This is a genomic window from Bradyrhizobium sp. Rc2d (assembly GCF_900099855.1).
In the GTDB taxonomy this organism is placed as follows: Bacteria; Pseudomonadota; Alphaproteobacteria; order Rhizobiales; family Xanthobacteraceae; genus Bradyrhizobium.
Genome location: NZ_FNCU01000058.1, coordinates 1 through 52,552 on the forward strand (window position 1 = coordinate 1; position 52,552 = coordinate 52,552).

The following is a 52,552-nucleotide window of genomic DNA, read 5'->3' on the forward strand; positions in this document are numbered from 1 at the left end:
CGCCCCGGGAGGATCTCCAAACAGGGAGACCGTGTGCTGCGAGCGCTGTTGATCAGCGGTGCCAGCGCCCATCTGCGGCAACAGAAGGCGCGCGGCGTCACCGATCCGTGGCTTCGTGATCTGCTGGCGCGGCGGCCCTACAAGGTCGCCATGGTGGCCTTCGCCGCCAAGACCGCCCGGATCATCTGGGCCATGCTGGTCAAAGGAGAAACCTACCGAGACCGCGCGAGCGCGCCGGCTGCGGCCTAGTTGAGGGGCAACAGCCGCCGCGCTCGCGCTCCATGCCTATCGGAAGGGCACTAAAGGTGTGATGGCAAATGGTCTGGAAACCGGGATCGAAACACTCCGCATCGTCATCGCGCGTCACAGCGCGCCGCAATGATTGGAATTCGATCAGCGATCTCCATCAGGGCCCGCGGTCAATGGCCGCTTCTCGAGGCCGTATACATGACCGCTCCCCGATTCATTTGCTGAAGCACCAAAAAGCCCTTGCCGAGAGGGGGCCGTCCATACATGACAATGGGGAGGCAGTGTGCATCACATCTCGCTCTCGTGCCCCGGACGCAGCGCAGCGCTCCTTAGCGATGCGCTGCAGAGCCGGGGCCCAGAACGCGGCAGGGACGGTGCGGCTTTCTGGGTCCCGGCTCTGCGCAGCAGCGCTTAAGGGCGTTGCAGCGCGTCCGGGACACGAGGTTCTTCGCTCCGCCTTAATGATCCACGGTGCGCCGCCACCAACTTCATCTTGCACTGCGGCAGAAAAATATCGCACACTCCTCCGGACCGAGGAGCCAGGGAGCTCTTAAAGGGGAGCGAGCCATGTCCCTCCAGACCATATCATCCGACGCCACTGAGCATCGCCCCAACCGCCCGGAGGACGTCCAGGCGATGGAAGCGGATGCGCGCCTGCGCGATGACATCCGCCTGCTCGGGCGCATTCTGGGCGATACCGTGCGCGACCAGGAAGGCGCCGATGTGTTCGACCTGGTCGAGCGCATCCGCCAGACCTCGATCCGGTTCCATCGCGACGAGGACCGGCTCGCCCGCCGCGAGCTCGAGCAGATCCTCGATGGCATGTCGACCTCCGAGACGGTGCGGATCGTCCGCGCCTTCAGCTATTTCTCTCATCTCGCCAACATCGCCGAGGACCAGAACAACATTCGCCAGATGCGCGCCCGCGGCGCGGGCAAGAACGGCGGCTCCGGCGTGCTGGCAGAAACGCTCGCCCACGCCAAGGCGGCGGGCATCGGCCCCGACGCGCTGCGCACTTTCTTCAAGTCCGCGCTGGTCAGTCCGGTGCTGACCGCGCACCCGACCGAGGTCCGCCGCAAGAGCACCATGGACCGCGAGATGGAGATTGCAGCCCTGCTCGACCGTCGCGAGCGAGTCGCGCTGACCGCGGAGGAGGCCGCCGCAAGCGACGAGCAGCTCCGCCGTGAGGTGCTGACGCTGTGGCAGACCAATCTCTTGCGCCGGACCAAGCTCACGGTGCTCGACGAGGTCTCCAACGGCCTGTCGTTCTACGACTACACCTTCCTGCGCGAGGTGCCGCGCCTGGTCAACGCGTTGGAAGACCGGCTGGAGGAGGGCGGCGAGCAGGCGGCAAGCGAGCTCGCCTCGTTCCTGCGCATGGGTAGCTGGATCGGTGGCGATCGCGACGGCAATCCATTCGTCACCGCCGACGTCATGCGCGGCACGCTGCGGCTGCAGTCGAGCCGCGTGATGCAGTTCTATCTCAACGAGCTGCACGTGCTCGGCTCCGAACTGTCGATCGCAGCCCATCTCGCCGACGTCTCCGAAGAGCTGCGCACGCTGGCGGAACGCTCGCCGGACACCTCGCCTCACCGAAGTGGCGAGCCTTATCGCCTCGCGGTCTCCGGCATCTATGCGCGCCTCACCGCGACCGCCGAAAAGCTCGAGGTCGAGATCACCCGCCGGCCGGTCGGAATGGGCAAGCCTTACGAGAGCGTCAGGGAGCTGCAAGCCGATCTCGACGTGCTGCACCGCTCGCTGATTTCCAACAACGCCCGCGTCATCGCCCGCGGCCGGCTGCGGCGCTTGCGGCGCGCGGTGGACTGCTTCGGCTTCCATCTGGCGCGGCTCGACATCCGCCAGAACTCGGCCGTGCATGAGCGCACCATCGCCGAGCTGATGGACGCTGCAAACCCAGGCATGTCCTATCTCGCGCTCGGCGAGGACGCCCGCATTTCGCTGCTCACCAACGAATTGCGCTCAACGCGCGCGCTGGTCTCACCCTTCGTCAAGTACAGCGACGAGACCATGGGCGAGCTTAACGTGTTCCATGCCGCCGCGGAAGCGCATGCGAAGTTCGGTTCGGACGCCATCCCCCAATGCATCATCTCGATGTGCAAGGGCATGTCCGACATGCTCGAAGTCGCGGTGCTGCTCAAGGAGGTCGGCCTCGTCCATCCCTCCGGGCGCAGCGCCATCAACATCGTGCCGCTGTTCGAGACCATCGAGGATTTGCAGGCTTCCGCCGGCATCATGGACCGCATGCTGTCGCTGCACGATTACCGCCGCCTCGTCGACAGCCGCGGCAGCGTGCAGGAGGTCATGCTCGGCTATTCCGACAGCAACAAGGATGGCGGCTTCGTCACCTCGGGCTGGGAGCTCTATAAGGCCGAGATCGGGCTCGTCGAGGTGTTCGAGCGGCATCACGTCCGGCTGCGCCTGTTCCACGGCCGTGGCGGTTCGGTCGGCCGCGGGGGCGGTCCGAGCTATGATGCCATCATCGCGCAGCCCGGCGGTGCCGTGAACGGCCAGATCCGCATCACCGAGCAGGGCGAGATCATCTCGTCGAAATATTCCAACGCCGAGGTCGGCCGCAACAATCTGGAGATCCTCGCCGCGGCGACGCTGGAGGCGAGTCTTCTGAATCCGCGCCAGAGCGCGCCGCGCCGCGAATATCTGACCGCGATGGACGAATTGTCGAACCTCGCCTTCAGGGCTTATCGCGGCCTCGTCTACGAGACCGACGGCTTCGTCGATTATTTCTGGGCCTCCACCGTCATCAATGAGATCGCAACGCTCAACATCGGCAGTCGCCCGGCCTCGCGCAAGAAGACCCGCGCGATCGAGGATCTGCGTGCGATCCCCTGGGTGTTCTCATGGGCGCAATGCCGCCTGATGCTGCCGGGCTGGTACGGCTTTGGCAGCGCGGTCGAGCAGTGGATCGCTGATCATCCCGACCAGGGCATGCCGTTCCTGAAAGAGCTCTACAGGGAATGGCCGTTCTTCCGCATGCTGCTCTCGAACATGGACATGGTGCTGGCGAAAAGCTCGATCGCCATCGCCTCGCGCTATGCCGAGCTCGTGCCGGACGAAGCCCTGCGCGAAAAGATTTTTGGCCGCATCCGTCGCGAGTGGCATTCCTGTATCGAGACGTTGCTCGACATCATGGGCCAGGATCGATTGCTTCAGAGCAACCCGCTGCTGGAGCGCTCCGTGCGCCATCGCTTCCCCTATCTCGATCCGCTCAACCATGTGCAGGTCGAGCTTTTGAAGGAGCACCGCGCGCAGAATCCGGACGAGCAGGTGCTGCGTGGGATCCAGCTCACGATCAACGGCATCTCGGCGGGGCTGAGGAATACGGGATAGGGGCGACGCAGCCGCCACACCCTCGCTCGTCATGCCCGGGCTTGACCCGGGCATCCACGTCTTTCCTCACTTGCGGCAGTGCGTGGATGGCCGGGACAAGCCCGGCCATGACGCGTGGTGAGAGTGCGGAGCGCATCAACAGAAATGCGCGCCCTGCGTCTCCACATACACCGCATAGAGCGACTGACTCGCGGTCATGAACAGGCGGTTGCGCTTCTTGCCGCCGAAGCAGACATTGGCGCAGGTCTCGGGCAGCAGGATCTGGCCGATGCGCGCACCATCGGTCGGCGCGAACACCTGCACGCCGTCATAGCCGGGTCCGACCCAGCCGGCGCCGACCCAGATGTTGCCTTCGGTGTCGACGCGCAAGCCGTCGGGGAAACCCGACTTGCTGTCGAGCTTCATGTCGATCAGCTTCTTCGGGTTCGACAGCTTGGCACCGTCGATGTCGTAGGACCACACCACGTTCTCGGCCTGCGGGTAATGCGTGATGCCGGTGTCGCAGACATAGAGCTTCTTATAGTCGTGGCTGAAGGCGATGCCGTTCGGCTTGAACGGCTCGTCGGCGACCTTCGCGACCTGCCCGGTCTGGGTGTCCAGGCGATAGACGGCCTCCTTTTGATGGGGCTGCAGCGAGCCGGTGTTGGCAAGCTTGCCTTCGTAGATGCTGATCGCGCCATAACCGGGATCGGTGAACCAGATCGCCTTGTCGTTGGGATGCACCACCATGTCGTTCGGGCCGTTGAGCGGCTTGCCGCCTGCCTGCTCGGCCAGCGCCGTTACCGAACCGTCGTGCTCGTAGCGAACGAGGCGGGTGCGTTCGGCGCTGATCTGGCGTCCTTCGGTGTCGAACGAGTTGCCGTTGGCTTCGTTCGACGGCTTGTGGAACTGCTCGGAGATGTGACCGTCGTCGTCGAGATAGCGAAGCTGACGGTTGGCTGGGATGTCGCTCCAGACGAGGTATTGCCCCTGCGCATTCCACGCCGGTCCCTCCGCCCACAGGCAGCCGGTATAGAGCCGCTTGATCGCGGTGTTGCCGACCTTCGCCTTGAAGCGCTTGGGATCGATGACGACGATGTCGGGGTCGGGATAGCGTTGCGGCTCGGCATTGGCGCCGAAGTCGCGCGCGTCGGCCTGCGAGGCGAGGACGGCGGAGGCGGCGAGAGCCGCCGTGCCTTTGAGGAGAGTGCGGCGCCCAAGGCCGCCAGTGCCAGAGATGTCGGGGTTGGTCAGTATTCTTGTCATGGTTTCCTCCCAAAGTTTGTTGGGAGGGCACCATCCGCCCGCATTCGGGCGTAAAACGGGGCGATCTCTGGCCGAGGCAGCCAGAGATCGCAGGGCAGGGATGTCGGAAATGCAGTTAGACGGGATCCCAGGTGAAGATGTCTGCGGAACGGTCGAGCTTGTAGAACGAGCCCTTCAGCGCCGGCATGCCGTGTTCCGCGATCGACTGCGGCGTCCAGCCTTCGCTCCGCTGCACCGAGCGGATCGGACGGTTCTGGCTGAACAGGAAGATCTCGTTCATGCGCACGCCAAAGATCTGCCCGGTGACGTCCTTGGCGGGATCTGAGAGCAGATAGCCGCAGAGCGGGGCGATCTTCTCCGGTCCCATCTGCTTGATCTTCTCGACGCGCGCCTTCTCGGCTTCGGTCTCGGTCGGGATGGTGCCGATCATGCGCGTCCAGGCGAACGGCGAGACGCAGTTGGAGCGGACGTTGAAGCGGCCCATGTCGAGCGCGATCGACTTCGACAGACCGACGATGCCGAGCTTGGCGGCGGCGTAATTGGCTTGTCCAAAGTTGCCGATCAGGCCGGAGGTCGAGGTGAAGTGCACGAAGGAGCCCGACTCCTGCTCGCGGAAGATCCGCGCCGCGGCATGGGAGACGTAGAACGAGCCCATCAAATGCACCTTGATGACGGCCTCGAACGCTTCCACGCTCATCTTGTGGAAGATCATGTCGCGCAAGATGCCGGCATTGTTGACGACGCCGTCGAGCCGGCCGAAATGATCGGTCGCGGTCTTCACGATCTTGCTGGCGGGGATCGCTTCGGCCACCGACTCGAAGTTCGCAACCGCAGCGCCGCCGCGCTTCTTGATCTCCTCGACCACTTCTTCAGCGGGCGCCGCGTTCGAGCCGGCGCCGTCGGCGGCACCGCCGGGATCGTTGACGACGACCTTGGCGCCTTCCGCGGCGCACAGCAGCGCGATCTCCCGCCCGATGCCGCGGCCTGCGCCGGTGACGATGATGACCTTGTCTTGCAGTGATTTGCTCATGTGAACTACCTCTCGTTCGTAAACACGATCGTGCCGCTCGCCGCGAACATGCCGCCGACGCCATGGCACACCGAAATCTTCGCGTTGGGCACCTGCGCTGGCGCGATGCCGCGCATCTGGCGCACGCTCTCCTGAAGCGCGTACATGCCGTACATGCCGGAGTGCATGTAACTCAATCCGCCGCCATTGGTGTTGAGCGGCAGCTTGGCCCCCGGCCGCGTGTTGCCGTCCGCGATGAACTGTCCGGTCTCCTCATAAGGCATGAAGCCGAGATCGCCGAGGCCGAACAGCGGCAGATGCGCGAACGCATCGTAGATCATGAGATGGTCGACATCCCCGTGAGCGATGCCGGCTTCCTTGAATGCGAGGGGTCCCGCGGTCTTGAACGCGCGCGAGGAGTTGAAGGTCTCCATCTGGCTGACCATCGGTGTTTCCACGCTCTCGCCGGTGCCCATGATGTAGACGGGCTTGCGCGGAAAGTCCCTGGCGCGATCGGCCGAGGTCAGGATCAGCGCGCCGCCGCCATCGGTGACCAGGCAGCATTGGAGCAGGCGGAACGGATAGGCGATCATGCGCGAGTTGAGGACATCGGCGACCGTGATCGGGTCCTTCATCATCGCGCGCGGATTCTTCGCCGCCCATTCCCGCTGCACCACTGCGACCGAAGCCAGCTGTTCATGCGTGATGCCGTAGGTCTTCATGAAGCGCAGCACGGGGATCGGGAACATGCTGGGCGGGCCGTAGACACCATAGGGCGCCTCGAACTGGCCGTTGAGGCTGTCCGGTGGTGTCGAGCGCGGCAATTTGCCGATCATCGACTTGCCGCTCTCGGCATGGGTAATCAGCACGGTCTTGCACAGGCCGGCCTCGATCGCCGCGGCCGCGTGGCGTACGTGCAGCATGAAGGAGCAGCCGCCGACCGAGGTGCCGTCCACCCAGGTCGGCTTGATGCCGAGATAATGGCAGACCTGCTGCGGTGTTTCGACCGCGGTGGCAAAGCCGTCGATGTCGGAGAGTTTCAGCCCGGCATCGGCGATGGCATTGAGCGCCGCGTCGGCGTGGAGCTGGAGCTGCGAGGCGTTGGGGATGACACCGAGCTCGGTGGTCTCGGCCGCACCGACGACGGCAACCTGGTTCTTGCGCATGGCTTACCCCTTCGCCGGACGGAAGACGGGGAGGGTGATCTTGTCGTCGAGTTTCTCAAAGGCGACCTCGAGCTTCATGTCGAGCTCGAGTGCCTCCGGCGTCTGCGGGCAGTCGATGATGTTGCTCATCATCCGCGGCCCCTCGGCGAGCTCGACCACCGCGATCGCGTAGGGCGGCGTGAAGCCGGGCGCGGCAGGGCGGTGATTGATCACGTAGCTGTAAAGAAAGCCCTTGCCGCTTGCCTTGAACACCGAGACCTTGCGCGAGGCGCAGGAAGGGCAGAACGGGCGCGGCGGGAAGTAGACATGCGCGCAGGCGTCGCAGCGCTGCAGGCGCAATTCGCCGACTTTCGTGCCGTCCCAGAAATGTTGGGTTTCCGGCGTTGGTTTCGGTCGCGCGCGCTGCGGTTCGGCCATATCGGCAGCTCCTCCCAAGAGACAGGCTTCGCGCCCGCCTGTTTCGATCTTGATGCGACAATCGACTATAGTGCGTCAACGGTCCAGCAATGCGCATGCATGCCATCATGCGCACAATGCTTGTGTCGAACTGAGCCAGCGCTATAGATTGCGCGCGCCAATATTCCGTGAGACAGACATGCCCGATTTTCCGACGCTGGCGAAGCTCGCCGAAGACCTCGAAAGCGGCCGCACCACCTCCCGCAAGCTGGTCGAGGCGTGCCTTGCCAGGATCGCCGATCCCACCGGTGAGGGCCAGCGCGCCTTCATCCATGTCGATAAGGACGCCGCGCTCGCGGCGGCGGACGCGATGGACGGCTTGCGCAAAGCCAAAGCCGCGCCATCGCGCTATGCCGGTATTCCGATCTCGATCAAGGATCTCTTCGACATCAAGGGACAGACGACGCGCGCCGGCTCCCGTGCGCTCGACGATTCCGATCCGGCGGAGCACGACGCGGCGGCGGTTGCGCGGCTGCGCGGCGCCGGCTTCGTCGTGATCGGGCGCACCAACATGACCGAGTTCGCCTATTCCGGCATCGGCATCAATCCGCATTACGGCACGCCGAGGGGCGCTTGGAACCGGGCGGAGGGCCACGTGCCCGGCGGCTCGTCCTCGGGCGCGGCAGTGTCCGTGCTCGACGGCATGGCGCATGGCGCGCTCGGCACCGATACCGGCGGTTCCTGTCGGATTCCGGCCGCCTTCAACGGCATCGTCGGCTACAAGCCGACGCAGCGCCGTGTGCCGCTCGACGGCTCGGTGCCGCTGTCGTTCTCGCTCGACAGCATCGGGCCGCTGGCGCGATCGGTCAGCTGCTGTGCCATACTCGATGCGGTGCTCGCCAACGAGCCGATCGTCGCGGTGAAGCCGCGCCCCGTAAAGGGCATGCGGCTCGCCGTTCCGACCACGATCGCGCTCGACGACCTCGACGCAGCCGTCTCTGAAACCTTCGAGCGCGCGCTGAAGGCGCTCGCCGATCACGGCGCCATCATCGAGCGCATCGAGATGGCTGAATTCCACGACATCGGCCCGATGAACGCCAAGGGCGGCTTTGCCGCGGCCGAGAGCTATGCCTGGCACCGTTATCTCATCACGTCCAAGGGCGATGTCTACGATCCACGCGTCGCTGTCCGCATCATGCGCGGCGAGGCGCAGAGCGCGGCCGACTACATCGATCTGCTCAACGAGCGCCGCTCGCTGATCGCCCGCGTCAATGCGCGCATCGCGCCCTATGACGCCCTGGTGCTGCCGACCACCGCCAACACGCCGCCGAAGATTGCCGATCTCGCCGACGACAAGGCGTTCACCACCCAGAACCTGCGTGCCCTGCGCAATTGCACCTTGATCAACATGATCGACGGCTGCGCCATCTCGCTGCCTGCGCATCGTCAGGGCGCCGTTCCCGTCGGTCTGATGCTGGCCGGCGCGGGCGGATCCGACCGCCGTGTCTTCGAACTTGCTGCCGGCATGGAGGCCGTGATCCGTGTTTGACCTGACTTTCACCGTCGACGCCCAGGACACCACGACGCCGCTGACGCTGGCGATCGACCAGGTCGTCATCGCCGGCTGGACCGGCCGCGACCCCGTCGCGCGCGACAAGCACATCGCCGAGCTGCAAGAGATGGGCATCGCCCCGCCAGCCTCGACGCCGATCTACTACCGCGCCTCGGCGCGGCGGCTGACGATGGAAGACCGCATCGAATGTACCGGCGGCGAGTCGTCCGGCGAGGTCGAGTTCGTGCTGATCGGCTGGCAGGGCCGCATCTTCGTCGGCTGCGGCTCCGATCACACTGACCGCAAGGTCGAGGCCTATAGCGTCACGGTCTCAAAGCAGATGTGCGACAAGCCGATCGCCTCCACACTGTGGGAGCTCGAGGACGTGATCGGCCATTGGGATAGGATGATTTTGCGTTCCTACGCCTGGATCAAGGGCGAGCGCGTGCTCTACCAGGAGGGCACGCTCGATGCGATGCTCCCGGTCCCTGACCTCATCACGCGCGGCTTTCCGGGCGGGAAGCTGCCCGACGGCTGCGCCATGTTCGGCGGCACCTTCGCCGCCAAGGGCGGCATCCGCCCCGCCGGCCGGTTCGAATTCGAGCTGGAAGATCCAGTGCTGAAGCGCACGATCAAGCACGGCTATGACGTGGTGACGTTGCCGGTGCTGGGCTGATAGCTCTCCATCGTCATTGCGAGCGAAGCGAAGCAATCCAGACTGGTTCCGCGGTGGGACTCTGGATTGCTTCGTCGCAAGGGCTCCTCGCAATGACGGGGAGATAGTCGGAAATCGGGTGGCGGCCGAGGGCGGCATATTGCGAGAGTCGTAGCCATGACAGCAACAGCACGCAAATCAGCCCCTAAGCTATCCGTCGACATTGTCTCCCACGTCGACATCCTCGACTGGCCGCAGATCACCGCCGAACTCGACAGCCACGGCTGCGCCGTCCTGAAGAACCTGCTCACGCCGGACCAATGCCGCGGCGTCGCCGCGCTCTATCCCGACGACACGCACTTCCGCAGCCGCATCGTCATGGGCCGCCACGGCTTTGGCCGTGGCGAGTACAAATATTTCTCCTATCCACTCCCCGACTTGATCGCGCAGATGCGTCCGGCGCTCTATGCGCATCTTCAGGGTGTCGCCAACCGCTGGAACGAGGCGATGGGGATCGACATCCGCTATCCCACCGCGCACACAGCGTTCCTGAAGCGCTGCCACGAGGCCGGCCAGAGCCGGCCGACGCCGCTGCTGCTGCAATATGAGGCTGGCGACTACAATTGCCTGCATCAGGACCTCTACGGCGAGCACGTGTTCCCGATCCAGGTCGCGATCCTGCTGTCAGAGCCTGGGCGCGATTTCACCGGCGGCGAGTTCGTGCTGACCGAGCAGCGGCCGCGCATGCAGTCCCGCGCCGAGGTGGTGCCGCTGGCGCAGGGCGACGCCGTCGCCTTCGCCGTGCATCACCGGCCGGTGCAGGGGACACGCGGCACCTACCGCGTTAATCTCCGCCATGGCGTCAGCCGTATCAGGTCCGGCCAACGCCACACGCTGGGTGTGATTTTTCATGATGCCAAATGAGCGCTGCGATTGATGGGTGATCTGTTCGACAGCGTCGCCGAGGCGCAGCCATCGCGCGAGGAGATCGCCGACGGCGCCGTGCTGCTGCGCGGCTTCGTCAAGCCGATCGAGAGCGAGCTGATCGAAGCCGTGCGCGCCATCGTGGCGCAATCGCCGTTCCGGCGCATGACGACGCCCGGCGGCTACCAGATGTCGGTGGCCATGACCAATTGCGGCGAGCGCGGCTGGATCACCGATCACACCGGCTATCGCTATGATCCGATCGATCCGCGAACCGGCGCACCCTGGCCGGCGATGCCGCCCGTGTTTCGGGCTCTCGCCCGCCGCGCGGCGGAGCAGGGCGGGTTCAAAGATTTCGCGCCCGATGCCTGCCTCGTCAACCGCTACGAGCCCGGCACGCGGCTGTCGCTGCATCAGGACAAGGACGAGCTCGACTATTCGGCCCCGATCGTCTCGGTCTCGCTCGGCCTGCCCGCGACCTTCCTGTTCGGCGGCCTGGCGCGCAGCGACAAGCCGCGCCGCTTCCGCCTGGTGCATGGCGACGTCGTGGTCTGGGGCGGGGCTAGCAGGCTCGCCTATCACGGCGTCGCGCCGCTCGCCGACGGCGAACATGCGCTGCTCGGCCGGAAGCGGATCAATTTGACCTTCCGCAGGACGCGCTGATCTTCCTTCTCCCGGAAGCGACGAAAGGAAAGCAGAAACGACGATGCTTCGTTTACGGCTTCGGCGGGTGAATGAACGCCCACGGACTGACTTCGGAGTCCCGCGTCACCTCGACCGAGATCAGATAGGGCCCGCCATGGGCGAGCGCCTTCTCCATCGCCGCCTTGAACTGGTCCGGTGCGGTGACGCGCGCAGCTGCCACGCCAAAGGACTCCGCGAGCTTGACGAAATCCGGATTGACGAGATCGGAGGCCACCACGCGGCCGTCAAAGCGTTCGCGCTGGTCGCGGCGCACATTGCCGTAGGCATTGTTGTTGAACACCAGCGTCACCACGCCGATGTTGAACTGCACGGCGGTCGAGAGCTCCTGCACGCCGAACATGAAGCCGCCATCGCCGGTGATCGCTACCACCGGCTTGTCGGGGTTGGCGACCTTGGCGCCGAGCGCAGTCGGGAAACCGGAGCCGAGCGTGCCCTGATATCCTGACGTGATGAAGGTGCGCGGCTCATAGACCGGAAAGCCGTACCAGGAGGCGAAGCCGAACTGCGACAATTCATCTGTCACGATCGCATTTTCCGGCAGCACCTCGCGCAGGATGTTGAGATAGGCCATCTGCGGCTGGATGCGCTGGATCTCCGCTTGCGCGGTTGCGGTGGCCTCGCGGATGTCTCCGCGCCGGCCGCGGCTTCTCGCATAGCCGGCCTTCTTCACGGCTGCGACGAGATCGGCTGTGCCGGCCTTCGCGTCGGCGACAATAGCGGTATCGGAAGCGAGCCGGCGCATCTCGGCCGGATCGATGTCGATCCTGACAGATTTCAGTCCCTTCGGCTGATAGGGCCAGCGGAAGCCCGAGGCCGGCAGCTCCGCGCGGGTGCCGATTGCGATCATCAAATCAGTCGTGGGCCACAGCTTGTAGGCGGCGGCCATGGTGAGCCCGAGCTCGTGCGCGTTGGAGACGATGCCGCGGCCGCTGCGGAAGGCAACGACGGGCGCATCGATCATCTCGGCGAGTTCGAGGATCTCCTCGCGCGCCTCGATGGCGCCGCTGCCGACGAAGATCATCGGCGCCTTGCTGGTCTTGATCAGTGCGGCGGCCTGCTTGATCAGGTCAGGATCAGGCTGCGGCGCCGGCAGCGGTTCCAGCACCTGTGCGGCCGCGGTGTCGGCGCACTGAGTGAAGACGTCCCAGGGCATCTCGACAGAAGCAGGCCCGCGGCGGCCGGATGTCATCTCCTGGAACGCGCGCGCGACGACCGTCGGGGCGTTGCCGGGATATTCGATCCGATCGGCCCATTTCACATAGGTGCGCACGGTCGCGAGCTGGTCCGGCATCTCGTGGAGATGGCCGCGGCCCTTGCCCAAAAATGGCGTCGGCACCTGACCGGTGACGCAGAGCACCGGCTCGTTGCAGCCAAAGGCGGTGAGCAACGCCGCGCTGGCGTTGAGCACGCCGGGGCCGGGCACCACGCTGAACACGCCGGGCCTGCCGCTGGAACGCGCATAGCCGAACGCCATGTAGCCGCAGGCCTGCTCGTGCCGCGCGCCGATCACCTTGAGCTGGGCCTGATGGAAGGCGTCAAACAGGCCGTAGACCTGCGCGCCTGGCAGGCCGAATACGGTGTCGACGCCATGGGCGACCAGGCCGCTTACGATCGCTTCGCCGCCGGTGAGGGTGGTCATGGTGCTATTCCACTTCGAGTGTTGTCCAGGCTTCATCGACGACGTAGTTGCGGAAGCTTGCGATGCCCTCGGCTTCGACGTCGATCACGTTCCTAAATGCGAGTGTGGCAAAGGTCGAGATGTCGTTGCCAGGGCAGGGAATGGGAACGTCAGCCGGGCTGCGCCTCCGCTTTCAGGGCGTCATGGATGTTATTGCGCTTCCAGCTCGTGTCCTTGTCGTTGATCTGCATGTCGAACGACAAGGCAAACTTGCTGGCCGCGAAGACGGAATCGAGATGTCTGGAGAGCGCCTGGAAGACATGCTCGCCGGCTTTCTGACGCGTCTTGAGATCGCGGCCCTCGCCGATGCGCAGCACCATGTCGAGGAAGCCGTACTCCTGCCGCGCGTCCGCGATCGCGTAATGCTCGCACCTGATCGCGCGAACGCGGATGCCGCCGAGCGGGAAGATGCCGGTCTCGACCGCCGCCTTGCGCACGACTTCGCATACCAGGCCCATGTCGAGGCGGCCATCGAGATTGGCCGAATATTCGATCGTGAAATGCGGCATCGCGGTTTCACTCCCTGTCTTCTTGTTCGCCTAAGCGAAGTAGCAGCTGACCGAGCCGTAAGCGCCATAATCGGCCTGAATTGTGTCGCCCTTGCGGGTCTCGATCGGGCGGATGAAAGAGCCGGCGAGCACGACCTGTCCGGGCTCCAGCGCTAACCCAAGCGGCGCGATCTTGTTGGCGAGCCAGGCCACCGCAGTTGCGGGGTGATTGAGCACGCCGGCGGCAAGACCGGTTTCCTCGAGCTGGCCGTTCTTGAAGCAGAGCGCGCCGATCCAGCGTAAATCGGCCTCCAGCGGCCGGATCGGCCGTTCACCGAGCACGATGCCGGCATTCGCCGCATTGTCGGCGATGGTGTCGAAAATCTTTCGCGTCGCCTTGGTCTTGGCATCGACGCGCTCGATGCGCGTGTCCAAAATCTCCAGCGCCGGCACCACGAAGTCGGTGGCGTTGAGCACGTCGAACATCGTGCAGTCGGGTCCTGAAAGGCGCTTGCTCATGACGAAGGCGAGCTCCGCTTCCACGCGCGTCGCGATGAAGCGCTCGGTCGGAATGAGGCCGCCATCGGCGAAGAACATGTCGTCGAGCAGCACGCCTGAATCCGGCTCGTCGATATTGAGCGCGCTCTGCATCGCCTTCGAGGTCAGGCCGATCTTGTGGCCCTTGACGACGCGCCCCTCGGCGATCTTGAGGTCGACCCAGGCCTTCTGAATCGCGTAGGCGTCAGTGATGGTGATCTCGGGAAAATCCTGCGAGAGCTGCCGGATCTGCGTGCGGGTCTGCTCCGCCTGGTGCAGACGCCTCGCGCAAGCTTGGATATCGTCGTTGGAAAGCGCCATTTGTGATCTTACAAATCGTGGTGCCGGAGATAGTTAACATGTTAAGTGAATGCGTCAAACACAAATTGGGCTTGCTGCACTGCAAACATTTTGCGGCTTGAAAGGGCGTCATGACGAAGAAATCCGCTGATCCCGCCAACGGAAGCGCGCCTGCCGCGCGGCAGGTGCCGATGCGCGACTTCTCGCGCTCGCTGCCGATGTCGTTGCTACGGGCGCGGGAGGCGGTGATGCGGCAATTCCGCCCTTCGCTGCGCGAGCACGGCTTGACCGAGCAGCAATGGCGCATCTTGCGCGCGCTCGCGGCCATCGAAGCGGTCGAGGTCACGGAACTCGCGCGCACCGCGTTCCTGCTCGGGCCGAGCCTGTCACGCATCCTGCGCGACCTCGAGGCCCGCAATCTGATCGAGCGCAAGACCGCGAAGGCGGACCAGCGCCGCAGCATGGTCTCGATCTCGAAAGAGGGCGTGAAGCTGATGGCCTCCGTGGCGCCGACGTCGGAGGCGATCTATACCGAGATCACGCGACGCTTTGGCGCGCGCAAGCTCGCCGAGTTGCAGGACATGCTCGGCGAGCTCGAGCAGAGTCTCGCGGGCCTCGGCGCCGGCGAGGAGGCAAGTGCCGAGGAGTGAAAGCAGATATGCGCGAGCGCGCGGCAACAGCCATGGACATGGCCGCGTTTTTTCGCTCAAAGTGCCGCCCAAGCCGATCGCTGGAAAGTCGGCGCCGGGACGGATGGCGCCCCTCTTGTCGGATGACATCTTGCGTTATCGCGAGCGTAGCGCGGCGATCGAGTTCGCGGTAATAACGGCATCGCCTTGTCGCGGCACTCGTCATGGTGACGACGGTCCAAACAACAAAGAAGGAAGGCAACGTGGCGAACAAAGTCAAAGAGATCTGGAAGTCGGGCAAGGCCGTGGTCAACGCGTGGCTCGCAATTCCCTCCGGCTTCTCGGCCGAGATGATCGCGCAATGCGGCTTCGACAGCGTCACCGTCGACATGCAACACGGCGTGCAGGACTATCTGTCGATGGTCCAGTGCTTCCAGGCCATGGACAAGCATCCGATCACGCCGATGGTCCGCGTGCCCTGGAACGAGCCCGGCATCATCGGCAAGGTGCTCGACGGCGGCGCCTATGGCGTGATCTGCCCGATGGTCAACACGCCGCAGGAAGCCAGGAACCTCGTCTCCTATTCGAAATATCCGCCGAAGGGCGTTCGTTCCAACGGTCCGATCCGCGCCGGCATGTACGGCACCGCAGGCTCCTACCAGAAGACGGCCAACGACGAGATCGTGCTGCTGCCGATGATGGAGACGAGGACCGCGGTCGAGAACATGGAAGCGATCCTCGACGTCGAAGGCATTGATGGCGTCTATATCGGCCCGTCCGACCTCGGCTTCTCCTACGGCCTCGAGCCGAAGCTCGACCGCAGCGAGCCGGAGATCCTCGCGATCTACGAGAAGATCATCAAGGAGTGCGGCAAGCGCGGCCTCAACCCGGGCATCCATTGCAGCGGCGCCGAAGGCGCAGCGCGCGCCATCAACATGGGCTTCAAGCTGGTGACGCTCTCGAACGAGGTCGGCCTGATGACGACCTACGCCAAGATGCAGGTGAATGCGACCCGCAAGGAGTCGAGCGGGAAGGCCTGATCTCTCTCCTTTCCCTCTCCCCGTTCTTACGGGGAGAGGGTTAGGGTGAGGGGCCTCTCTCAACACGGACTAATCTAACGATCGAGCGCGCAGCTCGCCCCTCACCCGGATCGCATTGGACGATGCTTCGCATCGCCAAACGCGATCCGACCTCTCCCCGCAAGAGCGGGGAGAGGTGAAGTAAGACCGAAGGAGATACCCATGACCATCAGCCCCGTCATCCGCCTGCATCCCGATGATGGCGTGGTGATCGCGCGCGCGAGCCTGCCGCCCGGAACGGTGGTCGCCGACGGCGTGACCACGGTCGATCGCATTCCCTCCGGCCATAAGGTCGCGATCAAGCCGATCGCGTTGGGCGAACCGGTCAAACGCTACGGCCAGATCATCGGCTTTGCCACCCAGGCCATCGCGCCGGGCCAGCACGTGCACACGCAAAACTGCGGCATGGGCGATTTCGCCAAGGACTATGCCTATTGCGCCGACGTCAAGCCGACGCCGAACTTCGACCTGCCCGCGACCTTCGAGGGCATCCGCCGCCCTGACGGCCGCGTCGCCACGCGCAACTATATCGGCATCCTGACCTCGGTGAATTGCAGCGCGCATGTCGCCAGCCTCGTCGCCGACGTCTTCAAGAAGAACCCCTTCACCGGCGACAATCCGCTCGCTGACTTCCCCAATGTCGATGGCGTGGTCGCGCTGACTCACAAGACCGGCTGCGGCATGACGCAGAACGAGCCCCTGGCGCTGCTCCGCCGCACGCTCGGCGGCTATGCGCGGCACGTCAATTTCTCCCACGTCATCGTGCTCGGTCTCGGCTGCGAGGTGAACCAGATCGGCGGCCTGATGGAAGAGCAGAAGCTCGCCGGCCGCCTGCGCGCGATGGACATCCAGGAGGTCGGCGGCACCCGCAAGACGGTGGAGGCGGGCATCGCCTTCGTGCGCGAGGCGCTCGGCGATGCCAACAAGGTCAAGCGCGAAACGGTACCGGCAAGCGAGCTCACCGTGGCCCTGCAATGCGGCGGCTCGGACGGTTATTCCGGCGTGTCTGCCAACCCGGCATTGGGTGCGGCGAGCGATCTCATCGTTCGTCACGGCGGCACCGTGATCCTCTCGGAGACGCCCGAGACCTACGGCGCCGAGCATCTGCTCACGCGCCGCGCCGTCAGCCGCGAGGTCGGCGAGAAGCTGGTCGATCTCATGCGCTGGTGGGACGCCTATACCGAGCGCGAAGGCGCCGAGATGAACGCCAATCCAAGCCCCGGCAACAAGGCCGGCGGCCTCACCACCATCCTGGAAAAGTCGCTCGGCGCGATGGCGAAGGCCGGCACCACCAATCTCGTCGAGGTGCTGCGCTACGCCGAGCCCGTCACCAAGAAGGGTTTCGTCTTCATGGACACGCCCGGCTACGATCCGGTCGCAGCGACTGGCCAAGTGGCGGGCGGTGCCAATCTCGTCTGCTTCACCACGGGCCGCGGCAGCGTGTTCGGCTGCAAGCCGGCGCCGTCGATCAAACTCGCCACCAACACGCCGATGTACAAGCGCATGGAAGAGGACATGGACGTCAATTGCGGCACCATCCTCGAAGGCGAGGAGAGCGTCGAGAGTTGCGGCCAGCGCATCTTCGAACTCATCCTCAAGACCGCCTCGGGACAGCCGACCAAAAGCGAAAGCTTCGATTTCGGCGGCGCCGAGTTCGCGCCCTGGGTGCTAGGGGCGACGATGTAGGTGCGTGGAAGCGCGGCCGGAGAGCAATCTGACCCTACAGCGATTTGTTAGAAGTTGCTCCCTTGCTTACCTTCGCCAAACGGGACAAGTGCAAAGGCTGCCACGCTCCATACATTACGCTGCGCCAAAGCCATTCTACCGGCCCATAGGAATACCGGCGCAACCAGAAAGCACTGAAGGCGACCTGCGATACGTACACTCCTGTGCCAATAGCGAGGGCGGCGGCAACGCCAAGATTGCCGAACAGGCCGAGCCCATAACCGTAGAAGAACCATCCAAAAATAAGGGACTGGGCCAGATAGTTGGTGAACGCCATCCGTCCGATTGGCGCGGCCCACATGACCAATCTTTGAGTCCACGCATTGTTCGCCGCGCAAACGATAGCAGCACCGTACGCGCCGGCGAGCAGGATCGCACTCAGGCGTTCGAGTGACTGTTCCATCCTCCAATTGAGGCCGAGCCATCCATTCTGAAGCAAAACGGCCAACGCACCACCGAGAAGAATGCCGATGGCTGCTGTTGGAGGCAGGCAACGAAAGAGCAGCACTCCGGGCCGAAACATGCCCGCACGCCAGATCGCTGCGCCAATCAGCATCAATCCGACGGTTCGAGGAAACACGAATACATGCAAAGGGAAGATCGCAGGCAATTCGCGGATGCGAAAGGTCAAAACCTCGGCGAAATCACCTGAGCTGTAGATGCGAGCAGCCGCTGCGATGTGCTGCATCATCCAGGAATGGGGCGGCAAGGACGCCATCGGCGGTAAGAAAGGAGCTGCAATAAAAACGACCAACGACACAATTCCCGCGATGGCCAGCAGCCGCGTGGAGCCCGTCAGGAATGGCAGGACGATGAAGCCTGCAATCGCGTATTCCAGGAGAATGTCGCCATTCCAAATGAGAATGAGGTGGACGCTGCCAACAAACATCAAGAAGGCCAAGCGTCGCACCAGTAAGATGGTGCGGCGTGGGTTCGGTGCCAGATGATCATATTGGATCGCCAGTCCCAACCCGAAGAGAAGCGAGAACAGCGCGAACGCCTTCAGATCGACGGCAACCATCAAGACAGAATGCAGGGCTCGGTCGAGCCAAGAGCCATAAGTTCGGTCAGGCAGGAATTGCTCAAAGATCGAGACCCGAAACTCGGTGACCACGTTGATCGCCATGACTCCGAACAGGGCGATGCCGCGAATGGAGTCGATTGCAATTATCCGGTCCGCGGGCGCGATCGGGCTTTCGAGCGCAGCCGAACCGCCTTCGCGCCGCGCGCCGTCAGCCTCTGTCAAAGCCATGTCGTTCCCCGCCCGACGTGCAGATCTGTTGGCGCACAATACACGAAGGGGGGCCGTCCCTCACGGTTCTGGTCGGCGGCCCGGCTCCTCTCCACGAGATTATGCGGAGTACCGCGGTAAGTGTCGAAAACCAGTGGTCATGGGGCGTCACTCAGCACGATCCGTCGTCCCGACGCCAGCGGCGACGGCGGATACTTCCTAGGCACCCTCTGCCCGTTGTTAGTGCTTGATCGCATTGACATCAGGTGTTCTGCTCAAAAAAGCTGCCGGAGCACCGCACCCCGTGTCGATCTACGTCGCATTACACCACGTCACGCACTACAAATACGACCGCCCGATCGATCTCGGCCCGCAGACCATCCGCCTGCGCCCGGCGCCGCATACGCGCACGCCGATCCTGAGCTATTCGCTCAAGGTCACGCCATCCAATCATTTCGTGAACTGGCAGCAGGATCCGCAAGGCAATTGGCTCGCCCGCTATGTCTTTCCGGAGAAGACGACCGAGCTGAAATTCGAGGTCGATTTCACGGCGCAGATGACCGTGGTCAATCCGTTCGACTTCTTCGTCGAGCCCTACGCCGACAGTTTTCCGTTCGACTATCCGAAGGATCTGAAGACGGAGCTTGCGCCGTATCTCGAGACCATCAAACCCGATCGCCTGTTTGCGAAATATCTCGATACGATCCCGCACGAAGCGCCGAACACCGTCAACTTCCTGGTCGAGCTCAATCGCGAGCTGCAGAAGAGGATCCGCTACATCATCCGCATGGAGCCCGGTGTGCAGACGCCGGAGGAGACGCTCGCCTCCGACGCCGGCTCGTGCCGCGACTCCGCCTGGCTGTTGATCCAGACGCTCCGCCATCTCGGGCTCGCCGCGCGCTTCGTCTCCGGCTATCTCATTCAGATCCGTCCCGACATCGATCCGATCGAGGGACCGCCGGAGGTGGAGAACGACTTCACCGATCTGCACGCCTGGGCCGAGGTTTACCTGCCGGGCGCGGGCTGGATCGGTTTAGACGCGACCTCCGGCATGCTCGCAGGCGAGGGGCACATCCCGGTTGCGGCGACGCCGCACTATCGCTCGGCCGCGCCGATCTCCGGCGGCGCCGGCTTTGCCGAGGTCGAATTCGCCTTCGACATGAGCGTGAAGCGCATCCGCGAGGCGCCGCGCATCACAAAGCCGTTCTCCGACGAAGCCTGGACGCGGCTCAACGATCTCGGCGAGCAGGTCGACGGCGACCTTGCCGCGCAGGACGTGCGGCTCACCATGGGCGGCGAGCCGACCTTCGTCTCGGTCGACGATCTCGAGGCAGGCGAGTGGAATACAGAAGCCGTCGGCCCCACCAAGCGCGCGCTTGGTGATGATTTGATCCGCCGCCTGCGCACGCGCTTTGCGCCGGGCGGGCTGCTGCATTACGGCCAGGGCAAATGGTATCCGGGCGAGAGCCTGCCACGCTGGGCCTTTGGTCTGTACTGGCGCAAGGACGGCGTGCCGATCTGGAAGAACGCCGATCTTATCGCGAAGATCGCGAACCCGCGGCGGCCGGAGATCAAGGACGCCGAAGCTTTCATGGAAGGAACGGCGGCGCGGCTCGGGCTCGATCTCGGCTACATCATGCCGGCCTATGAGGACCCCGCCTATTGGCTGCAGAAGGAAGCCGAGCTTCCAATCAACGTCGACCCCACCGATTCAAAATTGTCAGATCCCGAGGCGCGCGCGCGGATGGCGCGGGTATTTGACCAGGGCCTTACCACGCCGCGCGGCTTCGTGCTGCCGATCCAGCGTTGGAATGCGCCGCCGCGCTGGCGCAGCGAGCGCTGGCCGCTCCGGCGCAATCACCTGTTCCTGTCGCCGGGCGATTCGCCTTTGGGCCTGCGCCTGCCGATGGGCTCGCTCGGTCACGTCCCGCCGAACCAATATCCTTACATCGTCGAGCAGGACCCGATGGAGCCGCGGGACAGACTGCCGGTGTTCACCCGCATGGCGCGACCGCCATCGCCGCCGCGGACCGCCCCCGAGCATCTCAACACGGCGATCCCCGTGCGCACCGCGATGGCCGTGGAAATCCGCGACGGTGTGCTCTGCGCCTTCATGCCGCCGGTCGAGCGCATCGAAGACTATCTCGAATTGATCTCGGCGCTGGAAGACACCGCCGAGGAGATGCAGCTCCAGGTCCATGTCGAAGGCTACCCGCCGCCGTTCGATCCGCGCATCGAGGTGATCAAGGTGACGCCCGATCCCGGTGTCGTCGAGATCAACATCCAGCCGGCGAAGAGCTGGCGCGATGCGGTCGACATCACCACCGGTCTCTACGACGATGCTGCGAAGGTGCGGCTGGGCGCCAACCGCTTCCTGGTCGACGGCCGCCACACCGGCACCGGCGGCGGCAATCACGTCGTGGTCGGCGGCTCCTCACCGCAGGATTCGCCGTTCCTGCGGCGGCCCGATCTCTTGAAGAGCCTCGTGCTGTACTGGCAGCGCCATCCGGCGCTGTCCTATTTTTTCTCCGGCCTGTTCATTGGCCCGACCAGCCAGGCGCCGCGCATCGACGAAGCCAGGCACGACAGCATCTACGAGCTCGAGATCGCGCTCTCGCATGTGCCGCCGCCGGGCACCCAGACGCCGCTGTGGCTGGTGGATCGGCTGTTCCGGCATCTGCTCGTCGACATCACCGGCAACACCCACCGCGCCGAGATCTGCATCGACAAGCTCTATTCGCCGGAAGGCCCCACCGGCCGCCTCGGCCTCGTCGAATTCCGCGCGCTCGAAATGCCGCCCGATCCGCGCATGTCGCTGGCGCAGCAGCTCCTGATCCGCGCGCTGATCGCAAAATTCTGGCGCGAGCCGCAGACCGGCAAGTTCGTGCGCTGGGGCACCGCGCTGCATGACCGCTTCATGCTGCCGCATTTCATCTGGGAGGATTTTCAGGACGTGCTCACCGAGCTGAAGCAGTTCGGTTATCCCTTCGAGCCGGAATGGTATCTGGCCCAGCTCGAATTCCGTTTCCCCGCCTTCGGCCGGGTCAATCATGGCGGCGTGACGCTGGAGCTGCGGCAGGCGCTGGAGCCCTGGCACGTGCTCGGCGAGGAGGGTTCGGCCGGCGGCACAGTGCGCTATGTGGACTCGTCGGTGGAGCGGCTCCAGGTCAAGGCCGAGGGCTTCGTCGAGGGCCGCCACATCGTCACCTGCAACGGCCGCCGGCTGCCGATGACATCGACCGGCCGCTCGACTGAAGCCGTGGCCGGCGTCCGCTTCAAGGCCTGGCAGCCGGCCTCCGGCCTGCACCCGACCATTCCGGTCCACGCACCCCTGACCTTCGACCTGATCGACACCTGGAACGGCCGCTCGCTCGGCGGCTGTGTCTATCACGTCGCCCATCCCGGCGGCCGCAACTACGACACCAAGCCGGTCAACACCTATGAGGCCGAGGCGCGGCGGCTGGCGCGCTTCCAGGACCATGGCCATACGCCGGGCCCGGTCCAGCCGCCGCCGGAGGAACGCACAAATGAGTTTCCGCTGACCCTCGGCTTGCGGACTCCGCTCCTGCAATGAGTATGATGGTGGGGCAGGGAGAGGCGCATGGGCGAGGGCGCAGCCGAACAGAACGACCAGGCGGGCAGGGCGCAAGGTCAGCGTGACGGCCAGCGCCGCCTGGCACAATGGGTCCGCGACTATAGCCGCCTGCCCGGCATTCCCGACGAGTTCTTGGGACCGGACGGCGCCCCGCGCGCGGTCTGGAGCCGCTTCTTCGACGCCTTCGGCGCGCTCGCGCCGGACGAGGTCGAGCGTCGCTTCGGCATGGCCGACCGCCATCTCCGCGAGGCCGGCGTCACCTATCGTGCGCCCGGCGACAGCGCCGACCGGCCGTGGTCGATCAGCCATCTGCCGCTCCTGATCGACGAGGCCGACTGGCAGCAGCTGTCTGCCGGCATCGTCCAGCGCGCCGAGCTGCTCGAGCTCGTGCTGCGCGACATCTATGGCGAGGGCCGTCTCGTCGCCGAGGGCGCGCTGCCGGCGGCCGCGATCGCCGGCAGTCCCGAATATCTTCGTCCGGTCTGCGGCGTGCCGCCGCCCGGCGGGCGGTATCTGTCGATCTACGCCGCCGATGTCGGCCGCGGGCCAGATGGACGCTGGTGGGTGCTCGGCGACCGCACCCAGGCGCCCTCGGGCGCGGGCTACGCGCTGGAGAACCGCCTGGTGCTCTCGCGCGCCTTCTCCGACCTCTACAAGTCGATGAACGTGCCCCGCGTCGCGCCATTCTTCGAGGCGTTTCGCGACAGCTTGCGCGCGCGGGCCGACCGTGACGAGCCGCGCATCGGCGTGCTCACCCCGGGCAGTTTCAGCGAGACCTATTTCGAGCACGCGACGCTGGCGCGCTATCTCGGCTTCCTCCTGGTCGAAGGCGACGATCTCGCCGTCAGCGATGGCCGCGTCCACATCCGCACCGTCGCCGGCCTGAAGCGGCTCGACGTGCTGCTCCGCCGGGTCGATTCCAACTCGCTCGATCCGCTCGAGCTTGATGCCTCCTCGCGGTTAGGAGTTCCCGGCCTGATCGACGTGCTGCGCAAGGACGGCGTCGTCATCGCCAACATGCCGGGCTCGGGCGTGCCGGAAGCGCGGGCGCTGCTCGGCTTCCTGCCGGCGCTGAGCCGCCGCCTGCTCGGCGAGGAGCTGAAGATGCCGCACATCGCCACCTGGTGGTGCGGCCAGCGCGCGGCGCGCGATGAGGTGCTGGCGCGGCTCGACGAGGTCGCGATCGAAGGCGCCTACCGGCGCGGCGTTCCCGGCTTCGACAGCACGGGGCCGGTGCTCGCGAGCGAGTTGGATGCAAGCGACCGCCAGCGCCTGGTCGATGCCATCACCGCGCGCGGCATGGACTATGTCGGCCAGGAGGTGGTGCGGCTTTCGACGATGCCGGTGTGGGAGCACGGGCAGCTCACGCCGCGGCCCTTCGTGCTGCGCGTGTTCGCCGCCGCCACGCCCGATGGCTGGGTGCTCATGCCCGGCGGCTTCTGCCGGATCGCCGAGCAGACCGATGCGCGCGCGGTGTCGATGGGCGACGGCGCCCGCGCCGCCGACGTCTGGGTCGTCTCGGACAAGCAGGTCTCGACCGCGACGCTGCTGCCGGCGACCGACAAGGTGCGCATCCGCCGCATCGCCGGCGTGCTGCCGAGCCGCGCCGCCGATAATCTGTTCTGGCTCGGCCGTTATCTGGAACGCGCCGAGGCGACGCTGCGCCTGGTGCGCGCGCTGGGCTCGCCGAGCGGGCCCAACAAGGGCACCGCGGCCTCGCTGCAATCGGCCGAACGCATCCAGCGCCTGCTGGTGGCCTGGGGCGCGATCTCGCAGACCTCGCGCGCGGCGCCCGGACCTATCGTCGCCGAAGCGTTGCAGAGCCCGGAGCGTCTCGGCTCGGCATTGTCGCTGGTGCGCGCGGCGCAGCGCACCGCGACCTCCTTGCGCGAGCGCCTGTCGCCCGATGCCTGGCAGGTCATCACCGAGATGACCGAGCGTCTCGCTTACGAGGTCGAGGACGACGACAGCGTCTTGAGCGCGGCCGAGCTGACCTTGCAGGAGCTTGCGAGCTTTGCAGGTCTCGCGCAGGAGAACATGAACCGCGCCGCCGGCTGGCGCTTCCTCGACGTCGGCCGCCGCGTCGAGCGCGCCATCAACACCACGCGCTTCACGCGCCAATTCGCCTATGACGAGGCCGGCGACGAGGATCTCGACATCCTGCTGACGCTGGTGGATTGCCAGATCACCTATCGCTCGCGCTATCTGCTGGCGCCGATCCTGGCGCCGGTGCGCGACCTCGCCGTGCTCGATCCCTACAATCCGCGTTCGGTGGCGTTCCAGGTGGCGGCGCTGAACGAGCACATCGCCGCGCTGCCAAGCCTGAAGGAGCACGGCCTGATCGAGCAGCCGCAGCGGCTTGCGGTGGCGATGCAGGCGATGCTTACGACCGCGGAGGCCGAGAAGCTCGAGGTCAAGATGCTGTTTGCGCTGGAGCAGGATCTGCTCAGCCTCGCCGATGCGATCGGGCAGCATTACTTCCCGCACGGCCCCAATGCCAGCCGGCCGGAAAAGCTGACGGGGCTGGCGTGATCTACGACATCCGTCACGTCACGACTTACGAATATGAGAATCCGGTCAGCTTCGCCCGCTGCACGCTGCGGCTGGAGCCGAGAAGCGGCAATGGCCAGGAGCTGATCTCGCACAGCGTCGAGATCCGACCGCGTCTGGCCGAGCGCAATGTCCGCCGCGATTTCTTCGGCACGCTCACCGAGAGCGTGGTGATCGAAGCTGCGCACCGCAATCTGCGGATCGATTCACGTTCGCGTGTGTCCGTCTCGCGACAGCCGCGGGCGCGCGATGCCTCTAGCCCGCCCTGGGAGACCATTCGCGACGTTGCCTTCGAGGCGACCAGTCTCGGGCCGTCCTCGCCGGTCGGCTATGTCTTTGCGAGCCCACTGGTGCCGGTGCTGCGTCCGGTCAGCGCCTATGCGGCGGTGAGCTTTGCGCCCGGCGCGGGCATCCTCAAAGGCGCGGTCGATCTCATGCATCGCATCCGCAGCGAATTTCGCTACGATCCCAAGGCGACGGTAATTTCGACGCCGCTCGGCGAGGTCTTCGACAAGCGTCACGGCGTTTGCCAGGATTTTGCCCATGTGATGATCGCAGGGCTGCGCGGGCTCGGTCTGCCCGCGGCTTATGTCAGCGGCTACTTGCGTACCATTCCGCCGCCGGGCCAGCCGCGCCTGCAAGGGGCGGATGCCACCCACGCCTGGGTGTCGCTGTGGTGCGGGGCGGAGCTCGGTTGGGTCGATTTCGATCCGACCAACGATCTCCTGGTCGCCAACGACCACATCGTGCTCGCGGTCGGACGCGACTTTTCCGACGTCTCGCCTGTCGATGGTGTCATCGTCGGCTCGCCGAAACAGAAGCTCGGCGTCGCCGTCGACGTTCTGCTGGTCGAATGACCGCAATCTTGCGGTCTGGACACCGGCTCCTTTAGGATGTATCGCGCCATCGCTGCAACCGCGATATGACGGAGCGCAACTGCAACATTTTTCCGTGTTCTCGTCCCGGGATTTGGTCCCTCGGCCCAAGATGGGCTATGCTGACTGGTGCGCCGAGGACAAGAATGAAACGTCGGGAGTTGGCGCGGAATACCATCGACAGACGGGGCTGCATCCATGATGACGTTACCGCGACTGGCGGCCGAGACCCTGGAAAAGTTCCTCGGTAGCTTCATGCGCCGCCGGTACGATGAGACTTCTGCCAGTATCATCGAGAGCGCCACCCGCACCGCGATGGAATGCATCGGCAACAGCGATGCGCTCTACCACAACATCGAGCATACGATGCTGGTGACGCTGGCAGCCCAGGCGATCCTCAGGGGCCGAAGTCTTCATACCCATCTGTCGGCTGAAGATTACGTCCATGTCCTGGTTGCCTGCCTCGCCCACGACATCGGCTATGTGCGAGGCCTGTTCGAGGAGGATGACGGCGACGGATTCGTGATCGATGCGGCCGACACCAAGATCTCCCTGCCGCGCGGTGCATCTGACGCCAGCTTGATGATGTACCACGTCGATCGGTCGAAGCTTTACGTGACGCGCCGGCTGCGACATATTCCTGGAGTCGACCCTGACCGCATCGCCCGCGCCATCGAGGGCACGCGCTTTCCGGCCCGCGAGGGCCAAGAGTACGACGACGAAGCCTCGATCCTGCGCGCCGCCGATTTCATCGGCCAGCTCGGCGATCCCAACTATCTGCGCAAGGCCAACGCGCTCTATTACGAGTTCGAAGAGGTCGGCATCAACCGCCAACTCGGCTACGACTCGCCCGCCGACATCGTCAACCGCTATCCGCAGTTCTACTGGAACAGCGTCGCACCGCATATCCAGACCGAGATCGGCTATCTCAACAAGACTGAAATCGGCCGGCAGTGGATCGCCAATCTCTATAGCAACGTGTTCCGCGCCGAACGCGACATCTCGCTGTCCGGTCCGCAGAGATAGATCGGCTCGTCGTCTCTTGTAGCCCGCATGGAGCGAAGCGGAATGCGGGGACGCCTGCATCCGCGAATCCGTATTCCGCTGCGCTCCATACGGACTACCACATCGCGTCAATCGGTGAGCAAATCATGCAACAAAAAACCATCACCACCGATGTCCTCGACATCGCCTATCTCGACTACGGCGCGCCCGATGGCTGGCCCTGCATCATGGGCCACGGCTTTCCCTATGACGTGAACGCCTACGCGGAAACCGCGCCGTTGGTCGCACAAGCCGGCGCACGGGTGCTGGTGCCCTGGCTGCGCGGCTACGGGCCGACGCGGTTTCGTGCGGCCGAGACGCTACGCTCCGGCGAGCAGGCGGCGCTTGGCGCCGACCTCCTTGCCTTCATGGACGCACTCGGCATCAAGCGTGCGGTCCTCGGCGGCTATGACTGGGGCGGACGCGCCGCCTGCGTGGTATCAGCACTCTATCCGGAGCGCGTGATCGGACTCGTCTCAGGCAATTCCTACAACATCCAGAACATCGCCCGCGCGATGGAGCCGGCCTCGCCGCCGGAGGAGGCTGCGCTCTGGTATCAATATCTGTTCCACAACGAGCGTGGCCGCCGCGCGCTGGAGCGCAACCGGCGCGGCTTTGCGCGTCAGCTCTGGTCGATGTGGTCGCCGAAATGGATGTTCGATGACGCCACGTTCGAGAAGAGCGCCGCGTCGTTCGACAATCCTGATTTCGTCGATGTCGTGATCCACTCCTACCGCCACCGCTACGCGCTGGTGGAAGGCGATCCGGCCTATGCGGCAATCGAGGCGAAGCTTGCGGGCCAGCCGCAGATCCGCGTCCCGACCATTGCGATCGACGGCGATAGCGACGGCATCAATCCCGGCACTGCCCATCACGCCCGCAAGTTCGAGGGATTTTTCGAGCGCCGCGTCTTCACCGATGCCGGTCATAATCTGCCGCAGGAGCGGCCCGCCGAGTGGGCGCAGGCCGTGCTCGACGTCCGGAAAGCGGCATCATAGAGCCCGTTTCTGGTCTCGCGGCTGGCTTGTCTGTCGTCCTTCCGATTTTTCCTGATCTTGGGAACCTTTTCCGATTGCAGCCGTCCAAGCTGTGGGGCCGCGTCTGTGTCGCGGCTCGTTGCAGGGAGGATCTAGATGAAGTCGCAAGTGCGCAAGCTGGAACGTGTCGCGGTGGCGCAGAGGCCAACCGAGCGACCTGATCGGGCGGAGGTCGAGCAAGCGGTCCGGACCATGATCCGCTGGGCGGGCGATGATCCCGCGCGCGACGGCCTGCGCGACACGCCGGATCGGGTTGCGCGTGCCTTCGAAGAATATTTTTCCGGCTATGCGCTGGATCCGACCGAAATCCTGCAAAAGACCTTCGAGGAGATCGAAGGCTATGACGAGATGATCGTCCTGCGCGGGGTTCGCTTCGAAAGCCATTGCGAGCACCATATTGCGCCGATCGTCGGTCGCGCCTGGGTCGCCTATATCCCGCAAGGGCGCGTGGTCGGCATCTCCAAGCTGGCGCGGGTCGTGGACATCTATGCCAAGCGCCTCCAGATCCAGGAGAAGATGACCGCGCAGATCGCCAATACCATCAACGATGTGCTGGAGCCTCAAGGCGTGGGCGTCATCATCAAGGCGACGCATCACTGCATGACCACGCGCGGCGCGTACAAGCCCGGGACCGATCTCGTCACCAGTCGCATGCTGGGGGTGTTCCGTGACAATGCGCTGACACGCCAGGAGTTGTTGGGGCTAGCCAATTCGGACACGTGAGCCACGCGGCGCGAGCCAAGGAGACGGCGCCATGACCGAGGAGAACAAGCCGAGCGGACCCGATCTGACCAGGGGCGTGTCGCCCGCCGATTTCAAGGACGGCAAATTGCTCGGCCATGTCGGCGAGGAAGACGTCCTGCTGGTGCAGGCCGGCAGCGAGATTTTTGCGATCGAGCCGGCCTGCAGCCACTACCACGGCCCGCTCGCCGAAGGGCTGGTGGTCGGCGACACCATCCGCTGTCCATGGCATCACGCCTGCTTCTCCCTGCGGACAGGCGAAGCCTCCCGCCCGCCCGCGCTGAACGCACTGGCGGTGTGGGAGGTCACGCGCGATCGGGACAACATCGTCGTTCAGCGCAAGCGCGAGGCACCGAAACCGTCGGCAGCACATCGCAGCGCGCCGATGCCGGAGAAATTCGTGATCGTCGGCGGCGGCGCCGCCGGCTTTGCTGCCGCCGAGACGCTCCGACGCGAGGGCTTTGCCGGCGCCATCACCATGCTGAGCAGTGACGGCGCGATGCCGGTCGACCGGCCCAATCTCTCCAAGGACTATCTCGCCGGCAACGCGCCGGAGGACTGGCTGCCGTTACGGCCCGAGGATTACTATCGGGACGCCGGCATCGATCTCAGGCTCAACACGAATGTTTCTGCGATCGATCCCAAATCTCGCAGCGTCACGCTGGGCAATGGCGACAGGCTGCCGTTCGACCGGCTGCTGCTTGCGACCGGGGCCGAGCCGGTGAAGCTCCAGATCCCCGGGGCCGACCAGCCGCATGTCCACACCTTGCGATCCGTCGCCGACAGCCGCGCCATCATCACGGCGGCAGGCAGCGCAAAACGCGCGCTCGTGATCGGCGCCAGCTTCATTGGTCTCGAGGTCGCGGCCTCCTTGCGCGCGCGCAAGCTGGAAGTCCATGTGGTCGCGCCGGAAGAACGGCCGATGCAGAAGGTGCTCGGCGCCGAGATGGGCGATTTCGTCCGGTCACTGCATGAAGAGAACGGCGTGATCTTCCACTTGAAGGATACGGTGGAAAAGCTCGATGGCATGCGCGCGACGCTGAAGAGCGGCGCGGTGATCGAGGCTGACCTCGTCGTGGTCGGCATCGGCGTCAAGCCGCGCCTGGCGCTCGCCGAGCAAGCGGGCCTTGCCGCCGATCGCGGTGTGAGCGTGAGCGAATATCTCGAAACCAGCGTATCCGGCATCTTCGCGGCCGGCGACATCGCGCGCTGGCCCGATCCGCATTCACGGCAGACCATCCGCATCGAGCATTGGGTGGTGGCCGAACGCCAGGGCCAGACCGCGGCGCGCAACATGCTCGGCAAGCGCGAGCGCTTCGATGCGGTACCGTTTTTCTGGTCCCAGCACTACGACGTGCCGATCAACTATGTCGGCCACGCCGAGAGCTTCGACGACATCGCGATCGACGGCAGCATCGAAGGCAGGGACTGCCTGCTGAAGTACCGCAGGGGCGGCCGAGTGCTGGCGGTCGCTTCGATTTACCGCGATCTCGACAACCTCAAGGCCGAGCTCGAGATGGAGCGGTCGCGCGCCTGACGCGCCGTATTCGATCTTGATTTGCGTCAATGTTGTTGCCGTCAGCCGCTGCTCTGCTGGCTGTCGTCCCGGATCGACCTGTGCTATCCTGGCGAGTGTCTCCGGGCTTCGCATGCAGGAGTGGCGTCATGACAAGTGCATCGGATACCTCCCATCGTCTTGGCCTTGGCTCTGGCATCGCGGCGCTGCATGCCAAATGGGGCTGGATCGTCGCGCTCGGTGTCATCTACCTCGTCGCCGGCTTCGTCGCGCTCGGCAGCGTGGTGATGGCGACGGTGGCGAGCGTGATCGTGGTCGGCGCTATGATGATCGTCGCCGGCGCGGCCGAGATCATCGGCGCATTTCAGATGAAGAGCTGGGGCAAGTTTTTGATCTGGGCCTTGCTCGGCGTGCTCTATGTCATCGCAGGCTCCCTGACTTTCGAGAACCCGCTGTTCGCGGCGGTCCTGCTGACGCTGTTCCTGGGCGCATCGCTGGTCGCCTCGGGCGTCGTCCGGCTGTTTCTCGCCTTCAGCATGAAGCGCGAAAGCCCGTGGGTTTGGGTAGCGCTGTCGGGTGCCATCACGCTGCTGCTCGGCCTCTTGATCGTGGCGCGCTGGCCGGTGAACAGCGTCTACATTCTCGGCCTGTTCCTCGGCATCGACCTGATCATGGCGGGGGCCGGCTGGATCAGCCTCGGCTTCAGCTTGAAGCGGCGCCGCTAGGGTGGAAGAGGCCATCAGCAACTCGACGCAAGACCATCTTGCGGAACTCCGCTGAGCTGGCGCGCTGACTAAAAGCAGCACGCCGCGTGACCGCCTCGCGCGGACGAAAATCACCGGGAGAAACCATGAAAGCCGCTTTGGTCTTGGCCGCAGCGCTGGCTGCCGCCTGTCTGTCCACGCCCGCCGCCGCGCAAAAATCCTACGGTCCCGGTGTCACTGACACCGAGATCAAGATCGGCAACACCATGCCCTATAGCGGGCCGGCTTCTCCGCTCAGCATCACCGGCAGGGTGATCGCGGCCTATTTCGATGAGGTCAACGAGAAGGGCGGTGTCAATGGACGCAAGCTCAATCTCGTCTCGCTCGATGATGCGTTCTCGCCGCCGAAGACCATGGAAGCGGCGCGGCGGCTGGTCGAGGGCGAGGGCGTCGCCTTCATCTTCGCGACCATGGGCACCGCGCCGAGCTCGGCGATCGCAAAATACCTGAACAGCAACAAGGTGCCGCAGCTGTTCTTGATCAGTTCGGCCTCGAAGTGGAACGATCCCGCCAACATGCCCTGGTCGATGGCGCTGCCCTGGGCGCCGAACTACACCAGCGAAGCCGCGATCGACGTCGCCTATGCCCGCGCCAAGAACCCGAATGCGCGCTTTGCGGTGCTCTATCAGAACGACGACGCTGGGAAGGAATATCTGCGCGGCGTCAAGGAAGCGCTCGGTGCCGATGCCGACAAGGCGATCGCGATGGCCTCGAGCTTCGAGGTCGCCGACCCCACGGTCGATTCCCAGGTGCTGACGCTCGCCAATAGCAAGGCCGACGTCTTCATGATCTATTCGGTGACGCCGCGCGCCTGCGCGCAGGCGATCCGCAAGGCCCATGAGGTCGGCTGGCAGCCGACGCGCTTCCTCGCCTCCGGCTGCGCCAACAAGGCGACCGTGATGGTGCCGGCGGGCCTCGACGCCGGCAAGGGCGTGCTGTCGCTCGGCGCGCTCAAGCCTTTCGTCGAGCAGCCGAAGGACGATCCGGCGATGTCGGCCTATATCGACTTCATGAAGAAACGCCTGCCGAATGCCGACGTGAACAACGTCGCGGGCCTCTACGGCTACACCGTCGCCGAGGCGCTGGTGGTGCTGCTGAAGCAGTGCAAGGACAATCTGACGCGCGAGAACATCATGGCGCAGGCGTCGAACATGAAGAACGTGCCGCTGTCGCTGCTGATGCCCGGCATCACCCTCAACACCACGCCGCAGGATTTCCGCCCGATCAAGGACGGCTACATGCTCCAGTTCGACGGCAACGACTGGGTCGTGGCAAGCGAGCTGCTGCGCGGCACGTGAGCGGTGGCGAACGCCACAGAGACGGTGCACCCTCTCCCCTTGCGGGAGAGGGTGGATCGCCGCGAAGCGGCGAGCCGGGTTCTCCGCGGGTCCAACTCTTATTTGGACGCAAGGAGAGATACCCCTCATCCGGCGCCATAGCCGATGCGGAGCATCGGCGTTCTCAAGGACGGCGGCCGAAGGCCGCCTATGCCACCTTCTCCCGCAAGGGGAGAAGGGAAGAGGAGGCCACCATGGACTTTCAATACTCTCCACGTTCGCTCGAGCTCCAAGACCGCGTCCGCCAATTCATGCGGACGCATGTCGAGCCCGTCGAGGAGCTCTATTACGAGCAGGTCAAGCCGGAGGCCGCGCGCTACAAGACGCCGCCTGTGCTTCAGGACCTGAAGCGGCTGGCGCGGGAGCAGGGGCTCTGGAACCTGTTTCTCTCGGGCGAGCACGGCCCAGATCTTCCCAACTCAAGCCTTACCAATCTCGAATATGCCCCCGTGAAGGAGATCATGGGCCGCATCCTCTGGGCGCCCGAGGTTTTCAACTGCTCGGCCCCTGATGTCGGCAACATGGAGGTGCTGGCCAACTACGGCACGCCGGCGCAGCAGGAACGCTGGCTGAAGCCGCTCCTGGAGGGGCGCATCCGCTCCGGCTTCTCGATGACGGAGCCGCAGGTCGCCTCCAGCGATGCCACCAACATCCAGTGCGAGATCAGGCGCGACGGCGGCGACTACGTCATCAACGGACGGAAGTGGTTCACGTCAGGCGCCATGAACGAAGATTGCGAGATCCTGATCGTGATGGGCAAGACCGCGCCCGACCATCCCGATCGTCATCGCCAGCAATCCATGATCCTGGTGCCGAAGGCAACGCCCGGCGTGCGTATCGTCCGCGACATGCTGACCTACGGCTACGACGACGCGCCGGTCGGCCATCCCGAGATCGTCTACGACAACGTCCGTGTGCCCGCCGAGAACATCCTGCTCGGCGAGGGTCGCGGCTTCGAGATTGCGCAAGGTCGGCTCGGGCCCGGCCGCATCCACCATTGCATGCGGCTGATTGGCTGCGCCCAGCGTGCGCTGGAACTGATGTGTCAGCGCGCGGTTTCCCGCACAGCCTTCGGCAAGCCGCTGGCTGAGCAGGGCTCGGTGCGCGAGGACATCGCGCGCTCCTTCTGCGAGATCGCGCAGGCGCGGCTGCTCACGCTGCAAGCCGCCGACAAGATGGACCGTGACGGCAATAAGATAGCGCGCGACCTGATCGCGGCCGCCAAGATCGTGGTGCCCAGCATGGCCGCCCGCGTCATCGACCGCGCCATCCAGATCCACGGCGCCGCCGGCGTGTCGCAGGACACGTTCCTCGCCCGCGCTTACGTCTACGCCCGCTTCATCCGCATCGGCGACGGGCCGGACCAGGTGCATCTGGCGGCGGTTGGCAAGGAACTGATCCGGCGGGGCGGGGTGATGGCGGGGTAGGGCTGTTACCCTCTTTTAGGGCGCGTACGCTAAAGACGCAGATGCCCGATGGATACGGATGTCCGCTTAAGGCTCCACGGGCTGCTCTGAAAGAGAAGGTCACGCCGTGGGTCTGTTAGATGACAAATTCAGCGCAAGACGACGTTGGATTGTCGTGGCTGCGATCCTCCTGGCGGCGCTGGTCATTCAAATCCCGCTCGTTCTCAACGCGGATTTGGGCTGGCTCCTGACTGCAAACGAAAAAATCCTGGATGGTCGGAAGCTTGGGATCGACCTCTTCGAGTCCAACCCGCCTTTGTCGGTCTACATGTACATGCCGGCGGTAACGCTGTCGCGAATGTCCGGCGTTGCACCCGAATTCATCGTGATCGTCCTCGTGATTATCGAGATCGCCGGTGCGCTTCTGATGATGGACCGAGCAGCTGCGGCCGCAAAGCTGGGAGCCCGGGAGCGAAGTATTTCAACATGGTCGTTTGCGCTTCTGCTCGCAATTCTACCAGGTGCCATATTCGGACAACGTGAACACATCGCGGTCATCGCACTGACCCCGTTTGTCGCCATCACCGCACTGCGCTGGCGTGGGCTCGATCCTGGATGGGTCGCGATCGTCGCCGGAGCGGGGGCGGGGCTGGCCATGAGTATCAAGCCCTTCTTTGCTCTGGTGGCAGGCCTCCCGATCCTCCTTGGCGCGCTCCGCCAGCGTTCTCTAAGGCCTGTGTTCACCTCGGAAGCATGCACGGCCGGCGCTGTCGTCATCGGCTACGGGGCCGTGGTCGTGGCGCTCTTCCCCGCCTATCTCTCCACCTATGCCCCGATGGTCGCCGAGGCCTATCTGCCGATCAGAAGGGAATTTGGTAGCCTGCTCCCCATTCCAATTGCCGTGATAGGCGCTTCCATCGGCTTCCTGTGGCTGTTTGGCCGTGAAACGCTGGAAATGCGGAGCGATGCAATCCCTTGGCTGGCCGCAGCGGTCGGCGGAGCCGCGGGTTTCCTTGTTCAGGGCAAGGGTTGGCCATATACCGCTTTCGCGCTTTGTCTGTTTGCGATTGCGGCGCCGTTGCTACAGGTTTGCACGAAGACGGTGCGAATGCCCATCGTGATCGGTGGCCTCGCTACGATTGTGGCCCTCGGGCTCTATTTGTCCTCACCGGCTCCGGGGTTTCCGCCGCTGCAGGAGCGTGTTCAGGCCGTCGTGAAGCAGCCGCGGCTGCTTACGATCACCGACCACATCGGTCTGGGGCATCCGCTCGTCCGTCAGATCGGCGGCACTTGGGTAGGCAGCTCGTGTGCGCAGCTTTTGGCGGCCGGCGCAATACTGCGCGAGAACAGCTCGCAACCGACCGAAGAAGAGCGGGCGAAATTGGACAGCATCATCAATTTCGAACGACGGCATTTGCTGGCGGATCTGCGAAACGGCCGGCCAAATGTCATTCTCGTGGATACCTATCTGCTGAGCACGTTCGAGTTCGACTGGTTGGCCTGGGCCAATTCGGATCCCGAGTTGCAAAAGGAGCTCAGTCACTACCGCGAGGTCGGGGACGTCGGCCGCGTTCGCATCTTCGTCGATCAATCACTGGAACGATAGGCCGCTCTCGTTTTCGACTTTTTTCGCGAGCGGGCCTTGCCGTTCGTTCACCCAGCCTTGGCGATGCGACCGTCCGCCGCGCCCGAGCGCAGGTTCTGGAAGAATTTCTCCACCTCGCGCGACAGCGTGTCCGCCGTCTCCGTCAGGCTGCTCGCCGCCGTCAGCACGGAGGCTGCCGCCGTGTCGGTCTCGCCGATGGCATCGCGTAGCGAGGTGATGTTGGCCACCAGGGTCTCGTTGCCCTGCGCGGCGCTTTGCGCGTTGGAGGAGATCTCGCGCGTGGCGGCGTCCTGCTGGCCGATGGCGCCGGCGATCGTCGAGGTGACCTCGTTGATCTCGCGCACCGCCCCGCCGATCTCGCGGACGGCGTCGACTGCATTGCGGGTGGAGGCCTGGATCATCGAGACGTTTTCGCCGATCTCGGCGGTGGCCTTGGCGGTTTGGCCCGCGAGCGCCTTTACCTCATGGGCGACGACGGCAAAGCCGCGGCCGGCATCGCCGGCGCGGGCGGCCTCGATGGTGGCGTTGAGCGCGAGCAGATTGGTCTGCTCGGCGATCGCCTGGATCAGGTTGAGCACGCCGTCGATGCGTTGCGTGGCGGCGGCGAGGCTCTCGATCTCGGAGATCGACTTCTCGGTGCGCTGGCCGGTCTGCTCGACCGCGCCGGCGGATTGCCGCACCTGGCGGCCGATCTCTTCCACCGAGGCCGACAGCTCCTCGGCGGCACTCGCCACCGCCGAGACGTTGTGCGAGGCCTGCTCAGTGGCGTTCGCCGCCGTGCCGGCGCGACTATTCGCATCCGCAGTGACGCGCGTGATGGTCTGCGCGGTCTCGCGCATGGTGGAGGCATTGTCGCTGAGGCCGCGCATGATGGCGCCGATCGCTTCGCGAAATGCCTCGACGGATTTTTCGATATGGCGGGCGCGCTCCTCGCGCGCGGCGGAGTCGTGCGAGACCTGGGAGGCGAGATTGCGGTTGCGGCCCATCGCCTCCTGGAAGACCTCGATCGCGCGTGCCAGCGCGCCGATCTCGTCGGCGCGACGGCTATAGGGCACCGCGACGTTCTCGGTCCCGTCTGCGACCTGCTTGATGGTCGCGGTGATGGCCGAGAGGGGCCGTGCGATCGAGCGGGCGATGATGACGATGCCGATCACGACCAGGGCCAGCGCCACGCCGCCGAGGCAGGTCAGGACGAAAGACAGCGTGCGATTGGTCTCGGTCTGCTGGGCGATTTGCCTCGCGCGTTCGGCATAGACCTTGGAGAGCGCTTCGAGATCCTTGTTCAACGCCGAGCGCACGCTGCGATTGGCATCGTTGTCGCCCCATTCGCGGCCCGCGGCCGCATTGATCTCGATGCCGCGGCGCACCAGCTCCTTGCGGAATTCGACGAACTGCTCGATGCGCTTCTTGAAGGTGGAAAACTGCTCGGCATCGTCGGCCTTGACGATGGTCTCCCAGCGCTTCACGACGTCGAGGATCTGCGCGTTGAACTTGAGCAGGCCCTCGCCGTATTTCTTCACCACGGCGGGCTCGGTCGACATGTAGACGCCGCGCGATTCCATCACGACCGCATAGACCAGCGAGTTGACGCGCTCGACGTTCTGAGCGGCGGCGTTGGCCGTCTCGATCGCGCTCGTCAGCTCCGCGCTGCGGCGGCTGTTGTAGTCGGACAGCATCGCGATCGCCGCCGTGAGCAGCGCAAACAGCGCGAAGATCGCATAGAGCTTGGTGGCAAGCGTGAAGCGGCCGGCGAGGCCGGCGGCATTCCCAGATCGGTCTGATATCATGGTGTTCAAGGAGCCCGAGATGGCCTGGAGCGGCCGGTGAGCGCGGTCGTTTGAATTTGATGCAAAATTATGCAGAACGAAGATGGATGCGGCGTTAACGCCGCAGCCCATGGAGAGCCGGCCGGTCGGCGGAAATACGAAATGTTTCAGCTGGTTGGGGATGCCTCATCGATCTCCGGCAGATCGCGCCCGGGGGTCCGGAGCGACGCCCCCAAACATCGGCGTGCACTGGGGCTGCCAAGAGCGTATTCCCTGACGTCGGATCGCGCTCGAGATTGAGTTTGGACTCGGCCACTGGCCGACGACCCCTGGAGAGGCCCTTGGTCTACCGCCACACCATCGACGCCACGACCTATGCGTTCCCGGACCTGCGCGACCTCCTCGCCAAGGCGACGCCGCCGCGCTCCGGCGACCGGCTGGCCGGGATCGCCGCCGCCAGCGCCGAGCAGATGATCGCGGCCCGGATGGCGCTCGCCGATGTCCCGCTCGGACAGTTCCTGCAGGAAGCCGTCATTCCCTATGAGGCCGACGAGGTCACCCGCCTCGTCATCGACAGCCACGACGCAAAGGCCTTTGCGCCGGTGGCCTCGCTGACGGTCGGAGCTTTCCGCGACTGGCTGCTGTCGGACGCCGCCACGCCCGAGGCATTGAAAATGCTCGCGCCCGGCATCACACCGGAAATGGCGGCCGCGGTCTCGAAGCTGATGCGCAACCAGGACCTGATCCTGGCGGCGCGGAAATGCGAGGTCACCACCGCCTTCCGCAATACCATCGGGCTGAAGGGCCGGATGAGCACGCGGCTCCAGCCCAACCATCCGTTCGACGATGCCAGGGGCATCACCGCCTCGATCCTCGACGGCATCCTGTTAGGGGCCGGCGATGCCTGTATCGGCATCAACCCGGCGAGCGACGATCCCGCCGTAATCGCCCAATTGCTGCGCCTGCTCGACGAGATCATCGCGCGACTGAAGATCCCGACGCAGGGCTGCGTGCTCACCCATGTCACGACGACGCTGTCGCTGATCGGGCAGGGCGTGCCGGTCGATCTCGTCTTCCAGTCGGTCGCCGGCACCGAAGCCGCCAACCGCAGCTTTGGCGTCGACCTCGCGCTTCTAAGGGAAGCCCAAGAGGCCGGGCTGTCGCTGAAGCGCGGCACGGTGGGGCAGAACGTGATGTATTTCGAGACCGGCCAGGGCTCGGCATTGTCGGCGGGCGCCCATCACGGCGTCGACCAGCAGACCTGCGAGGCGCGCGCCTATGCGGTCGCCCGCGCCTTCGCTCCGCTGCTGGTCAACAGCGTGGTCGGTTTCATCGGCCCGGAATATCTCTACGACGGCAAGGAAATCATCCGGGCCGGGCTGGAAGATCATTTCTGCGGCAAGCTGCTCGGCCTGCCGCTCGGGGTCGACATCTGCTACACTAACCACGCGGAGGCGGACCAGGACGACATGGACAATCTCCTGACGCTGCTCGGCGCCGCCGGTGTCACCTTCATCATGGGCGTCCCCGGCGCCGATGACGTCATGCTGAACTATCAGTCGACGTCCTTTCACGACGCGCTCTATGTCCGTGACGTCTTCTCACTGCGCCGCGCGCCGGAATTCGACGATTGGCTGGTGCAGGCCGGTATTGCGGGCGCCGACTTCCGCCTTGCCGGCGATGCAGGCCTATTGCCCGATTTTGCCTCACGGCTGATCGCGTGAGGCGGCGGAAACGCCAGCTTCCCAGGAAACTATTGGCGGCCCTCGCGAATTGAGTGGGTGCCACAATATTGAGAAATTCCGGCAGCCGCATTACGGTATGTGTCTGGCTGGCAATTTCCGCACCATCGGTCGAGCGTGGCGGGGGAGCATAGATGCGAGCTGAAAGTAACGGAACGTCCCGGCGGATTCTCTGTGTGTTTCCGCGCTACACCTCCTCATTCGGGACGTTCGAATATTCCTATCCCCTGACCGACGGCGTCCGCGCCTTCATGCCGCCGCAGGGGCTGCTGCTGATTTCCGCCTATCTTCCGAAAGAGTGGCAGGTCAAATTCGTCGACGAGAACCTTCGCAGCACGACCAGGGAAGAGTTCGAATGGGCGGAAGTGGTCTTCGTCAGCGGCATGCACATCCAGCGCCAGCAGATGAACGACATCTGCCGCCGCGCCCATGAATTCGATCTGCCCGTCGCGCTCGGCGGTCCCTCGGTCAGCGCCTGCCCGGACTATTACCCGACCTTCGATTATCTCCATGTCGGCGAGCTCGGCGACGCCACCAATCAGCTGATCGAGATTCTGTCGCGCGACACGTCGCGGCCCGAGCAGCAGGTGGTGCTCGCCACCAACGACCGCGTGCCGATGACGGAGTTTCCGATCCCGGCCTACGAGCTCGCCGACGTGAAGAAGTACTTCCTCGGCAGCATCCAATATTCCAGCGGTTGTCCCTATCAGTGCGAGTTCTGCGACATCCCCGGCCTCTACGGGCGCAATCCCCGCATCAAGACGCCGGAGCAGATCATCGCCGAGCTCGACCGCCTGCGCGAGTGCGGCATGACCGACACGGTCTATTTCGTCGACGACAATTTCATCGGCAACCGCAAGGCCGCGATGGACCTGTTGCCGCATCTGATCGAGTGGCAGAAGCGGACCGGCTACGTGGTGCGGCTCGCCTGCGAGGCGACGCTCAACATCGCCAAGCGCCCCGAGATCCTGGAGAAGATGCGCGAGGCCTTTTTCATCACCATCTTCTGCGGCATCGAGACGCCGGATCCGGATGCATTGCATGCGATGCACAAGGACCACAACATGATGGTCCCGATCCTGGAGGGCGTGCGCACCATCAACTCCTACGGCATGGAGGTCGTCTCGGGCATCATCATGGGGCTGGACACCGACAAGCCGAACACATCGGACGCGCTGCTCGCTTTCGTCGAGGAATCGCAGATTCCGCTGCTCACCATCAATTTGCTCCAGGCGCTGCCGAAGACGCCGCTGTGGGACCGGCTGGAGCGTGAGGGCCGTCTGGTCCACGATGAGGGCCGCGATTCCAACGTCGAATTCCTGCTGCCTTATGACGAGGTCGTCTCGTCCTGGAAGCATTGCATGGAGGTCGCCTACGCGCCCGAGAAGGTCTATGCGCGCTATCAGCATCAGTGCGACTACACCTATGCGAACCGCCTCAACGTGCCGGTGGCACCGGAGATGAAGACCTGGCCCAACATCAAGCGCGGCCTGATCATGCTGCGCAACATCTTCTGGCAGATCGGGGTACTCGGCGACTACAGGCGCGTGTTCTGGAAGTTCGCCTTGGGGCGAATCCGGCGCGGCGATCTCGAAGGCCTGATCGGCTGCGCCACGATCGCGCATCACCTCATCACCTTCGCGCGCGCGGCTTCGAGCGGCAAGCAGAACGCCTCGAACTACTCGATCCGCCTGCGCGAGGCCGCCGTTCCCGCCGAATGATGCGACATGTCTGATCCGGCCCCGCCGCGCCGTCCGACGCTCGATCTGCGGGCGTTCACGCCCGCGCGCGTTGCGCTGGGCCGCAGCGGCGCGAGCGTGCCAACAAGAGCGCTGCTCGACTTCACGCTGGACCATGCCCGCGCCCGCGATGCCGTGCATGCCGCCTTCGATGTGCCGGCTCTGGTCGCCGATCTCAGTGCGCTTGGCCTGGTCATGACCGAGGTGAGGAGCCGGGCGGTCGAGCGCAGCGACTATCTGCGGCGGCCGGACCTCGGACGACAGCTTGATGCCGGCTCAGCGGAACTTCTAGCACGAGGTGCCTCGGCGCCGTGCCAGCTGGCGGTCGTGATCGGCGACGGCCTGTCGGCAGCAGCGGTCCGCGCCCATGCGGTGGCGCTGCTGACACGTCTGCTGCCGCTGCTCGCGGCCGACGGCGCCGTCGCGATCGGCCATGTCGTTGTCGCCTCAGGCGCGCGCGTCGCGCTCGGCGACGAGATCGGGGCGATTCTCGGCGCGCGTATGGTCGCGATGCTGATCGGCGAGCGGCCGGGCCTGTCGGCGCCCGACAGTCTCGGCGCCTATCTGACCTTCGCGCCGAAGCCCGGGCGGACCGATGCCGAGCGCAATTGCGTGTCCAACATCCACCACGCTGGGTTGAGCTATGACGAGGCCGCCTTTAAGATCGCCTGGCTGGTGCGCGAGGGGCTTGCACGAAAGGTTACCGGCGTGGCGCTGAAGGACGAGAGCGCGGACCGTGCGCCACGTCGAATTGGCACGGCTTGGCCCGAATGACGGGCGTTCCGGCAAAATCGCCGCATCTTGATCGATTTGGCCACATTTGGCCGGCTTGCGAGAGGGGTGATTGACCTGCTAAACCCTCGCGGCGATTTTCCGCGCATTTTCAACGGGCAAGCCTCCCATTGGTATGGCGTTTTCAAGCCGTTCGCGGCGCGCAATAAGCTCTCAAGACCGAGCCGATTTAGGACGATTTAGGAACTGGACAAGGCATGCTCGAAAAGCACAGCGAGAATGAGGTTCACGTCGACAAGGTCGAGGAGGGACCTGCGTCCTCGATCGCCTTCGGGCTGGAGCGGCTCGGGCTGATCGCCGTCCGGACCCCGATCGTTTCCTGCATCGTCCTGCTCGCGCTGATCGTCGGCGCCGTGTTCGGCATCCAGCGGATCAAGATCGACGATTCCCTGTCGCAGCTGTTCCGCTCCAACACCCGCGAATTCCGCCAATACGAAGAGGTGACCAAGAAGTTCCCGGCCGAGGAGTTCGACGTTCTCGTCGTGGTTGAGGGCAAGAATCTGCTGGCGCGGGACAACCTTGAGAAGCTGCGCGACTTCATCACCGACATGCAGCTCGTCGAAGGCACCCGCGGACTGGTTTCGCTGTTCTCGGCGCGCCAGGCGCCGGCGCCGGGCAAGCTGCCGGCGGCACTGTTCCCGCCCGAGCTGCCCGAGGGCGCGGCCTATGACAAGTTCATCGAGACCGTCAAAAACAACGAGATCATCCGCGGCAAGCTGTTGTCGGAGGACGGGACACTTGCGTTGGTTGTGCTGTCGCTGGATCCGGAAGTGGTCGCCTCCAGCAAGCTGACCAAGACCGTCGCCGACATCCGTGCCCTGATGAAGGAGGATCTCGGCGACACCGGGCTCAATGTGCAGCTCTCCGGCGTGCCGGTGATGCAGCTCGAGATCCGCAACGCGGTCGAGCGCGACGGGCTCACCTACAACGTCCTCGGCATCCTCGCCGGCTGTATCATCGCCATCATCTTTTTCCGCAAGATCTCGTTCATGGTCGCGGCGGCATTCCCGCCGATGATCGCGATCCTGCTGGCGCTCGGTGTGCTCGGCTGGGCCAATTTCAATCTCAACATGTTCCTGAACGTGATGACGCCGCTCATCATGGTCATCAGCTTTTCGGACTCGATGCAGCTGACCTTCGCCGCGCGCGACCGGCTGATCGCGGGCCAGGACAAGTTCACCGCATTCAAGAACGCGGTGCTGGTGGTGGGCCCGGCCTGCGTGCTGACGCACGGCACCGCCGGGATTTCCTTCATCGCCCTGCAATTCTCCGACTCCGACCTGATCCGCAAGTTCGGCGAGGCCGGTCTTGCCGCCACTATCATCGCGCTGGTCGCGGTGCTGTCTTTGGTGCCGGTGTTCGGCGTGCTGTTCGTGCGCAATGAGAGAGTCTTTGCGGTCAAGTTCCAGGGCGCCGATGCCGGCGTCCAGGCGCTGCGCAATTTCTGCTACTGGATCGCGGTGCGCATGGTCGGCCGGCCCGGCCTGTTCAGCCTGATCGCGGTGCTGTTCGTCGGCGGCCTCGGCGTCGTCTACGCCAATCTGGAGCCGCGCTACCGCCTTGCCGACCAGGTGCCGGACAAGCGCCAGGCGGTCGCCGCCAGCGACCGGCTCGACGCCAAGCTGACCGGCGCCAATCCGGTCAACGTTCTGATCGCGTTCCCCAAGGGCGAATCGCTCTACTCGCCGGAGACGCTCCAGACCATCGCCGACGTGCATGCGACCGTGGAGCAGGCGGCCGGTGTCGGCAACGTCTGGTCGCTCGAGACCCTGCGCCGCTGGCTGGCGGAAAAGGCCGGCAGCGCCGACGTCGCGACGCTGAAGGAATATGTCAACGTCATCCCCGAGCATCTGGTGCGGCGCTTCATCGACGCCGAGCAGGACGCGGTCGTGGTGGCCGGCCGCGTGCCGGACAAGGATTCCAGCCAGCTCCTGCCAATCGTCGACAAGCTCGATACCGAGCTCGACACCATCCGCAAGAAGCATCCCGGCTACGAGATTGCGGTGACGGGCCTCGCTGCGATTGCCGCGCGTAACTCGGCCAGCATGATCGAGAAGCTGAACCGCGGTCTCACCGTCGAATTCGCGCTGGTCGCGATCTTCATTGGCCTCGCCTTCCGCTCCTGGGTGGTGATGTTCGCCTGCATCCTGCCGGGCATCTTCCCGGTGGTGATGTCGGGCACGGTGCTGTGGGCGATGGGCGAGGGCCTGCAATTCGCCAGCGTCGTCGCGCTCACCGTCTCGTTCGGCCTGGGCTTGAGCGCCACCATCCACTTCCTCAATCGCCTCAGGCTCGAGAGCAAGCCGGGCGTCGGCTCGGGGCTGGCGGTGGAGCGGGCGACCGTGCTGGTCGGTCCGGCGCTGATCCTGACCACGGTGGTGCTGGCCTGCGGCCTCGTCGTCACCGTGTTCTCCGATCTGCCGTCGCTGCGGCTGTTCGGCTGGCTCAGCGCCTTCTCGATGGTCATGGCCCTCGTCGCCGACCTCTTCATCCTGCGCCCGACCGCGATGTGGCTGATCAATCTGCACGCCAGGCTTCAAGGGCCCGACAAGCCGGCGATCTGAGCGCGCAGGGAGCGCTACAGCAAAAAGCCCCCGGCTCGCGAGAGCCGGGGGCTTTGTTGTTCTTGAACAGGGAGGGCTCTAGCCCTTCGTCATCGTGATGTTGACGCCGCGGATCTCGCCCTTGGAAGAGATCTGCACCGTCTGCTTGGTGCCGTTGGTGCGCAGCGACAAATTGGCGGCAAAGCCGTTGGCCTCGACGAACACCTCGATCTGGCCGCCGCCGGCGGTGCCCTGGAGGTTGCCGAAGATGTTGCGGCTGGCCTCGCTCCAGTTGCCGGAGATGCGGTCGCCCTGGCTCGTCACGTCGCTGGTGAGGTCGAACTTGTAGCTGTCGGACGCGCAGTGCAGCGCCTGCTTGAGGCTGAGGCCGCTGCCGGCGACCTTGTAATCGGCCTTGCAGCGGATGCGCTCGGTGGAGCCGTCGGACAGCGACACCGTCCCGGTGCCGGTCCACGCGCCGTCGAAACCGGCAAATGGTCCGGACGATTGAGCATGGCTTGCCGACACTGAGAAGAGCAGCGCAGCCCCGATGCCCGCCGCCTTGATTGCCAGTCCAGATCGCCCAAAGAATGTCATCTCAAATATCCCGTTTTGGAACGACGCCCGCTTACGATTGAGAACGTCTCGCCACATCGAAAGTTTAGTGTTCCCAGCCCCTGTCAGGTTCAACGCCTGACCGCCTGACACGGCGGTTCCCAAAGGTTCTCGCGCCATGATGGGATCCTGCAATCTTCTGTGTTTCGGTGTGTTTCTGGCTGAAACGGCGGGCGGAGAGATGCAGCTCTGCAACAGCCGTGCAGTAAAATGCGGCGTTCCTGAATTATGACGTAGTATCAAGCTCTTACATCTGCCAATGAAGGCGCGGGGAAGACCTGATTTGGTGGGTGTGGCGCCAATTTGGCCGCATTTGCCAGTGCTTGTGCCTTCTCTGAGGCCGCACCTCCCGCGGCGACTTGCCATCAGAACAATCCGTTCCGGCCATCCGCCCTGTGCTGCCCGGGATCGGTGCGACTCTGTCGTCAGAATGAAGGAATACAATGCGTAAGCTTCTCGTCGCTCTCACCCTGCTGTCGGCCTCCCTTTCGACGGCTGCGCTCGCTCAGCAAGGGCGTGGCACGGACGCCGAGCAGAAGGCCTGCACGCGCGATGTGCAGAAGTTCTGCCGTCCGGTCATCGATCAGGGCGATTTCACCGTCCTGGCCTGCCTCAAGGAGAACCGGGCCAAGATCTCGCAGGCCTGCGACCAGGTCCTGAAGAACCACAACCAGTAAGCTCGGCCGCTGGCCCACAAAGGCGGCTCCCGGGCCGCCTTTTCGGGTGCGATCCGCGAAGGGCAGCCATCGAGAGACAGGATTGGTTTTGCGGCCGTATTCCCCTATATGGGGGCCGCGGCGGCACTGCCGGCATGAGCCCGCGCGAGTGAAAAAGCCCTTCTTGTCCAAACGATTGTAAACCAGCCCTCGATGACCTCTGCGAGCGAATTGCGATCCGGCAAAGGTGACCGCGACGAGAATTTTCCCGTCGCGTCCTGGATCATTCATCCGCGTCATCGCGCGCTGATCCTGGCGTACTACAATTTCGTCCGCACCGCCGACGACATCGCCGACCACGCGACGCTGCCGCCCGACGAGAAGCTCGCTTATCTCGACCTGCTCGAGGCGGAACTGCTCGGCAAGGGCGACACCCAGACTGAGGCCGTCACCCTGCGCCGTGCGCTGGCCGAGCGCGGCATGGCGCCGCGCCATGCGCTCGACGTGCTCATCGCCTTCCGTATGGACGTGACCAAGCTCCGCTACGAGAATTGGGACGAAGTCATCCACTATTGCCGCTACTCGGCGATGCCGGTGGGCCGCTTCATGCTCGATGTCCATGGCGAGAGCACGTCGACCTGGGCTGCCTCGGATGCGCTTTGCGCGGCACTCCAGATCAACAACCACCTCCAGGATTGCGGCAAGGATTTTCGCGAGCTCAACCGCGTCTATCTGCCGCGCGATGCGCTGACCGCGAGCGGCGCCTCGGTCGAGCAGCTCGGGCTGACGCAGTCGCCGCCGGCGATGCTGGCCTGCCTTCAGGCGCTTGCCGTGCGCAACGAAGCGCTGCTGAACGAGAGCAAGTTGCTCAGCGCGGAGGTGAGGGACTTCCGCCTCGGCGTCGACATTTCGGTGATCCAGGCCTATGCCGATCGCATCGTGCGCCTGCTCAAGGTGCGCGATCCCCTGCGCGAGCGCGTGCATCTGAACAAGCTCGAGCTGCTCACCTTCAGCCTCGCCGGCATGATCGGCGAAGTCGGCCGCCGCGCGATCGGACGCAAGGCCATTTCCAGACCGGGGACTGCACATGACGCTTGAGGCGACCTCGCCCGGCGCCAATTATGGCTCGACCGCATCCGGCAGCTCGTTCTACGCCGCGATGCGCATCCTGCCGCATGACCAGCGCGAAGCGATGTTCCAGATCTACAGCTTCTGCCGCCAGGTCGACGACATCGCCGATTCCGACGGCCCGCGCGAGGAGCGGCTCGCCGCACTTCAGCAGTGGCGCAACGACATCGATGCGCTCTATCAGGGCAATCCGCCGCCGCGGCTGAGGGACTATGTCGCCTCGGTGAAGACCTTCGGGCTGAAGCGCGAGGACTTCCTCGCCATCGTCGATGGCATGGAGATGGACGTGCCGCAGGACATCCGCGCGCCCGACATGGCGACGCTCGATCTCTACTGCGATCGCGTCGCCAGTGCCGTGGGGCGCCTGTCGGTGCGGGTGTTCGGCCTGCCGGAAGAAGACGGCATCCTGCTCGCCCATCATCTCGGCCGCGCGCTCCAGCTCACCAACATCCTGCGCGACATCGACGAGGACGCCGGCCTCGGCCGGCTCTATCTGCCGCGCGAGGCGCTGCTGCATGCCGGCATCACCTCCAACGATCCCAGCCGCGTCATCACCGAGCGCGCGCTGCCGAAGGTCTGCCTGCCGCTGACGCAGCGTGCGAAATCGCATTTCGAGAAGTCGGACGAGATCATGAACCGCAACAAGCGCCGCACCGTGCGCGCGCCGCGGATCATGTCGAAATATTATCATTCCATTCTGGACCTCCTGATCGCGCGCGGCTTCAACGCGCCGCGCGAGCCGGTGCGTGTGTCGAAGATCACACGCATCCTGATCCTGCTCCGTTACGCTTTCATCTGATGCAAAAGACAGCTCACATCATCGGTGCTGGAATTTCCGGCCTTTCCGCCGCCGTGCGGCTCGCCAATGCCGGCTTCAAGGTTGCCGTGCACGAGGCGACACATCAGGCCGGCGGTCGCTGTCGGTCCTATTTCGACGGCGCCACCAATCTCACCATCGACAATGGCAATCATCTGCTGCTGTCGGGCAACAGCCATGCGCGCGCCTATGCGCGCGCGATCGGCACCGAGGCCGGCCTTGTCGGCCCCGAGCGCGCGCAGTTTCCCTTCGTCGACATCAAGACCGGGCAGCGCTGGCAGATCGACCTTGGCGATGGCCGGCTGCCGACCTGGGTTCTCGACGAAAGCCGCCGCGTGCCCGACACCGGCCTCACCGATTATCTCAAGCTGGCGCCGCTGGTCTGGGCGTCGGAGGAGACGCTGGTCGGCAAGTCGATTCCTTGCGAGGGCATTCTCTATCAGCGTTTGGTGCAGCCGCTGCTGCTGGCGGCGCTCAACGTCGATCCGCCCGAGGGCTCGGCCGGGCTCGCCGGCGCGATCGTGCGCGAGACGCTGCTCGCGGGCGGGCAGGCCTGCCGTCCCCTGATCGCGCGCGACGGCCTCAGCGCCGTGCTGATCGAGCCTGCCGTGAAATTCTTGGCTGAGCGCGGCCACACGGTTCAGCTTGGCCATGAGCTACGATCGTTTGCGACCAGTGACGGCAAGGTCGGTGCGCTGAATTTCGGCGGCGAGGACGTGATCCAGCTCAGCGAGGGCGACGTCATCGTGATGGCGGTGCCGCCGCGCGCCGCCGCCGGCCTGCTGCCCGGCCTGAAGACGCCGACCGAATTCCGCGCCATCGTGAACGCGCATTTCCGCTTTGAGCCGCCGCCGGGCTCTGCGCCGATCCTTGGCGTGATAGGCGGTGTGGTGGAATGGCTGTTCGCGTTCCCGAACCGGCTTTCCGTCACCATCAGCAATGGCGACCGCCTGGTCGACATGCCGCGCGAGGAGCTCGCGCAGGCGATCTGGGACGACGTCTGCAAGGCCGGCGGCCTCTCCGGTGAGCTGCCCCCTCAATTGCCTCCGTGGCAGATCGTGCGTGAGCGCCGCGCCACATTTGCCGCGACGCCGGCGCAGAATGCCTTGCGTCCGGCGCCGGTCACTGCGCTGAAAAACCTGTTCCTTGCCGGGGATTGGACTGCTACGGGATTGCCGGCAACCATCGAGGGATCGGTCCGATCGGGCGATCGCGCCGCCGATCTGATTCTCGCCGCACAGCGGCCCTGACGGGCAAATGTCCCGGTCAATTTCAATCGACTATCGGAGCAATCGAGCGACATGGATTCCGTGAACGCGACCAGCCGCGAAGCCCTGGATCCGAGCAGCTTGGAATCGAGCATTGCATCGGCAACGCAAGGTGTCCTCGGCTTCCAGCAATCGGACGGCCATTGGGTGTTCGAGCTCGAGGCCGACTGCACGATTCCGGCCGAGTACATCCTGCTGCGCCATTATCTCGCCGAGCCCGTCGACACGGTGCTCGAGGCCAAGATCGGCAACTATCTGCGCCGCGTCCAGGGCGCCCATGGCGGCTGGCCGCTGGTGCATGACGGCGAGTTCGACATGAGCGCCAGCGTGAAGGCCTATTTCGCGCTGAAGATGATCGGCGATTCCATCGATGCCCCGCACATGGTGCGTGCGCGCGAGGCCATTCATGCCCGCGGCGGTGCGATTCACAGCAACGTCTTCACCCGTTTCCTGCTCGCGACATTCGGCGTGGTGACTTGGAGCGCGGTGCCGGTGCTGCCGATCGAGATCGTGCTGCTGCCGTTCTGGTCGCCGTTCCACCTCAACAAGATCTCCTATTGGGCGCGCACCACCATGGTGCCGCTGATGGTGATCGCCGCGCTGAAGCCGCGCGCGAAGAATCCGAAAGGGATCGGCATCGACGAGCTGTTCCTGCAGGATCCGCGCTCGATCGGCATGACCGCGAAGGCGCCGCACCAGAGCATGGCCTGGTTCCTGCTCTTTCGCTCGCTCGATGCGATTCTGCGCGTGATCGAGCCGATGTTTCCCAAGAGCCTGCGCAAGCGCGCGATCGATGCGGCGCTCGCCTTCATCGAGGAGCGGCTCAACGGCGAGGACGGCATGGGCGCGATCTATCCGCCCATGGCCAACATCGTGATGATGTATGACGCGCTCGGCAAGGACGCGAATTATCCGCCGCGCGCGATCACGCGCCGGGGCATCGACAAGCTGCTCGTGATCAGAGACGACGAAGCCTATTGCCAGCCCTGCGTTTCGCCGGTGTGGGATACGACGTTGACTGCGCATGCGCTGCTGGAAGCTGGCAACGCGCAAGCCGTGCCGGCCGCCAAGCGTGGCCTCGACTGGCTGATCCCGAAGCAGGAGCTCGAGGTGAAGGGCGATTGGGCGGCGAAGCGGCCCGACGTGCGTCCGGGCGGCTGGGCGTTCCAGTACAACAATGCCCATTATCCCGATCTCGACGATACCGCTGTCGTGGTGATGTCGATGGACCGCATGCGCCGAGAGCACGGGGTGACCGGCTATGACGCCGCGATCGACCGCGGCCGGGAGTGGATCGAGGGCATGCAGAGCGACGACGGCGGCTGGGCCGCCTTCGACGTCAACAACCTCGAATATTACCTGAATAACATTCCGTTCTCCGACCACGGCGCGCTGCTCGACCCGCCGACCGAGGACGTCACCGCGCGCTGCATCTCGATGCTGGCCCAGCTCGGCGAGACCGAGAAGTCCAGCAAGCACGTGGCCGATGGCGTTGCCTACCTCCGCAAGACCCAGCACCCGGAAGGCTCCTGGTACGGCCGCTGGGGCATGAACTTCATCTATGGAACCTGGTCGGTGCTCTGTGCCCTCAACATGGCCGGCGTCGACCACAAGGACCCCATGATTCGCAAAGCCGCGGCCTGGCTGGCCTCGATCCAGAACGAGGACGGCGGCTGGGGCGAGGACGCCGTCAGCTACCGCCTGGATTACAAGGGCTGGGAGGCCGCGCCCTCGACCGCCTCGCAAACGGCATGGGCTTTGCTTGCCCTCATGGCGGCAGGCGAGGTTGATCATCCGGCCGTCGCCCGCGGGGTGGAGTACCTGATTGCAACACAAGACAAAAAAGGACTGTGGGACGAGCAGCGGTACACCGCCACAGGCTTCCCCCGCGTGTTCTATCTACGGTATCATGGTTACCCAAAGTTCTTCCCGCTGTGGGCGCTGGCGCGGTATCGGAACTTGCGGAACACCAACAGCAGGGTGGTAGGGGTCGGAATGTGACTTTGGGGACGGGGGACTATTTTACCGCGGGTAATGCCATCGACCCGCGGCCGATACTGATCGTGACTGGACTGGTTCAGGAGGCCCGCATTGCAGCCGGGCCCGGAATGGCGGTCATCTGTTCATCCAGCAGCCCGACCCAGTTGCGGGCGCTGTTGACAGTGGTGGATCCCGAGACGATTCGCGGCGTGATCTCCTTCGGCGTGGCCGGCGGGCTCGACCCGACGCTGCGCTCCGGCGACGTCGTGCTGGCAACCGAAGTGCTCTCCGGCGACACCCGCTGGGCCGCCGGCCTGTCGCTCGGCGACGACCTGATCGATCGCCTGACGTCGGGGCGCCGCCGTGTGGTGCGCGGCAGCCTCGCTGGTGCCGAGGAAGTGGTCACCGGGCGCTCCTGCAAGGCGGCGCTGCATTCGGAGACCGGGGCAGCGGCCGTCGACATGGAGAGCCACATCGCGGCCGCCTATGCCGCCGAGGCCGGGCTGCCCTTTGCCGCGGTCCGCGTCATCAGCGACCCCGCCCATCGCGCGCTGCCGGCACTCGCCCGCGCCGCCATCAAGCCGAACGGCCAGATCGACCTTGCGGCCGTGCTGCGCGGCATCGTGCGCAACCCGGCGACGCTGCATGCGCTGGTCTCGACCGGCCTCGACTTCAACCGCGCCCTGCGCAGCTTGCGCGGCTGCCGCGACTACCTGATCGGCACCGAGCTGGTGGGTAGCGAGGTGCTGGTGTCAGAGGCGGCCTGAGCGGGGCAGGGCTCGCTTTCCATCGTCATTGCGAGCGAAGCGAAGCAATCCAGAGTCCTTCCGCAGAGACAGTCTGGATTGCTTCGCTCCGCTCGCAATGACTATGCGGAGGCAGTTCGCGTCCCACTCTCCGCTGTCATCGCCCGGCTTGATGTTCAGCCCGGGGACATGACCGACGGGTGTTCGGGGACATAGCCGACACTTTTTCCGCCCACCAAGTCGATGATAGCGACTTGGTGGGCGGCGAAGAAGACCCCGTATTGCGCACTGTTTGCCGAGGGGCGGATGGCAAGGCGCTCGCCGCAGAAGGCCTGGGGGACCTTCCAAAGACATCCTTTGAAGCTGACATAGGCCTTGGTCGTGGAGACGCGGCGCACGATCTCGTGGCTGTCGTATTCGACCTCCGGCAATCGATCGGGCATGGCTCGCTGGCTCGGCCGATATCGACTGGCCGGGACCTGTTGTCCGAGCGCTTCGTGCGGTCGCTCGAAGTTGTAGACTTCCCGCCAGGCGTCGAAGGCGCGCTGTGTCTCTGCGAGATCGCGGAAGTGCCGCAGCGCGAACACCTCAGCCGCGAGCGTGCGGTGGAACCGCTCATTCTTGCCACGGCTTTGCGGGTGATATGGGCGGCTGTGGATGACCGCGATGCCGAGCTTGAGTAGCCATACCGAGAACCGCGTCCATCGTTCGCCCGTAGGATCGCCCCAAGGCGAACCATTGTCGACGAAGAAGGCCTCCGGGAGGCCGTAATGGCGAAAGGTCTTCTCCAGGCGGCTGCGCACGGTATCTGTGCGTTGATCGGCGCAGGCCTGCAGGCACAGATCATAGCGCGAGTGGTCATCCACGACCGTCAGGGGATGGCATTGGGCATCATTGCCGAGCCGAACCCAGCCTTTGAAGTCCATCTGCCACAACAGATTGGGGGCCGGCATCTCAAAACGATGGCTGGCCACCGCGCCGCCGACCGGAGGCTTGATGCGGCCAGACCGACGCAAGATCTGATGGACTGTTGAGACGGCTGGCGAACGAAAGCCATTACGCTCCAGGCAGTGAGCTATCTTGCGAGCTCCCCATGCCGGACGAGCATCGCGTACCGCGATAATGCGCGCCTCGAGTTCGCAATCGGTCTGTCTCGGACTCGCATGCGGTCGCCGCGAGCGGTCCTCGATGTCCTGGTCGGCCTGCCATCGTGCAAGCCATTTGTAGCCCGTATCGGGATGGATATTGAACCGCCGACAGAGTTCCCGTCGGTTCGCTCCCTCCTGCATCGCAAGCCGAACGAACTCTCGCCGCTGATCCATCACCGACACCTCTCGCCAGGGCATGGACTTGGC

At 64.8% G+C, this 52,552-nt stretch carries 40 protein-coding genes and 1 pseudogene; 30 read left to right on the forward strand and 11 right to left on the reverse strand.

From position 1 onward, the window contains the following. Positions 1 to 249, forward strand: a pseudogene (locus tag BLV07_RS39835) (IS110 family transposase); the annotation flags it as partial. A gap of 567 nt (positions 250 to 816) precedes the next feature. Then, a complete protein-coding gene (gene ppc / locus BLV07_RS39840; RefSeq protein WP_091897385.1) occupies positions 817 to 3,615 on the forward strand; it encodes a phosphoenolpyruvate carboxylase in 2,799 nt (932 codons plus the stop codon). Positions 3,616 to 3,750: 135 nt separating this feature from the next. Here the strand turns inward: ppc and BLV07_RS39845 are convergent, their stop codons facing one another. The 4 genes from BLV07_RS39845 to BLV07_RS39860 all read right to left on the reverse strand — a co-directional run bounded on the left by BLV07_RS39845 (position 3,751) and on the right by BLV07_RS39860 (position 7,452). After that, positions 3,751 to 4,860 carry an SMP-30/gluconolactonase/LRE family protein gene (locus BLV07_RS39845; RefSeq protein ID WP_091897388.1) on the reverse strand — a complete coding sequence of 370 codons (1,110 nt, stop codon included), beginning with the start codon at positions 4,858 to 4,860 and terminating at the stop codon, positions 3,751 to 3,753. Positions 4,861 to 4,975: 115 nt separating this feature from the next. Beyond that, on the reverse strand, positions 4,976 to 5,890 hold the full coding sequence (locus BLV07_RS39850) for an SDR family oxidoreductase (RefSeq protein ID WP_091897391.1): 915 nt from the start codon (positions 5,888 to 5,890) through the stop codon (positions 4,976 to 4,978). Positions 5,891 to 5,895: 5 nt separating this feature from the next. Continuing rightward, the gene (locus BLV07_RS39855; protein WP_091897394.1) at positions 5,896 to 7,035 is read right to left on the reverse strand and encodes a thiolase C-terminal domain-containing protein; all 1,140 of its coding nucleotides are present in this window, start codon (positions 7,033 to 7,035) and stop codon (positions 5,896 to 5,898) included. A 3-nt stretch (positions 7,036 to 7,038) separates the two neighbouring features. After that, complete coding sequence (locus BLV07_RS39860; protein WP_091897396.1) at positions 7,039 to 7,452, reverse strand: Zn-ribbon domain-containing OB-fold protein; 414 nt, start codon at positions 7,450 to 7,452, stop codon at positions 7,039 to 7,041. Between the two features lie 178 nt (positions 7,453 to 7,630). On the opposite strand from BLV07_RS39860, the gene BLV07_RS39865 reads away from it, so the two are divergent. The 4 genes from BLV07_RS39865 to alkB all read left to right on the forward strand — a co-directional run bounded on the left by BLV07_RS39865 (position 7,631) and on the right by alkB (position 11,225). After that, the gene (locus tag BLV07_RS39865; RefSeq protein ID WP_091897399.1) at positions 7,631 to 8,980 is read left to right on the forward strand and encodes an amidase; all 1,350 of its coding nucleotides are present in this window, start codon (positions 7,631 to 7,633) and stop codon (positions 8,978 to 8,980) included. After that, on the forward strand, positions 8,973 to 9,659 hold the full coding sequence (locus BLV07_RS39870) for a DUF2848 domain-containing protein (RefSeq protein WP_091897402.1): 687 nt from the start codon (positions 8,973 to 8,975) through the stop codon (positions 9,657 to 9,659). The genes BLV07_RS39865 and BLV07_RS39870 overlap by 8 nt, the downstream gene beginning before the upstream one ends. A 156-nt stretch (positions 9,660 to 9,815) precedes the next feature. Beyond that, entirely contained in the window at positions 9,816 to 10,562 is a 747-nt protein-coding gene (locus BLV07_RS39875; protein ID WP_091897404.1) for a 2OG-Fe(II) oxygenase, read from the forward strand. 9 nt (positions 10,563 to 10,571) lie between these two features. After that, positions 10,572 to 11,225, forward strand: a complete 654-nt coding sequence (alkB, locus tag BLV07_RS39880) for a DNA oxidative demethylase AlkB (RefSeq protein ID WP_176946073.1) — start codon at positions 10,572 to 10,574, stop codon at positions 11,223 to 11,225. A 52-nt stretch (positions 11,226 to 11,277) separates the two neighbouring features. Here the strand turns inward: alkB and BLV07_RS39885 are convergent, their stop codons facing one another. The 3 genes from BLV07_RS39885 to hpaH all read right to left on the reverse strand — a co-directional run bounded on the left by BLV07_RS39885 (position 11,278) and on the right by hpaH (position 14,291). Continuing rightward, positions 11,278 to 12,906: a thiamine pyrophosphate-dependent enzyme gene (locus BLV07_RS39885; protein WP_091897410.1), complete on the reverse strand. Its 1,629-nt coding sequence runs from the start codon at positions 12,904 to 12,906 to the stop codon at positions 11,278 to 11,280. A gap of 149 nt (positions 12,907 to 13,055) precedes the next feature. After that, positions 13,056 to 13,454, reverse strand: a complete 399-nt coding sequence (locus BLV07_RS39890; protein ID WP_091897413.1) for a 5-carboxymethyl-2-hydroxymuconate Delta-isomerase — start codon at positions 13,452 to 13,454, stop codon at positions 13,056 to 13,058. Positions 13,455 to 13,484: 30 nt separating this feature from the next. Next, the gene (gene hpaH, locus BLV07_RS39895; RefSeq protein WP_091897416.1) at positions 13,485 to 14,291 is read right to left on the reverse strand and encodes a 2-oxo-hept-4-ene-1,7-dioate hydratase; all 807 of its coding nucleotides are present in this window, start codon (positions 14,289 to 14,291) and stop codon (positions 13,485 to 13,487) included. A gap of 110 nt (positions 14,292 to 14,401) precedes the next feature. On the opposite strand from hpaH, the gene hpaR reads away from it, so the two are divergent. From hpaR to BLV07_RS39910, 3 genes are all read left to right on the forward strand, one after another. Continuing rightward, the gene (gene hpaR, locus BLV07_RS39900; RefSeq protein ID WP_091897419.1) at positions 14,402 to 14,920 is read left to right on the forward strand and encodes a homoprotocatechuate degradation operon regulator HpaR; all 519 of its coding nucleotides are present in this window, start codon (positions 14,402 to 14,404) and stop codon (positions 14,918 to 14,920) included. A 242-nt stretch (positions 14,921 to 15,162) separates the two neighbouring features. Continuing rightward, a complete protein-coding gene (locus BLV07_RS39905) occupies positions 15,163 to 15,939 on the forward strand; it encodes an HpcH/HpaI aldolase family protein (RefSeq protein WP_244551373.1) in 777 nt (258 codons plus the stop codon). Between the two features lie 201 nt (positions 15,940 to 16,140). Beyond that, positions 16,141 to 17,664: a UxaA family hydrolase gene (locus BLV07_RS39910; protein WP_091897425.1), complete on the forward strand. Its 1,524-nt coding sequence runs from the start codon at positions 16,141 to 16,143 to the stop codon at positions 17,662 to 17,664. A gap of 34 nt (positions 17,665 to 17,698) precedes the next feature. Here BLV07_RS39910 and BLV07_RS39915 read toward each other — a convergent pair whose 3' ends face one another. After that, positions 17,699 to 18,955 (reverse strand): DUF418 domain-containing protein, encoded by a 1,257-nt coding sequence (locus BLV07_RS39915; protein ID WP_091897428.1) that lies wholly within the window; start codon positions 18,953 to 18,955, stop codon positions 17,699 to 17,701. A 283-nt stretch (positions 18,956 to 19,238) separates the two neighbouring features. On the opposite strand from BLV07_RS39915, the gene BLV07_RS39920 reads away from it, so the two are divergent. From BLV07_RS39920 to BLV07_RS39975, 11 genes are all read left to right on the forward strand, one after another. Further along, the gene (locus tag BLV07_RS39920; RefSeq protein ID WP_091897431.1) at positions 19,239 to 22,508 is read left to right on the forward strand and encodes a transglutaminase family protein; all 3,270 of its coding nucleotides are present in this window, start codon (positions 19,239 to 19,241) and stop codon (positions 22,506 to 22,508) included. A 27-nt stretch (positions 22,509 to 22,535) separates the two neighbouring features. Next, positions 22,536 to 25,061, forward strand: a complete 2,526-nt coding sequence (locus BLV07_RS39925; RefSeq protein ID WP_091897434.1) for a circularly permuted type 2 ATP-grasp protein — start codon at positions 22,536 to 22,538, stop codon at positions 25,059 to 25,061. After that, positions 25,058 to 25,936 (forward strand): transglutaminase family protein, encoded by an 879-nt coding sequence (locus BLV07_RS39930; protein WP_091897437.1) that lies wholly within the window; start codon positions 25,058 to 25,060, stop codon positions 25,934 to 25,936. The genes BLV07_RS39925 and BLV07_RS39930 overlap by 4 nt, the downstream gene beginning before the upstream one ends. A gap of 216 nt (positions 25,937 to 26,152) precedes the next feature. Continuing rightward, positions 26,153 to 26,980: an HD domain-containing protein gene (locus BLV07_RS39940; protein WP_091897440.1), complete on the forward strand. Its 828-nt coding sequence runs from the start codon at positions 26,153 to 26,155 to the stop codon at positions 26,978 to 26,980. A 125-nt stretch (positions 26,981 to 27,105) separates the two neighbouring features. After that, positions 27,106 to 27,996, forward strand: a complete 891-nt coding sequence (locus BLV07_RS39945) for an alpha/beta fold hydrolase (protein WP_176946074.1) — start codon at positions 27,106 to 27,108, stop codon at positions 27,994 to 27,996. A 135-nt stretch (positions 27,997 to 28,131) separates the two neighbouring features. Further along, complete coding sequence (gene folE, locus BLV07_RS39950; RefSeq protein ID WP_091897446.1) at positions 28,132 to 28,758, forward strand: GTP cyclohydrolase I FolE; 627 nt, start codon at positions 28,132 to 28,134, stop codon at positions 28,756 to 28,758. A 31-nt stretch (positions 28,759 to 28,789) separates the two neighbouring features. Further along, on the forward strand, positions 28,790 to 30,313 hold the full coding sequence (locus tag BLV07_RS39955) for an FAD-dependent oxidoreductase (protein WP_091897449.1): 1,524 nt from the start codon (positions 28,790 to 28,792) through the stop codon (positions 30,311 to 30,313). A 128-nt stretch (positions 30,314 to 30,441) separates the two neighbouring features. Continuing rightward, positions 30,442 to 31,017: an HdeD family acid-resistance protein gene (locus BLV07_RS39960; protein WP_091897452.1), complete on the forward strand. Its 576-nt coding sequence runs from the start codon at positions 30,442 to 30,444 to the stop codon at positions 31,015 to 31,017. Positions 31,018 to 31,142: 125 nt separating this feature from the next. Next, on the forward strand, positions 31,143 to 32,354 hold the full coding sequence (locus BLV07_RS39965) for an ABC transporter substrate-binding protein (protein WP_091897455.1): 1,212 nt from the start codon (positions 31,143 to 31,145) through the stop codon (positions 32,352 to 32,354). Between the two features lie 233 nt (positions 32,355 to 32,587). Then, a complete protein-coding gene (locus BLV07_RS39970; RefSeq protein ID WP_091897458.1) occupies positions 32,588 to 33,820 on the forward strand; it encodes an acyl-CoA dehydrogenase family protein in 1,233 nt (410 codons plus the stop codon). 106 nt (positions 33,821 to 33,926) lie between these two features. After that, positions 33,927 to 35,405: a hypothetical protein gene (locus BLV07_RS39975; protein WP_244551374.1), complete on the forward strand. Its 1,479-nt coding sequence runs from the start codon at positions 33,927 to 33,929 to the stop codon at positions 35,403 to 35,405. A gap of 47 nt (positions 35,406 to 35,452) precedes the next feature. On the opposite strand, the gene BLV07_RS39980 is transcribed toward BLV07_RS39975, so the two are convergent. Continuing rightward, on the reverse strand, positions 35,453 to 37,192 hold the full coding sequence (locus BLV07_RS39980; RefSeq protein ID WP_091897495.1) for a methyl-accepting chemotaxis protein: 1,740 nt from the start codon (positions 37,190 to 37,192) through the stop codon (positions 35,453 to 35,455). 320 nt (positions 37,193 to 37,512) lie between these two features. Here BLV07_RS39980 and BLV07_RS39985 point away from each other — a divergent pair, with 320 nt between their 5' ends. The 4 genes from BLV07_RS39985 (at position 37,513) to BLV07_RS40000 (ending at position 44,008) form a co-directional block, all read left to right on the forward strand. Continuing rightward, positions 37,513 to 38,895, forward strand: coding sequence for an ethanolamine ammonia-lyase subunit EutB (locus BLV07_RS39985; RefSeq protein ID WP_091897461.1), 1,383 nt, complete (start codon positions 37,513 to 37,515; stop codon positions 38,893 to 38,895). Positions 38,896 to 39,047: 152 nt separating this feature from the next. Then, the gene (locus BLV07_RS39990; RefSeq protein WP_091897464.1) at positions 39,048 to 40,634 is read left to right on the forward strand and encodes a B12-binding domain-containing radical SAM protein; all 1,587 of its coding nucleotides are present in this window, start codon (positions 39,048 to 39,050) and stop codon (positions 40,632 to 40,634) included. Between the two features lie 6 nt (positions 40,635 to 40,640). Continuing rightward, entirely contained in the window at positions 40,641 to 41,426 is a 786-nt protein-coding gene (eutC, locus tag BLV07_RS39995) for an ethanolamine ammonia-lyase subunit EutC (RefSeq protein ID WP_091897467.1), read from the forward strand. 215 nt (positions 41,427 to 41,641) lie between these two features. Continuing rightward, a complete protein-coding gene (locus tag BLV07_RS40000) occupies positions 41,642 to 44,008 on the forward strand; it encodes an efflux RND transporter permease subunit (RefSeq protein ID WP_091897470.1) in 2,367 nt (788 codons plus the stop codon). Positions 44,009 to 44,086: 78 nt separating this feature from the next. Here the strand turns inward: BLV07_RS40000 and BLV07_RS40005 are convergent, their stop codons facing one another. Continuing rightward, positions 44,087 to 44,584 carry a hypothetical protein gene (locus tag BLV07_RS40005; RefSeq protein ID WP_091897473.1) on the reverse strand — a complete coding sequence of 166 codons (498 nt, stop codon included), beginning with the start codon at positions 44,582 to 44,584 and terminating at the stop codon, positions 44,087 to 44,089. A gap of 461 nt (positions 44,585 to 45,045) precedes the next feature. Between BLV07_RS40005 and BLV07_RS46990 the strand changes: the two genes are divergently transcribed. The 6 genes from BLV07_RS46990 (at position 45,046) to BLV07_RS40035 (ending at position 51,218) form a co-directional block, all read left to right on the forward strand. Continuing rightward, positions 45,046 to 45,279 carry a hypothetical protein gene (locus BLV07_RS46990; RefSeq protein WP_128935013.1) on the forward strand — a complete coding sequence of 78 codons (234 nt, stop codon included), beginning with the start codon at positions 45,046 to 45,048 and terminating at the stop codon, positions 45,277 to 45,279. Between the two features lie 192 nt (positions 45,280 to 45,471). Then, a complete protein-coding gene (gene hpnC, locus BLV07_RS40015; RefSeq protein WP_091897477.1) occupies positions 45,472 to 46,356 on the forward strand; it encodes a squalene synthase HpnC in 885 nt (294 codons plus the stop codon). Next, the gene (hpnD, locus tag BLV07_RS40020) at positions 46,346 to 47,185 is read left to right on the forward strand and encodes a presqualene diphosphate synthase HpnD (protein ID WP_091897480.1); all 840 of its coding nucleotides are present in this window, start codon (positions 46,346 to 46,348) and stop codon (positions 47,183 to 47,185) included. The genes hpnC and hpnD overlap by 11 nt, the downstream gene beginning before the upstream one ends. After that, the gene (gene hpnE / locus BLV07_RS40025; protein WP_091897483.1) at positions 47,185 to 48,453 is read left to right on the forward strand and encodes a hydroxysqualene dehydroxylase HpnE; all 1,269 of its coding nucleotides are present in this window, start codon (positions 47,185 to 47,187) and stop codon (positions 48,451 to 48,453) included. The genes hpnD and hpnE overlap by 1 nt, the downstream gene beginning before the upstream one ends. A 51-nt stretch (positions 48,454 to 48,504) precedes the next feature. Beyond that, positions 48,505 to 50,472, forward strand: coding sequence for a squalene--hopene cyclase (shc, locus tag BLV07_RS40030; RefSeq protein WP_091897486.1), 1,968 nt, complete (start codon positions 48,505 to 48,507; stop codon positions 50,470 to 50,472). Then, a complete protein-coding gene (locus BLV07_RS40035; protein ID WP_176946075.1) occupies positions 50,469 to 51,218 on the forward strand; it encodes a phosphorylase in 750 nt (249 codons plus the stop codon). The genes shc and BLV07_RS40035 overlap by 4 nt, the downstream gene beginning before the upstream one ends. A 155-nt stretch (positions 51,219 to 51,373) precedes the next feature. On the opposite strand, the gene BLV07_RS40040 is transcribed toward BLV07_RS40035, so the two are convergent. Beyond that, a complete protein-coding gene (locus BLV07_RS40040) occupies positions 51,374 to 52,543 on the reverse strand; it encodes an IS481 family transposase (RefSeq protein WP_091897489.1) in 1,170 nt (389 codons plus the stop codon). Between the last annotated feature and the right edge of the window lie 9 nt (positions 52,544 to 52,552).

What these genes read in the sequence shown, in the direction of transcription:
- ppc (WP_091897385.1), top strand. Translation starts at nt 817, where the DNA reads ATGTCCCTCCAGACCATATCATCCGACGCCACTGAGCATCGCCCCAAC.
- BLV07_RS39845 (WP_091897388.1), bottom strand. Translation starts at nt 4,860, where the DNA reads ATGACAAGAATACTGACCAACCCCGACATCTCTGGCACTGGCGGCCTT.
- BLV07_RS39850 (WP_091897391.1), bottom strand. Translation starts at nt 5,890, where the DNA reads ATGAGCAAATCACTGCAAGACAAGGTCATCATCGTCACCGGCGCAGGC.
- BLV07_RS39855 (WP_091897394.1), bottom strand. Translation starts at nt 7,035, where the DNA reads ATGCGCAAGAACCAGGTTGCCGTCGTCGGTGCGGCCGAGACCACCGAG.
- BLV07_RS39860 (WP_091897396.1), bottom strand. Translation starts at nt 7,452, where the DNA reads ATGGCCGAACCGCAGCGCGCGCGACCGAAACCAACGCCGGAAACCCAA.
- BLV07_RS39865 (WP_091897399.1), top strand. Translation starts at nt 7,631, where the DNA reads ATGCCCGATTTTCCGACGCTGGCGAAGCTCGCCGAAGACCTCGAAAGC.
- BLV07_RS39875 (WP_091897404.1), top strand. Translation starts at nt 9,816, where the DNA reads ATGACAGCAACAGCACGCAAATCAGCCCCTAAGCTATCCGTCGACATT.
- BLV07_RS39885 (WP_091897410.1), bottom strand. Translation starts at nt 12,906, where the DNA reads ATGACCACCCTCACCGGCGGCGAAGCGATCGTAAGCGGCCTGGTCGCC.
- BLV07_RS39890 (WP_091897413.1), bottom strand. Translation starts at nt 13,454, where the DNA reads ATGCCGCATTTCACGATCGAATATTCGGCCAATCTCGATGGCCGCCTC.
- hpaH (WP_091897416.1), bottom strand. Translation starts at nt 14,291, where the DNA reads ATGGCGCTTTCCAACGACGATATCCAAGCTTGCGCGAGGCGTCTGCAC.
- hpaR (WP_091897419.1), top strand. Translation starts at nt 14,402, where the DNA reads ATGACGAAGAAATCCGCTGATCCCGCCAACGGAAGCGCGCCTGCCGCG.
- BLV07_RS39910 (WP_091897425.1), top strand. Translation starts at nt 16,141, where the DNA reads ATGACCATCAGCCCCGTCATCCGCCTGCATCCCGATGATGGCGTGGTG.
- BLV07_RS39915 (WP_091897428.1), bottom strand. Translation starts at nt 18,955, where the DNA reads ATGGCTTTGACAGAGGCTGACGGCGCGCGGCGCGAAGGCGGTTCGGCT.
- BLV07_RS39925 (WP_091897434.1), top strand. Translation starts at nt 22,536, where the DNA reads ATGGGCGAGGGCGCAGCCGAACAGAACGACCAGGCGGGCAGGGCGCAA.
- BLV07_RS39940 (WP_091897440.1), top strand. Translation starts at nt 26,153, where the DNA reads ATGATGACGTTACCGCGACTGGCGGCCGAGACCCTGGAAAAGTTCCTC.
- BLV07_RS39945 (WP_176946074.1), top strand. Translation starts at nt 27,106, where the DNA reads ATGCAACAAAAAACCATCACCACCGATGTCCTCGACATCGCCTATCTC.
- folE (WP_091897446.1), top strand. Translation starts at nt 28,132, where the DNA reads ATGAAGTCGCAAGTGCGCAAGCTGGAACGTGTCGCGGTGGCGCAGAGG.
- BLV07_RS39955 (WP_091897449.1), top strand. Translation starts at nt 28,790, where the DNA reads ATGACCGAGGAGAACAAGCCGAGCGGACCCGATCTGACCAGGGGCGTG.
- BLV07_RS39960 (WP_091897452.1), top strand. Translation starts at nt 30,442, where the DNA reads ATGACAAGTGCATCGGATACCTCCCATCGTCTTGGCCTTGGCTCTGGC.
- BLV07_RS39965 (WP_091897455.1), top strand. Translation starts at nt 31,143, where the DNA reads ATGAAAGCCGCTTTGGTCTTGGCCGCAGCGCTGGCTGCCGCCTGTCTG.
- BLV07_RS39970 (WP_091897458.1), top strand. Translation starts at nt 32,588, where the DNA reads ATGGACTTTCAATACTCTCCACGTTCGCTCGAGCTCCAAGACCGCGTC.
- BLV07_RS39980 (WP_091897495.1), bottom strand. Translation starts at nt 37,192, where the DNA reads ATGATATCAGACCGATCTGGGAATGCCGCCGGCCTCGCCGGCCGCTTC.
- BLV07_RS39990 (WP_091897464.1), top strand. Translation starts at nt 39,048, where the DNA reads ATGCGAGCTGAAAGTAACGGAACGTCCCGGCGGATTCTCTGTGTGTTT.
- eutC (WP_091897467.1), top strand. Translation starts at nt 40,641, where the DNA reads ATGTCTGATCCGGCCCCGCCGCGCCGTCCGACGCTCGATCTGCGGGCG.
- BLV07_RS40000 (WP_091897470.1), top strand. Translation starts at nt 41,642, where the DNA reads ATGCTCGAAAAGCACAGCGAGAATGAGGTTCACGTCGACAAGGTCGAG.
- BLV07_RS40005 (WP_091897473.1), bottom strand. Translation starts at nt 44,584, where the DNA reads ATGACATTCTTTGGGCGATCTGGACTGGCAATCAAGGCGGCGGGCATC.
- BLV07_RS46990 (WP_128935013.1), top strand. Translation starts at nt 45,046, where the DNA reads ATGCGTAAGCTTCTCGTCGCTCTCACCCTGCTGTCGGCCTCCCTTTCG.
- hpnC (WP_091897477.1), top strand. Translation starts at nt 45,472, where the DNA reads ATGACCTCTGCGAGCGAATTGCGATCCGGCAAAGGTGACCGCGACGAG.
- hpnD (WP_091897480.1), top strand. Translation starts at nt 46,346, where the DNA reads ATGACGCTTGAGGCGACCTCGCCCGGCGCCAATTATGGCTCGACCGCA.
- hpnE (WP_091897483.1), top strand. Translation starts at nt 47,185, where the DNA reads ATGCAAAAGACAGCTCACATCATCGGTGCTGGAATTTCCGGCCTTTCC.
- shc (WP_091897486.1), top strand. Translation starts at nt 48,505, where the DNA reads ATGGATTCCGTGAACGCGACCAGCCGCGAAGCCCTGGATCCGAGCAGC.
- BLV07_RS40040 (WP_091897489.1), bottom strand. Translation starts at nt 52,543, where the DNA reads ATGCCCTGGCGAGAGGTGTCGGTGATGGATCAGCGGCGAGAGTTCGTT.